Consider the following 56,683-nt stretch of genomic DNA (forward strand, 5'->3'; position numbering starts at 1 on the left):
ACCATGCCGCGCTCGCCAGGGCGAGCACCGCGACGACGCTCGCGACGGTCGCCGACGCGACCGGACTCGCGCCCTGGGCGACGGGCAGGTGCCGACGCGCGCGTGTCACGGTCCAGGCCAGCAGGGCGCCTCCGAACAGGGAGAACACCACTCCCGTGAAGATCGCCGGTGCACTCTCCATGACCCGCCGCGCCCCTTTCCCCCGGTCCGCGCATCCCTGGCGAGGGGAGGCTGACACGCGCGGGCGGCGGGCAGGCGAACCCGAGGTGAACGCCGGGGCGACGCGGCGGTGGATCAAGGCCTTCCGGTTCGTCGTGACCCCTTTCGGCCGCGGTGTTCAAATCGACTCGAATTTGTTGGCGAGCCCCTCGGCGCCGGTCTCCCCTTCCCCTCGGGCCCCGGTCTCCCCTCGGCCCCCCGGGGTCTCCCCTCCCCTCGGCGCCCCGGTCTCCCCACGGCGGGCCGTCCGGGAGAGTCAGGCGGGCCGTCCGGGAGAGTCAGGCGGGCCGTCCGGGAGAGCCAGGCGGGCCGTCCGGGAGAGCCAGGCGGGCCGTCCGGGAGAGTCAGGCGAGCCGTCCGGGAGAGCCAGGCGGGCCGTCGGGGAGAGTCAGGAGACGGGTTCCAGGAAACCCTGCTCGACCAGCAGCCGGATCTGGGCCGGGGTGCGGTCGCGCAGCAGCACCGGGTCCTCACCGATCAGCTGGGCGATGGCGTCGAGGATGCGGCCCGCGCTCATCGTGCCGTCGCAGACACCGGCGAAGCCCGCGCCGACCGTGTCCACCCGGGTCGCCCGGCGCATGCCGCGGTTCTGGCGCAGCACGACATGCTCGGGGTCCTCGGCGCCGGGCAGCCCGACCTGCTCCTGCACGATCTCGGCGGCGAGCCGGAAATGCCCTTCGAGCAGGGCGGCGTCGTCGTGGTCGCGCAGGTGGTCGAGCCGGGCGAAGTGGGCCCGGATGGTGTCACCGAGCGGCTGTTCGACCGGGTGCGGCCACTCCTCCACCGTGAGCGAGGGCACGGCCGCGCCCGTCTTGCGCAGGGTGATCCAGCCGAAGCCGACGGCCTTCACCTTGCGCGCCTCGAACTCGTCGAGCCATGCGTCGTACCGCGCCTGGTACTCCGCCGGGTCGCCCTGGTGGTCGCCGGCGTCCCGCAGCCACAGCTCGGCGTACTGATTGACGTCCTGCACCTCGCGCTGCACGATCCACGCGTCGCAGCCCCGGGGCACCCATGACCTGAGCCTGTCCTGCCAGTCCTCCCCTTCGACGTGCTGCCAGTTGGCGAGGAACTGCGCGAACCCGCCCTCGTTGAGCCGTTCCCCTGCCTCCTGAACGAGCGTGCGGCACAGATCGTCCCCGCCCATCCCGCCGTCGCGGTAGGTGAGGCGGGCGCCGGGCGAGATCACGAACGGCGGGTTGGAGACGATCAGGTCGTACGTCTCGTCGCCCCGGACCGGTGTGAAGAGGGAGCCCTCGCGCAGCTCGGCGGCGGCGGCGCCGGACAGCGCCAGCGTGAGGGCGGTGATGTGCAGGGCGCGCGGGTTCAGGTCGGTGGCCACCACGCGCGTGGCGTGCTGTGCGGCGTGCAGGGTTTGGATGCCGGAGCCGGTGCCGAGGTCGAGCGCGGCCCCGACGGGCGTACGGACGGTGATGCCGGCGAGGGTCGTGGAGGCGCCGCCGACTCCGAGGACGACCCCTTCCTCCCGCCGGCCGATGCCACCGGCGCCGCCCACCGCGCAGCCGAGGTCCGAGACGATGAACCAGTCCTCGCCGCCGGGCCCGCCGTAGGGCCGGACGTCGACGGTGGCGGTGAGTTCCTGCCCGCCGGTCCGGGCCAGCCAGCCGGTCTCCAGGCAGGCGTCGACCGGCAGGACCTCTGCCACGCGCGCGTGCGGCACGGGCTGCTGGAGCAGGAACAGCCGGACGAGCATCTCCAGCGGCGTGTCCCCGCGGGTCGCCCGGAGTGCGGGCACCGTCTCGCTGCGGGCCAGCGCCGCGTACGCGGGCGCCCCGAGCAGTTCGAGCAGTCCGTCGGCGGTGAAGGAGGCTGCGAGCAGGGCGTCCCGGAGCCGGGCGGCGACATCCGGACGGTCGGAGGCGGGCAGCGGGGGCAGGGGTGACTGACTGGCGTTACTCACGCCCCCCATTGTGGCCGCCGGGGCGCGGGTCGCACGTGCCCGTGCGGGGGCGAAGCGCCCCTGCCGCCCGGTTCCCGGCCTCTCAGCTCTGGGTGGCTCCGGCCGACGCCGTGGCCGCCTTGCAGCTGGACTGCTGGGCCATCGCCTGGCCGACCTCGCCCTCCTCCAGGTTCCTGAGGGCGTCGTTGCCGCTCTGGCTCAGCTTGTCCAGCTCGGTGGCGATGTCCTTCAGACCATCGGCGAATTTGCCCTGGTCCTTGGTGTCGAGCTCGTCGACCTGCTTCTTCAGGGAGGCGTACGAGGCGGAGATCGCGTTGAGTTCCTTGACCGCGTCCTGCTGCTTCTTCTCGCCGTTCTCGACGTCGGGCGCCCCGGCCTTGTTCACGGCGGTCCCGATCGCCTTGTAGGCGTCGGACATGTCCTGGAAGGCCTGGGCGTCGGTCTTCTGGACGTCCTTCGGCGTGCTGTTGTCCGAGGTCTCCTTCTGGATCGCGGCATTGGCCGACTCGATCTTCTTGGCCTGCGGCTGTACGGCGTCACAGACCTGCTTGGCCCAGGAGTCCAGTTTGTCGTTGCTGTCGTCGCCGCCGCAGCCCGACAGCGCCAGTACCAGTACCGCACCGCCGGACAGTGCGGCCGCGAGCTTCTTGTTCACCGGATTGGTCCCTTCCATGGCTCTCGGCCCCGGAACATACACGCCAGATGCACGACAACCGCACGCCGAGCATCCAATAAAACCGTTTTGTAACCTTTTGCACCAAGCGAGAGAAGGCTCACGCGTGATCGTGTACCCACACAGCGCGGGCGGGCGACGCGTCAACACGCGCCGCCCGCCCGCACCTTGAGCTGGGGCTGGGGAACCTCCCTACGAAACCACCGCCGGATCTGCCGACTTGGGCTCCGAGCCGGCGTTGTCTTCGTCACCCATGGCGATTCCGCGCCGCTTTGACACGTACACCGCCCCGGCGATCACGAGGAACGCGAGGACGGCGACCAGGATCCGCACCCCGATGCTCCTGTCCGGGCCGTAGGAGAACTTGATCACCGCGGGTGCGATGAGCAGCGACACCAGGTTCATGACCTTCAGCAGCGGGTTGATCGCGGGACCCGCGGTGTCCTTGAAGGGGTCGCCGACCGTGTCTCCGATCACGGTCGCTGCATGGGCCTCGCCGCCCTTGCCCCCGTGGTGGCCGTCCTCCACGAGCTTCTTGGCGTTGTCCCAGGCGCCGCCGGAGTTGGCGAGGAACACCGCCATCAGCGTGCCCGCGCCGATCGCGCCCGCGAGGAACGCGCCGAGTGCCCCGACGCCGAGCGTGAACCCGACGAAGATGGGCGCCATCACGGCCAGCAGACCGGGCGTGGCCAGCTCGCGCAGGGCGTCCTTGGTGCAGATGTCGACGACCTTGCCGTACTCCGGTTTCTCGCTGTAGTCCATGATCCCGGGCTTCTCGCGGAACTGCCGCCGCACCTCGTAGACCACGGAACCGGCCGACCGGGACACGGCGTTGATCGCCAGACCGGAGAAGAGGAAGACGACCGCCGCACCGACGATGAGACCCACGAGGTTGTTGGGCTGCGAGATGTCCATCATCAGACTCATCGGGGCGCCCTCCCCGCTGAGTTTCTCGCCCACGTCCCGCGCGCCGGTGATGATCGCGTCGCGGTACGAGCCGAACAGCGCCGCCGCGGCGAGCACCGCCGTGGCGATCGCGATGCCCTTGGTGATCGCCTTGGTGGTGTTGCCGACCGCGTCCAGGTTGGTGAGCACCTGTGCGCCCGCGCCCTCGACGTCGCCGGACATCTCGGCGATGCCCTGCGCGTTGTCGGAGACCGGCCCGAAGGTGTCCATCGCGACGATGACACCGACCGTGGTGAGCAGGCCGGTGCCGGCCAGCGCCACCGCGAACAGCGCCAGCATGATCGACGTACCGCCGAGCAGGAACGCCCCGTACACGCCGAGGCCGATCAACAGGGCGGTGTAGACGGCGGATTCGAGACCGACGGAGATACCGGCCAGGACGACGGTGGCCGGACCGGTGAGGGAGGTCTTGCCGATGTCCCGCACGGGCCGGCGGGTGGTCTCCGTGAAGTAGCCCGTCAGTTGCTGGATGAGGGCGGCGAGCACGATGCCGATGGCCACCGCGACGAGCGCGAGGATCCGCGGATCGCCGTCCTTGCCCTGGATCGCGGCGTCGGTGACCCCGTCGAGCTCGGAGTACTTCCCCGGCAGATAGACGAAGACGGCCACTGCCACCAGCACCAGGGAGATCACCGCGGAGATGAAGAAGCCGCGGTTGATCGCGCTCATGCCGCTGCGGTCGGCCCTCCTCGGCGCCACCGCGAAGATGCCGATCATGGCGGTGACCACACCGATCGCCGGCACGAGCAACGGGAAGCCGAGCCCCACGTCGCCGAACGCCGCCGAGCCCAGGATCAGCGCGGCGACCAGCGTCACGGCGTACGACTCGAAGAGGTCGGCCGCCATGCCCGCACAGTCGCCGACGTTGTCGCCCACGTTGTCGGCGATGGTCGCGGCATTGCGCGGATCGTCCTCCGGAATGCCCTGCTCGACCTTGCCGACCAGGTCGGCGCCGACGTCGGCGGCCTTGGTGAAGATTCCGCCGCCGACACGCATGAACATGGCGATCAGCGCGGCCCCGAGGCCGAAGCCCTCGAGCACCTTCGGCGCGTCGGCCGCGTAGACCAGCACCACGCAGGAGGCACCGAGCAGGCCGAGGCCCACCGTGAACATACCGACCACGCCACCCGTCCGAAAGGCGATCTTCATCGCCTTGTGCGAGACGGCGGTCAGATCCTTTTCCGGCTCGCCTTGAGCCGGAGTGGCTTCACGCGCCGCCGCGGCGACACGCACATTGCTGCGCACGGCGAGCCACATGCCGATATAGCCGGTGGCCGCCGAGAACGCCGCTCCGATCAGAAAGAACACCGACCGTCCGGCACGCTGACTCCAGTCGTCCGCGGGCAGCAGCATGAGCAGGAAGAACACGACCACGGCGAATACGCCGAGCGTGCGCAGCTGACGGGCCAGATAGGCGTTGGCCCCTTCCTGCACCGCCGCCGCGATCTTCTTCATGCTGTCGGTGCCCTCGCCGGCCGCGAGTACCTGGCGCACCAGGACGCCCGCGACCGCCAGCGCCGCCAGTGCGACGACCGCGATGACCACGATGAGAACGCGGTTGCCATCGGTCAGTACGGCGGCTGCGAGGTCTGTGGGATGGCCCGACTGTTGTGAGAGGGAAAGCCCCGCCATTCGTCCTCCTTGACGCTTGGGCTGAGCTCAAGATGTGGACGGGATTGTAGGTACCGGAACCTGATCAAAACAGAGCGCGATAAACGGAATTGGCCTTCCGAGGTAATGCCCTGAAAGCATTCCGGGGCTGCCGGTGAGCACGCGAATGATCGTGAACGAATTCACGCGATGAACGGCACAGGAACTACTGTAAAGGCGAGCACTGACACCCGCACATGACGAAGGGCCCCACGGGTGGTGGGGCCCTTCGGAAGAACGGGTGCGAGCGGTGGCGGTCAGACCAGAATCGTCGGCGGCGGCGTGGTCGGCCAGGTCATCTTGATCAGTCCGCCGTGCTCTCCGGCGCTGACCTCGACGTCGTCGACGAGGCCACTGATGACCGCGAGGCCCATCTCGTCCTCGTCGGCCTCACCGTCGGGGTCGCCGGGTCCGGCGCCCGGCGCGCGCTCACCGGCCACCGCGTGCGCGGCCTCGTCGCCGACCTCGATGGAGAACTGCTTCTCCTCCTCGATCAGCAGCACCTTCACCGGCGACGAGATCCCACCGGTCTGGTGCAGCCCGACGGCCCGGGTGCACGCCTCACCGACGGCGAGCCTGACCTCGTCGAGGACGGCCTCGTCCACCCCGGCCCTGCGCGCCACCGCTGCCGCCACCAGCCGGGCGGTCCTGACGTGCTCGGGCAGCGCGCTGAAGCGGAGCTCAACGGTGGCCATGCAACCCCCTCGCAATCACGGGCGTGCTGTCGAGGGGCTCCGGGCCGCCGAAACCCGGGCCCCCTCGGTCTTCACTTTCGCCGGACATCGGCCGCCCCGGGCCGAGGGCCCGGGACCGGCGTCAGTCGGTGGCCGCAACCGCTTCCTCGACCGAGGTGTGAATCGGGAACACCTTGGTGAGACCGGTGATACGGAAGATCTTCAGAATGCGCTCCTGGTTGCAGACCAGGCGCAGTGAGCCCTCATGGGCCCGCACACGCTTCAGGCCGCCGACCAGCACGCCGAGTCCGGTGGAGTCGAGGAAGTCCACGCCCTCCATGTCGACGACAAGGTGGAAACTGCCGTCGTTCACCAGCTCGACCAACTGCTCGCGCAGCTTGGGCGCGGTATATACGTCGATTTCGCCACCGACCCTGACGATCGTGCGATCGCCCATGGTTTCGGTCGACAGGGACAGGTCCACGGATCCTCCAGCACCTTGCTATCGAGCGGTCGCCCTAGGGGCATTCGGCTTCAGCCCCTGGACGCTTCGCCAGCCGCGATGGCATTCAATCACTTACCGGCAGGCGTGCACGACGCCTTGGCTCCATTGTCCGTCACGCCAGTGACACACTCGGTGCCGATGGCCAAGAATCACCGATCCGATCGAACCCCGACGGACCCCGCCTCCCGGCCCGCGCCGGGCGCGGTCCTGGACCGGCTCGCGTCCGGTCCGAGCAGGGCTTCGCGCATTACTCATACGGAGCACTTGCCCCCGCGTGCGGGTCGCCATGCCGTCTGGCCCGACCGGATCCGCCCCGAGGTCGTGGCGGCCGTGACGGCCGCGGGCATCCAGCATCCCTGGGCCCACCAGGCACGGGCGGCCGAGCACGCCCTGGACGGCGAGTCGGTCGTGGTCGCCACCGGTACCGCCTCCGGCAAGTCCCTGGCCTACCTCGTGCCCGTCCTGTCCACCCTCATGGACGGCGCCGAGGCCCCGAACGGCCGGGGCGCGACCGCCCTCTACCTGTCCCCCACCAAGGCGCTCGCGGCGGACCAGTGCCGGTCCGTGAAGGAACTTTCACACCCCTTGGGCCATGCGGTACGCGCCGCCGTGTACGACGGCGACACTCCGTTCGAGGAGCGCGAGTGGATCCGCCAGTACGGCAACTACGTCCTGACCAACCCGGACATGCTGCACCGGGGCATCCTGCCGTCCCACCCCCGCTGGGCCTCCTTCCTGAAGTCGCTGAAGTACGTCGTGATCGACGAGTGCCACACCTACCGCGGCGTCTTCGGATCACACGTCGCCCAGGTGCTGCGCCGGCTGCGCCGGCTGTGTGCCCGCTACGGCGCGTCGCCCGTGTTCCTGCTGGCCTCGGCGACGGCCGCGGAACCCGCGGTGGCCGCTCGCCGCCTCACCGGCCTGCCGGTGCTGGAGGTGGCCGACGACGCCTCCCCCCGTGGTGAACTGGTGTTCGCCCTGTGGGAGCCGCCGCTGACCGAGCTGCACGGCGAGAAGGGCGCCCCCGTCCGCCGTACGGCCACCGCGGAGGCCGCCGACCTGCTGACCGACCTGACCGTGCAGGGCGTGCGCTCGGTCGCCTTCGTCCGCTCCCGGCGTGGCGCCGAACTGATCTCGGTGATCTCCCAGGAACGTCTGGCCGAGGTCGACCGGTCGCTGTCCCGGCGTGTCGCGGCGTACCGGGGCGGCTATCTCCCGGAAGAGCGGCGCGCTCTCGAACAAGCCCTCCATTCGGGTGAACTGCTGGGCCTCGCCGCGACGAACGCCCTCGAACTCGGCATCGACATCTCCGGCCTCGACGCGGTCGTCATCGCCGGCTACCCGGGCACCCGGGCCTCCCTGTGGCAGCAGGCGGGCCGGGCCGGACGGGCCGGCCAGGGGGCGCTGGCCGTCCTGGTCGCCCGCGACGACCCGCTGGACACCTTCCTCGTCCACCATCCCGAGGCGCTGTTCGACCGGCCCGTCGAATCGACCGTGCTCGATCCCGACAACCCCTACGTGCTGGCCCCGCACCTGTGCGCGGCCGCCGCGGAACTGCCCCTGACAGACGAGGACCTCGACCTGTTCGGCCCGGCCGCCGAGGGCCTGCTGCCCCAGCTGGAGGCGGCGAAGCTGCTGCGCCGCCGCACCAGGGCCTGGCACTGGACCCGCCGTGAGCGCGCCGCCGATCTGACGGACATCCGCGGTGAGGGCGGACGTCCGGTCCAGGTCGTCGAGACCGGCACGGGCAGGCTGCTCGGCACGGTCGACGCCGGCGCCGCGCACTCGACGGTGCACGAAGGGGCGGTCCACCTTCACCAGGGCCGCACCTACCTGGTGCGGTCGCTGGACCTGGAGGAATCCGTCGCCCTCGTCGAGGAGGCCGCCCCGCCGTACTCCACGGTCGCCCGCGACACCACGTCCATCTCCGTCCTGGAGACGGACGTGGAGGTCCCCTGGGGCGATGGCCGCCTCTGCTACGGCTCCGTCGAGGTCACCAACCAGGTCGTCTCCTTCCTGCGTCGTCGGCTCATCACGGGCGAGGTCCTCGGCGAGACGAAACTGGACCTCCCTCCTCGTACGCTGCGCACGCGCGCCGTGTGGTGGACCGTCACCGAGGACCAGCTGGACCGCGCCCGGATCGATCCGGAGATCCTCGGCGGCTCGCTGCACGCCGCCGAGCACGCGTCGATCGGCCTGCTGCCCCTCTTCGCGACGTGCGACCGCTGGGACATCGGCGGCGTGTCGATCCCGCTCCACCCCGACACGCTCCTGCCCACGGTCTTCGTCTACGACGGCCACCCGGGCGGCGCGGGCTTCGCGGAGCGCGCCTTCCACACCGCCCGCACCTGGCTGACCGCCACCCGCCAGGCCATCGCGTCCTGCGAATGCGACGCCGGCTGCCCGTCCTGCATCCAGTCCCCCAAGTGCGGCAACGGCAACGACCCGCTGCACAAGAGGGGGGCGGTGCGGCTCCTCACCGTGCTGCTGGAGGGAGCCCCGGAGGAGAAGCAGCCGGGGGACGAGGCGCCAGGGGGCGAGACGGCGGGGGACGAAACGGCAGGGGACGGGACTGCAGGGAGCGAGGCGCCCCGGCGGTCGCCGGGAGACGCAGCGGAACCGTCGGAGGCCCCGCCCGCGCCCTGACCTCCACCGTGAACGGCCCCCACCCCGACGCCGCCGTCACGTCGGAGATCTCCCCGGCGACCTCGCACCGCACCAGCCGCACGCCCTGCGCCCGGGCCACCCGCCCCGCCCGGCCGCAGGCCGTCGCACCCCCGTCGGCCCAGTGGTCCGCCGCCGCGAGCGCCGCGAGATCGGCGCCGCCCGCCGCACGGTGCCGGACGACCACGGCCTGCCCGAGCGCGAGCACCACACCGAAGACCACGCACAGCACGGCGATCGCTCCGACGCTCCACACGGTGGCGGAGCCGCGGTCCGAACCGGCGCTCCGGCCCCCGACCGATCCCCGCCCCGACCCCGCCTCCACTCCGCACGCGCTCACGTGCCCCACCGCCCCCACCGCCTCCTCACCGGCGCTCCCGCCCCCGGCGGATCCCCGCCCCGACCCCGCCTCCACTCCGCACGACTCACGTGCCCACCGCCTCCTCCACCGATGCCACGGCCTCCTCGCGCACGGCGAAGGAGAGACCACGCAGCACCGGCGGCTCGGCCACAACGGTCACCCGGACGTGCTCCGCGTCCCGCCTGACCGTCACCTTCGCGCCGGGCGGTGCCGCCTCCCGGGTCAGTTCCACGACCGCGCCGGGCGGGTCCTGTCGGGCCGCCGCACGCGCGCCCGTCCGCGCCGCGTCCACGCACTGGATCTGTGCCGCCACCACCAGCAGCCCCCACACCAGCGCCATCGCGAACATCACCAGCACGGGCAGCACCACGGCCGACTCCGCCGTGACGAAGCCCCGGTCAGCGCCCCGCTCACATCCGCGCATTGAGGGCGCCCTTCACGATGTTCTGCAGCTCCGCACTGACCGGGCCGCTCGTGACGACCTTGTAGAGCACCACGGCGAACGCCACCGCGGCGACGATTCCCATCGCGTACTCGGATGTGACCATCCCCGCGTCCCGCCGCGCCGTACGCATCCCGCACACCAGGGCACACAGCCGTGCCCGTACCGCCTGATACATCTCAACCCCCGTAGGAAAGAGTCCGAACTTCGTTTTTTCGTCGTGTCGTTCACTGGTTCCGGGTCCGCTGCCGTGTCATCCACCACCTCCTCCGAGCGCCCCGCCCGCGAGTCCGATCACCACGGGCAGCACGCCGACCGCGATGAACGCGGGGAGGAAGCAGAGCCCGACCGGCGCGCTGACCATCACGCCCGCCCGGCGTGCCCTGGCCGTCGCGGCGCGGCCCCAGTCGGCCCGGGCGTCCGCGGCGAGCCGTGCGACCGGAACCGCCGCGGGCAACCCGGACACATCGGCCCGTTCGAGCAGCCGGGCCAGACCTCCGGCGCCCGGCAGGGCTCCCAACCTCCGCCAGGCCGAGCCGGGTTCGCCGCCCAGCCGTACCTCCGCCGCACCCCGGGCGAGGGCGTCGCCGACCGGTCCGCCCAAGGCCTCACCCACCGCCTGGGCCGCGACGACCGGGCCGGCGCCCGCCGCGATGCACGCCGCCAGCAGGTCGGCGGCGAGGGGCAGTTGCCGGGCCGCCTCCGCGAGTCCGGGCGCGCCCGGGTCCGCCTCGGCCGTGTCCCGCCTCAGCCGCCACCGCCACACGACCACCGCGCCGACGAGGCCCACCGCGGCCCCGGCGAGGCCTCCGACCAGCACCCATCCGGCGCATGCCACGCCCACGGGGGCCGACCACCTCCGTGCGGCCCCGCGCCATTCCGGCCGGGGGACGGCGACCGCCGCTTCCCGGACGCCGGCCAGCTCGGTCAGCCGCCGGCGGATCCTCCGGCGGCGCCGCGCCCGCACCAGCCGACGCACCACCCATACCGCGGCCAGGGCCATCCCCATGGCCGCCCCCAGCCTGTGGACGGCTTCCCCGCTCACGCCGCCTCCTCCGCGCCCCGCACGATCCGCCGCACCCACCACAGCCCCGCGCCCTCCAGCGCTCCGCCCGCCGCAAGACAGCCCAGGCCCGCCCCGGTGTGCAGCAGGACGTGGAGGGGGTCGGCGCCCAGGGCGGTGCCGATGAGAAGCCCCAGCGCCGGCAACCCGGCGAGCATCACCGCCGTGGCCCGGGCGCCCGCCAACTGGGCCCGGAGGTCCTGCTGTTGGTCACGCTCGGCGCGCAGGGCCGCGGCGAGCCGGTCGAGTCCGGCCGCGAGTCCCGCGCCCTGGTCCACGGCCACCCGCCAGCACGCCGCGAGTCCCCGCAGCCCCTCGGCACCCGGTTGCCGTGCCGCGGTGGCGAGCGCGTCCGGGACGTCACCGCCGAACCGCGCCGCCGCCAGCACCGTGGACTGCGCGTCCCCGAGTCCGTCGCAGTCCCGGGCGGCCCGGAGCAGCGCCTCTCCCGGCTGTCGCCCGGCCCGCACCTCGCCGGCGAGCGCCCCGCACAGCGCGATCACCGCGTCCGTCCGGCGTTCCCGGTCCCGCCGCGCCCAGGCGGCCAGCCGGGCCCGTCGCAGCAACGGCACCCCGGCCGCTCCCAGGACGGCCGGCAGCACCGACGTCCCGAGCACTGCCAGCAGCAGTCCCGCCACCGGCGACCACCACTCGGCGCGCAGCCGCCCGCGGACCCGCCACAGCCCGTCGGCCGTCCACCACCACCCGGGCGACGCCCTTCCGGTGTGGCCGCCCTGCGCGAGCAGCAGCCGCGCCCGCCTGGCCGCCTCCTCGCGTTCGCCCAGCATCCAGACAGCGGCCCCCATGCAGGCCACGGCCGCACCCACCGACATCTCGGACGCCCCGGTCATGTCGCACCCCCTCCTTCACCCGGCTCCATGTCACTCGCTCCGTCCCGCAGCAGTGCCCTCAGCCGCTCCCATCCGCGCTCGCGGCCGAATGCCTCCGCGCCCCACCGCAGCGCCGGCACCGTCCGCACCAGTCCCGAGGCGTCCCGCTCCAGCACGTGCACCTCGGCGATCCGCCGCCGCCCGGCCCGGTCGCGCACCAGGTGCAGCACCACGGAGAGGGCTGCCGCCAACTGGCTGTGCAGTGCGGCCCGGTCCAGTCCCGCCGCCGTGCCGAGGGCCTCCAGGCGGGCCGGCACATCGGCGGCGGCGTTGGCGTGCACCGTCCCGCAGCCGCCCTCGTGGCCCGTGTTCAACGCGGCCAGCAGATGCACCACCTCGGGCCCGCGCACCTCGCCCACGACCAGCCGGTCCGGCCGCATCCGCAGCGCCTGGCGCACCAGGTCCTCGAGGGTGACGAGGCCTGCGCCCTCCTGGTTGGCGGGTCTGGTCTCCAGCCGCACGACGTGCGGGTGGTCGGGCCGCAGTTCCGCCGAGTCCTCGGCGAGGACGATCCGCTCGCCCGGCCCCACCAGCCCCAGGAGGGCACTCAGCAGCGTGGTCTTGCCGGTGCCGGTGCCGCCGCTGACGAGGAAGGACAGCCGGGCGTCGAGCAGGGCGCGCAGCATGCGATCCCCGCCCGGCGGCACCGTGCCCGCCGCGACCAGCTCGCCGAGCGTGAAGGCGCGCGGCCGGACGACCCGCAGCGACAGGCAGGCGCAGCCCACGGCCACCGGCGGCAGCACCGCGTGCAGCCGCGTCCCGTCGGGCAGCCGGGCGTCGGCCCAGGGCCGGGCGTCGTCCAGCCGGCGACCCGCCACCGCGGCGAGGCGCTGGGCGAGACGCCGCACGGCCGCCGCGTCCGCGAACCGCACCGGCGTCAGCTCCAGTCCGCCGCCCCGGTCCACCCAGACCCGGTCCGGGGCCGACACCAGCACGTCCGTCACCGACGGATCGGCGAGGAGCGGCTCCAGCGGCCCGCTTCCGACCAGCTCGGACCGCAACTGCGCGGCCGCTCCGAGGACTTCGGCGTCCCCGAGGACCCGTCCCTGCTCCCGCAGCGCCTGCGCCACGCGTGCGGGCGTCGGCTCGGCCCCGCTGTCGGCCAGCCACCGCCGCACCCCGTCGAGCAGTGCCGCGCCCTCCAGTGCGGCCGGGGTGCTCACGCCGTACCCGCCTCGACGAGTGCGCGCTCCCAGAACTCCTTGCAGAAGCGGGCGAGCGGTCCTCGCGGGGCGGCGCCCGGTGGTGCCGTGCCCTCGTCCGGGCGGGACAGGCCCGGCTCGGCCGGCACCTCGCCGACCAGGGGCAGTCCGAGTAGGCGGGCCACCTCACGGTCGTCGAGACCCGGTGGGTACGGCCCGCGCACCGCCACCCGCAGGTCCCGCAGGACCATGCCGACCGCGGAGGCCACCCGCCCGGCGGCGGCGACGGCCCGCAGCTCGGCCGGCACCACCAGCAGGCCCAGGTCCAGTTGGGAGAGGACCTCGGCGACGCCGTCGTCGATCCGGCGCGGCAGGTCGACCACGACGGTGCCGCCCCGGCGCCGGGCCGCCGCGAGCACGGCGCGCACCGCCTGCGGCGGGACCGCGATCCGGTCGCCGCGGTCCCAGCTGAGCACCCGCAGTGCGTGCAGCTCGGGCAGCGACTCCTCCAGGGCTCCGCCGCCGACCCGTCCGCGCGAGGAGGCGAAGGCGGGCCAGCGCAGTCCTTCGGCCGTCTCGCCGCCGAGGAGGACGTCGAGTCCGCCGCCCAGCGGATCGGCGTCCACTAGGAGGGTGCGCAGCCCCTCCCGCGCGGAGGTGACGGCGAGGGCGCAGGCGAGCGTGGACGCTCCGGCCCCGCCCCGGCCGCCGATGACGCCGACGGTGAGGGCGGGCCGGCCGACTCCCTCGGCCACGTCGGCGATCCGGTCGACCAGCCACTGCTCGCCGTCGGGAAGCATCAGGACGTGCTCGGCGCCGATCTCGACGGCCCTGCGCCACACCCCCGAGTCGTCCTGGTCCCGGCCGACGAGGACGACGCCCCTTCTGCGGGCGGCCCCGCGCACCCGCCGCGCGGCGTCGTCACCGACCAGGACGAGCGGTGCGGCCTCCCAGCTGCCTCTGTGCTCCGGCACTCCGTGGTGCACTTCGGGTGTGGCGCCGGCTGCCGCGCACAGGCGGAGCAGATCGTCGAGAAGTTCGGTGTCCTCGGTGACGATCAGCGGTCCCCCTTGCCGCCCTCCGGCGGCCGGCGGCGGATCGTGTGTGACGGTTCCGGCCACGGTTTCCAACCCCCTTCGCTGCATGACTCGCAGAGCCACTGCGGCCCCGCGATTCCCATACGTGGGAAGAACCGACAAGCGGTCTCCCTCTGAACGGCCGACAGAAACCGGCCAAACGCTCCCCGGGTACTCGGAACCGGCCAGGAACTCGCCGCGAGCGGGACGCGCTGGAATCACGGTGCAGCGATCCCGGAAATCGTGTGGATCTTGGTGGATAACTGTGGACGTGCCGGGAGTTGTGAATATCGCCGTCACCCATACCGGTGAGCCACTCAGCGCCTGTGTACGACCTCCACAGAGCAGTCCGACGACTACACGCCGTTACAGGTCATGCACATGACAAGACCCTGCCGAAAGCCACGCCCCAACGGTTGCGAGGCCGCGCTGAGGAGGAAAAACCCACCCGGACATGCGACGACCCCCGCCGGGGGGGAGAGCGGGGGTCGTCCCCACGGCCGACTCGGGGGGGGGAGGAGTCGGGCCGGGTTAGCACGGTCGCGAACGATCCGTGACTTCCATGGTGTACCCGAGAGCCTTCTCAGGCAAACCCACGCGCCCCACCTTACGCCGAATGGGCTGCCCCTATGCTCTGGGACGTGGAAAACCACTCGCTGCCCCGCACAGCCGCCTTCTTTGACCTGGACAAGACGGTCATTGCGAAGTCGAGCACGCTCACGTTCAGCAAGTCGTTCTACCAAGGCGGTCTGATCAACCGCAGGGCCGTCTTGCGTACCGCATATGCCCAGTTCGTCTTCCTCGCCGGCGGCGCGGACCACGACCAGATGGAGCGCATGCGCGCATATCTGTCGGCCCTGTGCCGCGGCTGGAACGTGCAGCAGGTCAAGGAGATCGTCGCCGAGACGCTGCACGACCTGATCGACCCGATCATCTACGACGAGGCCGCCTCCCTCATCGAGGAGCACCACACCGCCGGCCGCGACGTCGTGATCGTGTCCACGTCGGGCGCGGAGGTGGTCGAGCCGATCGGCGAGCTGCTGGGCGCGGACCGCGTGGTCGCCACCCGCATGGTCGTGGGCGACGACGGCTGCTTCACCGGCGACGTGGAGTACTACGCCTACGGACCGACCAAGGCGGAGGCCATCAGGGAGCTGGCCGAGTCCGAGGGATACGACCTCAGCCGCTGCTACGCCTACAGCGATTCGGCGACCGACGTGCCGATGCTGGAGTCCGTCGGCAATCCCCATGCCGTGAACCCGGACAGGGCGCTGCGCCGCGAGGCCCTCGCGCGCGGGTGGCCGATCCTGGACTTCCACCGCCCGGTACGGCTCAAGCAGCGCATCCCCGCGTTCGCCGTACCGCCGCGCCCGGCGCTCGTCGCCGTCGCCGCGATAGGCGCCGCGGCGGCCACCGCGGGACTCGTCTGGTATGCGAACCGGCGCCGGGCGACGGTCGCTTGACCTGCGGCGACACCGCTTCTTGTGTGAACCCGAAAGTAAAGAAGTACAGCCTGGGCTTCCGCTTGTTGCGGGGCAGGAGTACAAAGGATCCAACGGCCCGCGAGACCAAGGACATCCGAGAGGATCACCTTTTTACGCATTTGGCCCCACGGACCGCGCATGAACACCGGGCACCCACGCGACGTCGACCCGTCGAATACGGGCCAGCCGCACCAGGTGACGGGCAAAGCTCCCGGCCTGATGGGCACATATCGAGGACGCTTGGTAACCCGGTGCTCATGCCAGCGGCGGTACGAGAACTCGTACCGCCGCATCATTGTCTCCGGGCGATGTCACGCCGCTCCGCGCTGCAGCGCCTCGCACACCGCCATCGACTCGCGCGCCCCCAGTTCGACCGCCCGGCCGCAGTGGGCGATCCAGGCGGCGACGCCCTCCGGGGTACCGGAGACGTACCCGCCGAGGGCTTCCAGGTAGGCGTCCCGCCCCAGCTCGGCGTGGCCGACCTCGGCCGCGCAGACCGACTTCGGGTCCAGCCCGCTGCCGACCAGGACGATGCGCTCGGCCGTGCGCGCGACCAGGCCGTTGTGGGAGGTGAAGGGGCGCAGAGCGAGCAGTTCGCCGTGCACGACGGCGGCCGTCACCAGCGCCGGCGCGGAACCGCCCGCGATGATCAGCCCGGCCAGTCCGTCCAGCCTGCCGTGCGCCTCGTCGGCGCTCGGCAGCGGCAGCCCGACGAGCGGCTCGTCGACCGGTTCGCCCTCCTGCCGCGGCCGTCCCACCTGGTCCGCCTTGTCCGCCGCGGCCACCAGGTGCAGCCGGGCCAGCACCCGCAGGGGTGACTGACGCCAGATCGACAGCAGCTGGCCCGCCTCCGCGGTGAGCCGCAGTGCGGCACCCACCGTGCGGGCCTCGTCGTCACCGCTGAAGTCCGTGCGCCGGCGGACCTCCTCCAGGGCCCAGTCGGCGCCGGACAGCGCGGCCGAGCCGCGGGCGCCGCGCAGAGCGGCCTCGGAGGTGATGGCGTTGCTGCGCCGCCGCATGATCCGGTGTCCGTAGACCCGGTCCACGGCCTTGCGTACGGACTCCACGGAATCGGCCACCGAGGGCAGCGCCCCCAGGGCCGCGAGGGGATCGGCGCTCGCGCCTGCTGTACTCATGAGTACGACCCTACGCACCCCTGAGCCCCGCCCCGCGGCGGAGTGGCCATCTTCACGCGCGCGTGCGCCACGCGACGTCCGCCCCGAGGGCTACCTCCCGGCCGCCGGAGCCCCGGGTACGCCCTTGGGCGCCGGGGCGGGCCGGTCCGACAGGAAGGACGCCCAGCCCTCCTTGGGCGCCTGGCCCACCTGCAGGGTGCGCAGCTTCTCCAGCGTCTTCGGGTCCTGGGCGTCGAGCCAGTCCGCGAGCTGCCGGAACGAGACGCAGCGCACCTCCTCCTTGGTGCACACGGTCTCGACGACCTCCTCGACGGCCCGCATGTACGTGCCGCCGTTCCAGGACTCGAAGTGGTTGCCGATGATCAGCGGCGCCCGGTTGCCGTTGTAGGCCCGTGAGAAGCCCTTGAGCAGGCCGTCGCGCATCTGGTCGCCCCAGAAGTCGTGCATGGCGGGGTTGCCCTGGGTCTTGGTGCCCGACTGGTTGACCATGAAGTTGTAGTCCATGGTGAGCTGCTCGAAGGAGTGCCCGGGGAACGGCACGAGCTGCATCGACAGGTCCCACAGGCCCATCTTCTTCTTCGGCCAGACCTGGTCGTTCACACCGCTGGTGTCGTAGCGGAAGCCCAGGTCGCTCGCGGCGCGCATGAAGTTGCGCTGGCCCTCCAGGCAGGGGGTGCGGGCGCCGATCAGCTCCTTGTCGTAGTCGAAGGGCAGCGGCGCGGCGTCTTTCAGGCCGGTGTTGGTCTTCCAGGTCTTCACGAACTGCTTGGCCTGGGAGATCTCGTCCTTCCAGTCCTGCACCGACCACTCGCCCACGCCGCCGCCGCTGCCGCAGAAGTGGCCGTTGAAGTGGGTGCCGACCTCGTTGCCCTCCAGCCACGCCAGGCGCAGCTGCTTGGCGGTGGCGGCGATGCCGTCGCGGTCGTTGAAGCCGATGTCGGAGCGGCCCGGGGAGTGCTGCGGCGGCCGGTACCGGTCGCGCTTCTCCTCCGGCAGCATGTACACGCCGCTCAGGAAGTACGTCATGGTCGCGTTGTTCTCCTTGGCGACCTTGCGGAAGTGCGAGAACAGCTTCTGGCTGTCCTCGCCCGCGCCGTCCCAGGAGAAGACGACGAACTGCGGGGGCTTCTGGCCCGGCCGCAGGCGTTCGGGGCGTGGCAGGTGCGGCTGGGCGCCGGTGTAGGCGGTGGAGCCGTCTCCGATCAGCCGGACCGCGCTCTTCGGTGCCTGTGCGGGCGTCGGCTTCTGCCGATCCGGGGTCTCTTGCTGAGGGGTGCCGGTCGCGCAGCCGGCGAGCGATGCGGCGCAGACCGCGGCGATGACGGAGCCCGCGGCGATCCTGGGGGTGGCGGCCATGTTCCGCCCACCTTCTTCCTTCTCTCGGGTGCGGACAGCGCCGCCAAATTCGCACGAGACCGAGAAGGAATTAGTACGACAAGCCGACCAAATAGCTACTTCACTCTTCAGGGTGATTTATGAACCCATTTGCCCGTAAAGTCTATGCCCGCCCTTTACTCTGCATTACGATCCGTTTACCGAACGTTGTTTCATCCCGCCGCATTACACCGTGACCGCCGCGACCGATACCCCCGCCCCGAGCGGACCCCCTTCACGCGACCGCGCAGCCCCGGAGGAGACGGGAAACCATGTCAGCCTGCGTCCCCACACGCGCCGCCGACCCGAACCAGACCGAGCGCACCCATCCACCCCACAGTCCGCCGCCGACCGGACCCCGCCGCTTCCGGATCGCGGGTGCCGACATCTCGGCCTCGATCGCGGTCTTCCTCATCGCACTCCCCCTGTCCCTGGGCATCGCCCTGGCCACCGGCGCCCCCCTCCAGGCCGGCCTCGTGGCCGCGGCCGTGGGCGGGCTCGTCGCCGGGCGGCTCGGCGGCTCCCCCCTCCAGGTGAGCGGCCCCGCCGCCGGGCTCACCGTCGTCACCGCCGACCTCATCCAGCGCTACGGCTGGCGGACGACCTGCGCCATCACCGTCCTCGCCGGCCTCGCCCAACTGGGCCTGGGCTGCCTGCGCGTGGCCCGTGGCGCCCTCGCCGTCAGCCCCGCCATCGTGCACGGCATGCTCGCCGGGATCGGCGTCACCATCGCCGTCGCCCAGCTGCACATCGTGCTCGGCGGCACACCGCAGAGCTCCGTCCCGGACAACCTCCTCGCGCTGCCCGCCCAGTTGGCGCACATGCGCCCGGCGGCCGTGTCCGTGAGCGTCCTGACCCTGGCGCTGCTGCTGCTCTGGCCGAGACTTCCCGGCCGGGCCGGACGCCTGCTGCGCAAGGTCCCGGCGGCGCTCGTGGCCGTCGGCGGAGCCACCGCGGCCGCCGCCCTCGCCGGGCTCCGCCTGCCCAAGGTCGACCTGCCGTCCTGGAGCAATCACGCCCTGGCCGGACTCCCCGAGGGCCCCGTGCTCGGCCTGGTCGCCGCCGTGCTCACCACCACGCTGGTGTGCAGCGTGCAGTCCCTGCTCGGCGCGGTCGCCGTGGACAAGCTGGTGGCCGCCCGCCCGGGTCTGCCGCCCCGTGTCGGGCGCTCGAACCTCGACCGCGAACTGCTCGGACAGGGCGCCGCCAACATCGTCTCCGGCTCGCTCGGCGGACTGCCCATCGCCGGTGTTGCCGTGCGCAGTTCGGCGAATGTCCACGCGGGCGCGGTCAGCCGGAACTCCACGATGCTGCACGGCGTTCTCGTAGTGATCGCCACGCTGCTGATGGTCCCGATCCTGGAGCTCATCCCGCTCGCCTCGCTCGCCGCCCTGGTGATGGCCGTCGGCATCCAGATGGTGTCCCTGAACCACATCCGCACGGTGACCCGCCACCGTGAAGTGTGGGTCTACGCCGTCACCACCCTCGGCGTGGTCTCCCTCGGCGTCCTGGAGGGCGTCGCGCTCGGCATCGCCACGGCCGTCGGCGTCGCCCTGCACCGCCTCACCCGCACCCGCATCACGCACGAAGAGAGGGAAGGAGTCCATCACGTACACGTCAGAGGCCAGTTGACGTTCCTCGCGGTGCCACGGCTCAGCCGGGCCCTGCACCTCGTGCCCCACGGCGCCGACACCGTCGTCGAGCTGGACGGGTCGTTCATGGACCACGCCGCGTACGAGACGTTGCAGGACTGGCAGAAGACGCACACCGCGCAGGGCGGCACCGTCGAGATCACCGGCCGGCATCCCGGCATCCGTATCTCCGAGCCCCAGACCTCCGGCGACTGCCGCTGCCGGCCCTGGACACCCTGGCGCAACCACCAGTGCGACGGCCCCCAGTCCGCACCCCCTGCCGAGAAGAACCCGGACGGGTCGGACCGCTCCGAGCCGGACCCGACGGGCCCCGGCGGAGCCAGCGGGCACGAACTGGCGCGTGGCATCAGCGCGTTCCAGCGCAACACCGCACCCCTGGTGCGCAGCGAGCTGGCCCGGCTGGCGAGAGAGGGGCAGCAGCCGTCGCAGCTCTTCCTCACCTGCGCCGACTCCCGGCTGGTCACCTCGATGATCACCTCCAGCGGGCCGGGCGACCTGTTCGTCGTGCGCAACGTGGGCAACCTCGTCCCGCGCCCGGGCGAGGAGAGCGGTGACGACTCGGTGGCGGCGGCGATCGAGTACGCCGTGGACGTCCTGCGGGTGCGGTCCATCACGGTCTGCGGGCACTCGGGGTGCGGCGCCATGCAGGCGCTGCTCAACTCCGAGCCCGGCGGCGCCCGCACCCCGCTGAAGCGGTGGCTGCGGCACGGGTTGCCGAGTCTGGAGCGCATGGCCGACGACCGTCTGCCCTGGGGCAGCCTCGCCGGGCGCGCCCCCGAGGACGCGGTCGAGCAGCTCTGCCTGACCAACGTGGTCCAGCAGTTGGAGCACCTGCGCGCGCACGACTCGGTGGCCCGGGCCCTCGACGAGGGCGCCCTGGAGCTGCACGGCATGTACTTCCACGTGGGCGAGGCCGAGGCGTACCTGCTCACCGAGACGGACGCGGGTGGCGTCTTCGACCGCGTGAGGGAGTCCGACCTGACGGCATGAGCGCGGCACGGGGCGCCGGGCCGGGACATCGTCCGGGCCCGGCGCCCCGCCACGTCGTCTTCCCGGCCGGCGCCCCGCCACATCGCCTGCCCATCCGGCGCCCCGCCACATCGTCTTCCCGCCCGGCGCCCCGCCACATCGTCTTCCCGCCCGGCGCCCCGCCACATCGTCTTCCCGCCCGGCGCCCCGCCACATCGCCTGCCCACCCGGCACGCCGTGCGAGGGCGCCTCCGGGCCGGTCCGCCCGGTCAGCCGGCCCGCCCGGTCAGGACGTCTCCCGCCCCGCACGCCGGGGCGGGGCGGATCCCGTCCGGCCCCCCAGGGCCGGGAGTGTGCCCCGCGCCGGTGGCCCCGCGCCGGTGAACCTTCCCTGGTCGGCGTCCGTGGGTACGGATGACCCCCGGCCCCGACCGCACCGCCAAGAGGTCTAAACCAATCGGCGGTCGGCCCTTGTCATCGCACCCCCGGGTCTGATGAGCTGTGGCCTGGGACACAACGGACACCCTGGGAAAGGCAGATGCCGTGAGCAACGAGAGCCTGGCCAACCTGCTCAAGGAAGAGCGCAGGTTCGCACCCCCCGCCGACCTGGCCGCCGACGCCAACGTCACCGCGGAGGCGTATGAACAGGCCAAGGCTGACAGGCTCGGCTTCTGGGCCGAGCAGGCCCGCCGGCTGACCTGGGCCAAGGAGCCCACCGAGACCCTCGACTGGTCGAACCCGCCGTTCGCCAAGTGGTTCAAGGACGGCGAGCTCAACGTCGCCTACAACTGCGTCGATCGCCATGTGGAGGCCGGGCACGGCGACCGGGTCGCCATCCACTTCGAGGGCGAACCCGGCGACAGTCGCGCCCTCACCTACGCCGAGCTCAAGGACGAGGTCTCCAAGGCGGCCAACGCCCTGCAGGAGCTGGGAGTCCAGGCGGGCGACCGGGTCGCCGTCTACATGCCGATGATCCCCGAGACGGCGATCGCGATGCTGGCCTGCGCCCGGATCGGCGCCGCCCACTCGGTCGTCTTCGGCGGTTTCTCCTCCGACGCGCTCGCCACCCGCATCCAGGACGCCGACGCCCGCGTGATCATCACCTCCGACGGCGGCTACCGGCGCGGCAAGCCGTCCGCGCTCAAGCCGGCCGTGGACGAGGCCGTGGAGAAGGCAGGCATCGTCGAGCACGTCCTGGTCGTACGCCGCACCGGCCAGGAGGTCGCCTTCACCGAGGGCCGCGACGTGTGGTGGCACGACCTGGTGGAGCGGCAGAGCGCCGAGCACACCCCGCAGGCCTTCGGCGCCGAACACCCGCTGTTCATCCTCTACACGTCGGGCACCACGGGGAAGCCGAAGGGCATCCTGCACACCTCCGGCGGCTATCTCACGCAGACCGCCTACACCCACCACGCCGTCTTCGACCTCAAGCCGGAGACCGACGTCTACTGGTGCACCGCGGACGTCGGCTGGGTCACCGGCCACTCGTACATCGTCTACGGCCCGCTGGCGAACGGCGCGACGCAGGTCATGTACGAGGGCACGCCCGACACCCCGCACCAGGGCCGCTTCTGGGAGATCGTGCAGAAGTACGGCGTGACGATCCTCTACACCGCGCCGACCGCGATCCGCACGTTCATGAAGTGGGGTGACGACATCCCCGCCAAGTTCGACCTGTCCAGCCTGCGGGTGCTGGGCTCGGTCGGCGAGCCGATCAACCCCGAGGCGTGGATCTGGTACCGCAAGAACATCGGCGGCGACCGCACCCCGGTCGTCGACACCTGGTGGCAGACCGAGACCGGCTCGATGATGATCACCCCGCTGCCGGGCGTGACCGCCACGAAGCCCGGCTCCGCGCAGACGCCGCTGCCCGGCATCTCCGCGACGGTCGTCGACGACGAGGCGAACGAGGTGCCCAACGGCGGTGGCGGCTACCTGGTGCTCACCGAGCCGTGGCCGTCGATGCTGCGCACCATCTGGGGCGACGACCAGCGGTTCATCGACACGTACTGGTCGCGGTTCGAGGGCAAGTACTTCGCCGGTGACGGTGCCAAGAAGGACGACGACGGCGACATCTGGCTGCTCGGCCGGGTCGACGACGTCATGCTCGTCTCCGGGCACAACATCTCCACCACCGAGGTCGAGTCGGCTCTCGTCTCCCACCCCGCGGTCGCCGAGGCGGCCGTGGTCGGCGCGGCGGACGAGACGACCGGGCAGGCGATCGCCGCCTTCGTGATCCTGCGCGGCACGGCCGCCGAGACCGAGGACCTGGTCGCCGAGCTGCGCACGCATGTGGGCAACACCCTCGGCCCGATCGCCAAACCGAAGCGGATCCTGCCGGTGGCCGAGCTGCCCAAGACCCGCTCCGGCAAGATCATGCGGCGGCTGCTGCGGGACGTCGCGGAGAACCGTCAGCTCGGTGACGTCACCACGCTGACCGACTCCACGGTCATGGACCTCATCCAGGCCAAGCTGCCGACCGCGCCCGGCGAGGACTGAGCAGGCGTAGCGGAACCGGCTACGGGCACCCGGCGGGCAGCGAGCCGGGTGCCCTGAGGTGCACCCCGGCACACCTTTAGCTAAACTAAGCAAAACAATTGCTCGATGGTGCGCCGGGAAGTCTGGTCGGCATGCGTTCAGCCCTGCCCACCGACCGGAGGTCTCCCTCGTGACCGCGCCCCGCTCCACCACCCGCAAGGTCCTCGGCCGGCTGTCGCTCCCCGAGCGGACCTATGTGGCGGACGCGCTGCGCACCGAGACCGTCGGCGGGGTGCTGCTGCTCGCCGCCGCGGTCACGGCGCTGCTGTGGGCGAACATCCCCGCGCTGCACGACAGCTACGAGAGCGTCTCCCACTACCACCTGGGCCCCGCCGCCCTCGGCCTCGACCTGTCCGTCGCGCACTGGGCCGCCGACGGACTGCTCGCGATCTTCTTCTTCGTCGCCGGCATCGAGCTCAAGCGGGAACTCGTGGCGGGCGACCTGCGTGATCCGAAGGCCGCCGCGCTGCCCGTCGTCGCCGCGCTGTGCGGCATGGCCGTACCGGCGCTCGTCTACACCGTCACCGCCGGCGCGGGGGGCGGCTCGCTGGCGGGCTGGGCCGTGCCGACCGCCACCGACATCGCGTTCGCGCTCGCCGTCCTCGCCGTCATCGGCACCTCTCTGCCGAGCGCGCTGCGGGCGTTCCTGCTGACCCTCGCCGTCGTCGACGACCTCTTCGCGATCCTGATCATCGCGGTGTTCTTCACCGCCGACCTGAACTTCGCCGCGCTCGGCGGGGCCGTCGCGGGGCTGGTGCTCTTCTGGCTGCTGCTGCGTACGGGCGTGCGCGGCTGGTACGTGTACGTGCCGCTGGGCCTCGTCGTCTGGGCGCTGATGTACAACAGCGGCATCCACGCCACCGTCGCCGGTGTCGCCATGGGCCTCATGCTGCGCTGCCACCGGCGCGAGGGCGAGGACCACTCCCCCGGTGAGCGCATCGAGCACCTGGTACGGCCCCTGTCGGCGGGGCTCGCGGTGCCGCTGTTCGCGCTGTTCAGCGCGGGCGTGGCGGTGTCCGGCGGGGCGCTCGTCGACGTGTTCACGCGGCCGGAGACCCTCGGTGTGGTCCTCGGTCTCGTCGTCGGCAAGGCGCTCGGCATCTTCGGCGGCACCTGGCTGACGGCCCGCTTCACCCGGGCCTCGCTCAGCGACGACCTCGCCTGGGCGGACGTGTTCGCGGTGGCGAGCCTCGCCGGCATCGGCTTCACCGTGTCGCTCCTCATCGGCGAACTCGCCTTCGACGGCGACCAGGCGATGACGAACGAGGTCAAGGCCGCCGTCCTGCTGGGCTCGCTCATCGCCGCGACACTCGCGACCGTCCTGCTGAAGCTCCGCAACGCCAAGTACCGCCGCCTGTGGGAGGACGAGGAGCGCGACGAGGACGCCGACGGCATCCCGGACGTCTACGAGGAGGACGACCCGGCCTACCACCTGCGGCTCGCCGCCCTCTACGAGCGCAAGGCCGCCGAGCACCGCAGGATCGCCCAGGAGAAGGCAGCGGCGCGCCACGGGCTTGCCGAAGTACCGGGCGGGGCAGGCGAGGACCACCACCGTCCGGCATGATCTGACGAGACGGTACAAAAGACGGGACCGTACGCAGTCAGGCCGTACCCAGTCGGACGACTGCGGCGGGTCAGGAACAAGACGCGGAAAACGGACCGTACGCAGAAGAGGGAGACCGCGATGAGCGCACCCGACGGCAGCCCGGTCGGCGCCGAACGCAGCATCGGCCAGCTGTTCGCCTCGGCGACGGCGGAAATGTCGGCGCTGGTGCACGACGAGATCGCGCTGGCGAAGGCGCAGCTCAAGCAGGACGTGAAGCGCGGTGCGACCAGTGGCGGCGCCTTCTCGGCGGCCGGCGCGGTACTGATCTTCTCCCTGCCGATGCTGAACTTCGCGCTGGCGTACGGCATCCGCACCTGGAGCGACTGGAACCTCGCGGTCTGCTTCCTGCTGTCCTTCGCGGCGAACGTGCTGGTCGCCGGGGTGCTCGCGCTGATCGGCGTGACCTTCGCGAAGAAGGCCAAGAAGAGCAAGGGCCCGCAGAAGGTCGCCGCGTCGATGAAGGAGAGCGCGGTCGTGCTGCAGAAGGCCAAGCCGCACCCGCGTCCGGAGCTCGTGCAGGACCGGGTCCCCGAGGCCATCGAGGCTGTGGCACGCTCGTCGTCATGACGGGCTCCTCCACCCCTGCGGGACAGACACCTTCGGAACCAGCGGCTCCGGCCGTCCTGCTGGACGGCCCCTGGAGCCATCGGGACGTCGCCGCCAACGGCGCCCGCTTCCACATCGCCGAGCTGGGCGACGGGCCGCTGGTGCTGCTGCTGCACGGCTTCCCGCAGTTCTGGTGGACCTGGCGGCACCAGCTGGTGGCCCTGGCCGACGCGGGTTTCCGGGCCGTCGCCATGGACCTGCGGGGCGTCGGCGGCAGCGACCGCACCCCCCGCGGCTACGACCCCGCCAACCTCGCGCTCGATGTCACCGGCGTCATCCGCTCCCTCGGCGAGCCGGACGCCGCGCTGGTCGGCCACGACCTGGGCGGATACCTCGCGTGGACGGCGGCCGCGATGCGCCCCAAGCTCGTGCGGCGGCTGGCGGTCGCGTCCATGCCGCACCCGCGGCGCTGGCGTGCGGCCATGCTGCGGGACGTCAAGCAGACCCGCGCCGGGTCACACATCTGGGGGTTCCAGCGGCCCTGGATCCCGGAGCGGCAGCTCACCGCCGACGACGGGGCGCTGGTGGCGGAGCTGATCCAGGAGTGGTCCGGGCCGCGCCCGCCCGAGGACGAGGCGCTGCAGACCTACCGTCGCGCCATGTGCATCCCCTCCGCCGCGCACTGCGCGGTCGAGCCGTACCGCTGGATGGTGCGCTCCCTGGCCCGCCCGGACGGCATCCAGTTCAACCGGCGGATGAAGCGGCCCGTGCGGGTGCCGACGCTCCATCTGCACGGCTCGCTCGACCCCGTGATGCGCACGCGCAGCGCGGCCGGGTCCGGGGAGTACGTCGAAGCCCCCTACCGCTGGCGTCTGTTCGACGGTCTCGGGCACTTCCCGCACGAGGAGGACCCCGTGGCGTTCTCCTCGGAACTGGTCAACTGGCTGCGGGATCCCGAACCCGACCGGTGACCGGGCGACCCCGCCCCGTACCGGCCCGTGAACGCTTGTCCTACGAACGGCCAATTGCCCGACGCATAGGCCAATTGGACGCCTCGGGAGCGGTTATCGACCATGGGGCGGGGGCACACGTCGGGGTATGGGCTGGACGCACGACTACAGTGACGCAACCCGCAATCGCCGCTCGGCGAGCGGTACGAACCCCCACCAGCGAAGCGGCGCACCGCAGATGGTGACCGCGGATCCCAGGGTGGGGATCCCGCGCATCCTCCGCCGCCGGGCCCGCTGGGTCTCCGTACGTCTGCGCCACACACGCGACTGAGACATCACTCGCGCGAGTGACACCCCGACACCTGCGGCAACGACGCCGCGTCCACCGCCTGGTCCGAACGACAGGACCCGGCGGCAGGAGCCCGACGACACGCCCGGCGACAGTGCCGGTCCGGGGAGCCTGACCGCAGGGCCTGACGACTCGTCCTACAGGGCGCAGCTGTCGCTGCCCACCTGGCGGTTGGCCGTGCGTCCCTTGGTGATGTCCTCCTGGATCTCGTCCACGGTCAGCGCGTATCCCGTCTCGGCGTCGTCGAGCGACTTGGCGAACACGACGCCGTAGACCTTGCCGTCGGGTGTGAGCAGCGGGCCGCCGCTGTTGCCCTGGCGGACGGTCGCGTAGAGGGAGTACACGTCACGGCGGACCGTGCCCCGGTGGTAGATGTCCGGGCCGTTGGCGGTGATGCGGCCGCGTACGCGCGCGGCCCGCACGTCGTACGACCCGTTCTCCGGGAAGCCGGCGACGATCGCGTTGTCGCCGCTGCTCGCGTCCTTCGGGGTGAACCGCAGCACGGGCGCCTTGAGGTCCGGCACGTCGAGCACGGCGATGTCACGCCGCCAGTCGTAGAGCACGACCTTGGCGTCGTACTTCCTGCCCTCGCCGCCGATCTGCACGGTCGGCTCGTCGACTCCGCCCACCACGTGGGCGTTGGTCATCACGCGCCGGCCGGAGAAGACGAAGCCGGTGCCCTCCAGGACCTTGCCGCAACTCGGGGCCGTGCCCGTGACCTTCACGATGGAGCGCTGGGCGCGGTCGGCCACGGGGCTGTTCGCGAGCGCCGGGTCGGGCGGCTGGACGTCGGTGATCGGCTCGTTGGAGAACGGGCTGAAGACCTGCGGGAAGCCGTTCTGCGCGAGGACGGAGGAGAAGTCCGCGAACCAGGTGGCCGCCTGGTCCGGCAGGGCCTGTGAGACGCCCAGCAGGACCTTGGAGTTGCGGACCTCCTTGCCGACCGTCGGCAGCGTGGTGCCCGCGAGGGCGGAACCGATCAGCCAGGCGACCAGGAGCATCGCCAGGACGTTGACCAGAGCGCCTCCGGTGGCGTCGAGGGCCCGGGCCGGGGACCAGGTGATGTGCCGGCGCAGCTTGTTGCCGAGGTGGGTGGTCAGGGCCTGGCCGACGGAGGCACAGACGATGACGACGACGACCGCGACCACGGCGGCGGTCGTGCTCACCTCCGCGTTGTCCGTCAGCGCGTCCCAGATGACCGGCAGTACGTAGACCGCGACGAGGCCACCGCCCAGGAAGCCGATCACCGACAGGATGCCGACGACGAACCCCTGGCGGTATCCCACGACCGCGAACCACACGGCGGCGACCAGCAACAAGATGTCCAGCACGTTCACGGAGGCCACCCTGTCATGCGCGCCAGTCGAGGGGGACCTGCTTCTCACGGTCCCAGGGGCGCTCCCAGCCCGCGAAGTGCAGCAAGCGGTCGATGATTCCGGCCGTGAAACCCCAGACAAGGGCTGATTCGACCAGAAATGCCGGACCCCGGTGGCCACTGGGGTGGACCGTCGTCGCGCGGTTGGCGGGATCCGTGAGATCCGCCACGGGGACGGTGAAGACTCTGGCGGTTTCGTTCGGATCGACGACCCCGACCGGGCTCGGCTCACGCCACCAGCCCAGCACGGGGGTGACGACGAATCCGCTGACCGGGATGTAGAGCCGGGGCAGGACGCCGAAGAGCTGGACGCCCGAGGGGTCGAGACCGGTCTCCTCCTCCGCCTCGCGCAGGGCGGCCCGCAACGGGCCGTCGCCGTACGGGTCGCCGTCCTCCGGGTCGAGGGCGCCGCCCGGGAAGGAGGGCTGGCCGGCATGCGAGCGCAGGGAGCTCGCGCGCTCCATGAGCAGCAGCTCCGGGCCGTGCGCGCCCTCACCGAACAGGACGAGCACGGCGGACTGCCGCCCCGCCCCGTCCTTCGGCGGCAGGAACCGGCTCAGCTGCGTCGGGCGGACGGTCTCCACGGCGTGCACCACGGGGTCCAGCCAGCCGGGCAGGCCGTCCTTGCTCAGCACCACCGGCCCGCCCTGTGTGTCGCTCGCACGCGTCATCGCCACCCCCGTCGTCCTGCCGCGTCCAACGCCCGACACCCCTGAGTTCGTTCCGCGCCCGCCCAAGGCCCCCCGAACGGGCGGATCATCCGGCCCCCAGGGGCGGCGCGGGTTTGCCGCCCGCGTCCAGGTAGGCCTGCGGAGGCTTCAGGCGCTGACCGGGGAGGCCGGCCTTCTCGTACTTGAGGAGCTTCTTCGCCTTCTCCGGGTCGGTCTCGCCCTCGCCGTACGCCGGGCAGAGCGGCGCGATCGGGCAGGCACCGCACGCGGGCTTGCGGGCGTGGCAGATGCGGCGGCCGTGCCAGATCACGTGGTGCGACAGGTCCGTCCACTCGCTCTTCGGGAAGAGCGCGCCGACGGCGGCCTCGATCTTGTCGGGGTCGGTCTCGCCGGTCCACTGCCAGCGGCGCACCAGGCGCTGGAAGTGCGTGTCCACCGTGATGCCGGGGCGGCCGAAGGCGTTGCCGAGCACCACGAACGCGGTCTTGCGGCCGACGCCGGGCAGCTTCACCAGGTCCTCCAGCCGGTCGGGCACCTCACCCCCGAACTCCTCGACCAGGGCCTTGGACAGCCCTATGACGGACTTCGTCTTGGCCCGGAAGAAGCCGCACGGGCGGAGGATCTCCTCCACCTCCTCGGGGTTGGCGTTGGCCAGGTCCTCCGGGGTCGGGTACTTCGCGAAGAGGGAGGGCGTCGTCTGGTTGACGCGCAGGTCGGTCGTCTGGGCGGACAGCACCGTGGCGACGACCAGTTGGAAGGGGTTCTCGAAGTCCAGCTCGGGGTGGGCGTACGGATAGACCTCGGCGAGCTCGCGGTTGATACGGCGGGCCCGGCGGACCAGGGCGGTGCGCGACTCGTCGCCCGGCGGGTGCACGACGGCCTTGGCGGGGGCGGTGCCCTTGACCCGGGCGATGGCCTTCTTGGGCGCGACCACGACCTTCTTGGCCGCGGGCGCCTTCTTCACGGCAGCGGCCTTCTTCGCCGGAGCGGCCTTCTTCCCCGGGGCGGCCTTCTCCGCCTGGGCAGTCTTTTTCGCCGGGGCAGCCTTTTTCGCCGGGGCAGCCTTTTTCGCCGGGGCGGCCTTCTTGGCAGAGGCGCCCCTCTTCGCAGCGGTGGCCTTCTTCGCGGCCGCCGCCTTCTTCACTGGTTCCGTCTTGTTCTGTTTCGCCGTTTTCCTACCGCCATCGGGGCTCTGTTCGCCCACAGCGGAATCGCGACGTACAACCACCCGCGCAGCCCCCTCGGCCTGTGCTCTCACCGGCGATTTGGACACCCGGCCAGCCTACGACCCGGCACCGACATCCGCCCCGGCCCCTGAAGATCGGCGCCCAATTGGACCCCTGCCGCGTACCCCGGGACACGTGTGCGGCATCCTTGTGACAGATCACACTGTTTGGACCGCCCGACAAAATGGGCACCACGGTCCCTCGGTACACGGGGGAGCAAGATCCCCTGAGCAGGTCGACAAGGAGAGAACTCGTGGACGACGTTCTGCGGCGCAATCCGCTCTTCGCGGCGCTCGATGACGAGCAGGCCGCGGAGCTCCGCGCCTCCATGAGTGAGGTGACCCTCGCCCGCGGTGACTCGCTGTTCCACGAGGGCGACCCCGGTGACCGCCTGTACGTGGTCACGGAGGGCAAGGTGAAGCTCCACCGCACGTCCCCCGACGGCCGCGAGAACATGCTGGCCGTGGTCGGCCCCGGCGAGCTCATCGGTGAGCTGTCGCTGTTCGACCCGGGCCCGCGCACGGCGACCGCCACGGCACTGACCGAGGTCAAGCTGCTCGGTCTCGGCCACGGCGACCTCCAGCCCTGGCTGAACGCCCGCCCGGAGGTGGCCACGGCGCTGCTGCGCGCCGTCGCGCGCCGGCTGCGCAAGACCAACGACGCCATGTCCGACCTCGTCTTCTCGGACGTCCCGGGCCGTGTCGCCCGCGCGCTGCTGGACCTGTCGCGCCGCTTCGGCGTGCAGTCCGAGGAGGGCATCCACGTCGTGCACGACCTCACGCAGGAGGAGCTGGCCCAGTTGGTCGGCGCGTCCCGCGAGACGGTCAACAAGGCCCTGGCGGACTTCGCCCAGCGCGGCTGGCTGCGCCTGGAGGCCCGCGCGGTGATCCTCCTGGACGTGGAGCGCCTCGCGAAGCGCTCGCGCTGACGCGCACCCCCGCCGTACGTCATCGGGCCCCGTCTCCTCACGAGACGGGGCCCGACGTCGTAGCCGCGCAGGGTCAGCCGTGGCCGCGCGCGGGGCGGTCGTAGTCACGCAGGGACAGTCGTGGCCGCGCGCGGGGCGGTCGTAGTCACGGAGGGGCAGCCGTAGCCGCGCGCGGGGCGGTCGTAGTCACGGAGGGGCAGCCGTAGCCGCGCGCGGTCGGTCGTAGTCACGCGGGGGCAGCCGTAGCCGGGCGCGGTCAGATGAGGCCGTGCTCCACCAGGTAGTCCATCTGCGCCCGTACCGACAGTTCCGCCGCGGGCCACAGGGAGCGGTCCACGTCGGCGTAGACGTGGGCGACGACCTGCGCGGGTGTGCGGTAGCCGTCCTCTACGGCCGTCTCGACCTGGGCGAGCCGGTTGGCGCGGTGGGCCAGGTAGTACTCGACGACGCCCTGGGCGTCCTCCAGGACGGGGCCGTGGCCGGGCAGGACCGTGTGGACGCCGTCGTCGACCGAGAGGGAGCGCAGCCGGCGCAGGGAGTCCAGGTAGTCGCCGAGACGGCCGTCGGGATGGGCCACCACCGTCGTGCCCCGGCCGAGGATCGTGTCCCCGGTGAGGACGGCCCGGTCGGCCGGGAGGTGGAAGGACAGGGAGTCGGCGGTGTGGCCGGGGGTCGGCACGACGCGCAGTTCCAGCCCGCCGGTGGTGATCACGTCTCCGGCGGCCAGGCCCTCGTCGCCCAGGCGCAGCGCCGGGTCGAGGGCCCGCACGCGCGTGCCGGTCAGTTCGGCGAAGCGGGCGGCGCCCTCCGCGTGGTCGGGGTGGCCGTGGGTCAGCAGGGTGAGGGCGACGCGCTTGCCGGCCTGCTCGGCGGTGGTGACGACCTGCCGCAGGTGCCCCTCGTCCAGGGGCCCCGGGTCGATCACCACGGCCAGGGCGGAATCGGGCTCGGAGACGATCCAGGTGTTGGTGCCGTCCAGGGTCATCGCCGACGCGTTGGGGGCCAGGACGTTGACGGCCCGTGCGGTGGCGGGTCCCGAGAGGACCCCGCCGCGGGGCTGGCCGGGGAGGGCGCTCGCGTCCGTCATGCGGTGGCTCCGCCCGTCGCGATGTGTTTGGTGAACTCGTCGTGGCCCGGCCAGGAGAGCACGATCTCCCCGTCCACCAGGCGGGCGGTGGCCAGGACGGGCGTCAGATCCCGCGCCGCGGCGGCGTCGAGCGCCCCGGCGGCCGTCCCGTACGCCGTCAGCTGGCGCAGGGTCGCGATCGTCGGCGGCATCATCAGCAGCTCGCCCCGGTCGTACCCGGCCGCCGCCTCGCGCGGGGCGATCCACACCGTGCGGTCGGCCTCCGTGGAGGCGTTGCGGGTGCGCTGTCCCTTCGGGAGGGCGGCGACGAAGAACCAGGTGTCGTAGCGGCGGGCCTCGAACTCCGGGGTGATCCAGCGGGTCCAGGCGCCGAGCAGGTCGGAGCGCAGGACCAGGCCGCGGCGGTCCAGGAATTCGGCGAAGGACAGGTCCCGGGCGACCAGGGCGGCCCGGTCGGCCTCCCAGTCGGCGCCGGTGGTGTCGCCGACGACCGAGTCGGAGCCCGGACCGGCGAGCAGGACGCCCGCCTCCTCGTAGGTCTCGCGCACGGCCGCGCACACGATCGCCTGGGCCGCCGTCTCGTCGACGCCGAGCCGCTCGGCCCACCACGCGCGCGTGGGGCCCGCCCAGCGGACGTGGTGGTCGTCGTCACGCGGGTCGACACCGCCGCCCGGATACGCGTACGCGCCTCCGGCGAAGGCCATGGAGGCGCGTCTGCGCAGCATGTGGATGACGGGGCCACTGCCTGTGTCCTTCAGCAGCATGACGGTGGCCGCGCGCTTGGGGGTCACCGGGGTGAGGGTGCCGGCCGCGAGTGCGCGGATGCGGTCCGGCCACTCCGGGGGGTACCACTGACCGTTCGCCATGGGCGCGAGGCTATCCCGTGGCGGGCGGATGTTCGAGTGGCCCCCGGGGACGGATTGCGCAGCTGGGACCCGCTGACGGGTCCCGCGGGGTGTTACGCGAGCTCCACCTGGATCTCGACCTCGACCGGCGCGTCCAGCGGCAGCACCGCGACACCCACCGCGCTGCGCGCGTGCACGCCCTTGTCGCCGAGGACCTCGCCGAGCAGTTCGCTCGCGCCGTTCAGCACCCCGGGCTGGCCCGTGAAGTCCGAGGCAGACGCCACGAAGCCGACGACCTTCACGACACGCGCGATGCGGTCCAGGTCACCGGCGACGGACTTCACGGCGGCCAGGGCGTTCAGCGCGCACGTGCGTGCCAGCTCCTTGGCCTCCTCGGCGGTGACCTCCGCACCGACCTTGCCGGTGACCGGAAGCTTGCCGTCCACCATCGGGAGCTGCCCGGCGGTGTAGACGTACGGGCCGGACTGCACGGCCGGCTGGTACGCGGCGAGCGGCGGGACCACGTCGGGCAGGCTCAGGCCCAGCTCGGCGAGCTTCGCCTCGACGGCGCCCACTACTGCTTCTCCCGCTTCAGGTAGGCCACGAGCTGCTCGGGGTTGTTCGGCCCGGGCACGACCTGGACGAGCTCCCAGCCGTCCTCGCCCCAGGTGTCCAGAATCTGCTTCGTGGCGTGGACGAGCAGCGGCACAGTCGAGTATTCCCACTTGGTCATGCGGCCGACTCTAGCCCCTGGCGGGCGGGGGTCACGCGGCCCACCACCGCACCGGTTGTCCACAGCCTCCCGCGTAGCCCGGGCGCGGACTGGTTAGGCTCGAATACGTGAGCAGGCTCCAGGTCGTCAGTGGCAAGGGCGGTACCGGCAAGACCACGGTGGCCGCGGCCCTAGCGCTGGCCCTGGCCACGGAGGGGAAGCGGACGCTTCTCGTCGAGGTCGAGGGCCGTCAGGGCATCGCGCAGCTCTTCGAAACGGAGGCGCTGCCTTACGAGGAACGGAAGATCGCGGTAGCACCCGGGGGCGGGGAGGTGTACGCCCTCGCCATCGACCCCGAACTGGCCCTTCTGGACTACCTCCAGATGTTCTACAAGCTGGGCAGCGCGGGACGGGCCCTGAAGAAGCTCGGCGCGATCGATTTCGCCACCACCATCGCGCCCGGCCTCAGGGACGTCCTCCTGACCGGCAAGGCGTGCGAGGCGGTGCGCCGCAAGGAGCGCAGCGGGCGGTTCGTGTACGACTACGTCGTCATGGACGCCCCGCCGACCGGTCGGATCACGCGCTTTCTGAATGTGAACGACGAGGTCGCCGGCCTCGCCAAGATCGGCCCGATACACAATCAGGCGCAGGCCGTGATGCGGGTGCTGAAGTCGCCGGAGACGGCGGTGCACCTGGTGACGCTGCTGGAGGAGATGCCCGTCCAGGAGACCGTGGACGGCATCGCCGAGCTGCGTTCGGCCCGGCTGCCGGTGGGGCGGATCATCGTGAACATGGTCCGGCCGGAGGTGCTGGACGAGACCGACCTGGAACTCCTGCGGACGGTCCCGCGTTCCACTGTCGCGCGGTCCTTGTCGTCCGCGGGGCTCGGCGGGGCGCGGCGCGGCGGGCACGCCGAGCGGCTGGTGGACCCGCTGCTCACGCAGGCCGCGGAGTACGCCGAGCGGTACACGCTGGAGCACGAGCAGCGTGCGGTCCTGGCCGAAGTGGGCCTGCCGCTGCACGAACTGCCCCTGTTCGCCGAGGGCATGGACCTGGCCGGGCTGTACGAGCTGGCCCGCGAGCTGCGCGGGCAGGGCGTGTCATGAGCCGGGACGGACAGGGCACGCGGGCAGGGCGTGCGCCGAGCCGGCACGGGCCGGGCACGCCTCGGCGTGTGTCGAGCCCGGACGGACAGGGCACGCGGAGCCGGTGCGCGCCGAGCCGGCGTGTCGTGAAGCAGGGCAGACAGGCAAGACCCGTCATGAGTCGGAAGCAGGGGATGTCATGAGTCGTCCGGACCCGGCCCACCACCGTCTGTCGCCGGCGCGCCTGCTCGACGTCGATCCACTGCTGGAGGACCCGGAGACCCGGATCGTGGTGTGCTGCGGTTCGGGCGGGGTCGGCAAGACCACGACCGCGGCGGCCCTGGGCCTGCGCGCGGCCGAGCGGGGCCGCAAGGTGGTCGTGCTGACCATCGACCCGGCCCGCAGGCTGGCCCAGTCCATGGGGATCGACTCGCTCGACAACACCCCGCGCCGGGTCAAGGGCATCGACGACACGGCGGGCGGCGAGCTGCACGCGATGATGCTCGACATGAAGCGCACCTTCGACGAGATCGTCGAGGCGCACGCGGACCGCGAGCGGGCGGCCGCCATCCTGGGCAACCCCTTCTACCAGTCGCTCTCGGCGGGCTTCGCGGGCACGCAGGAATACATGGCGATGGAGAAGCTCGGGCAGCTGCGTGCCCGGGACGAGTGGGACCTGATCGTCGTCGACACACCGCCGTCCCGCTCGGCGCTGGACTTCCTTGACGCGCCCAAGCGGCTCGGCTCCTTCCTGGACGGCCGGCTGATCCGGCTGCTGACGGCGCCGGCGAAGCTGGGCGGCCGTGCCGGGATGAAGTTCCTGAACGTCGGGATGTCGATGATGACCGGCACCCTCGGCAAGCTGCTCGGCGGTCAGCTCCTCAAGGACGTCCAGACGTTCGTGTCGGCGATGGACACCACCTTCGGCGGCTTCCGCACCCGCGCGGACGCGACGTACAAGCTGCTCCAGGCGCCCGGCACGGCGTTCCTCGTGGTGGCGGCCCCGGAGCGGGACGCGCTGCGCGAGGCCGCCTACTTCGTGGAGCGGCTGGCCGCGGAGGACATGCCGCTCGCCGGTCTGGTGCTCAACCGGGTGCACGGCAGCGGCGCCGACCGGCTGTCGGCCGAGCGGGCGCTCGCCGCCGCGGAAAATCTTGAAGAGCCCCGCATTGTGGATCAGGAGGACGGGAAAGCACTACTTCGTAACTCCCCCGACACACAAGACAGTTCAGGCTCTCCCACGCCCGTGACACCGGCTCTGGCGTCGGCTCCCGACGGTGGCTCCCCCACCGAACACGCTGAACACGCTGAACACGCCCAGGGCACCGAGCCCACCGGCGAGGCGGAGCACGCCGACACCGAGCGGTCCGTCGACCAGCTCACGGCAGGCCTGCTCAGGCTGCACGCCGATCGCATGCAGCTGCTCTCCCGTGAGCAGCGCACGCGTGACCGCTTCACCGCGCTCCACCCGGAGGTGGCCGTGACGGAGGTGGCCGCGCTGCCCGGTGACGTGCACGACCTCGCGGGACTGCGCGACATCGGCGACCGGCTGGCGGCCGACGCGCGTGAGCTTCCCGACCCCGCGGACCAGACGGAACCTCCCGAGGCCAGCGCCTGAGACCTCGGACCTGGATCCGGGGAGCTTCTGGAGGGGAGCCCTCAGCTCACCGCCGCGTAGTTCTCGTAGATCTCGTCGTCATCGAGGGGCATGACACCGCACCCCCGCTCGTACTCCGTGCGCGCCGTCTCCAGCAGCCGGCGCCAGGAGGTCACCGTGGGACGCCTGCGCAGCAGTGCGCGGCGCTCCCGCTCCGTCATGCCTCCCCACACGCCGAACTCGACGCGGTTGTCCAGCGCGTCGGCCAGGCACTCCGTGCGCACCGGGCATCCGGTGCACACCGCCTTGGCCCTGTTCTGCGCTGCTCCCTGAACGAACAGTTCGTCCGGATCGGTAGTGCGGCAGGCCGCCTGCGCACTCCAGTCGACTACCCAGCCCATACCGGCGCCGTCCTCTCCCGAATCGAGGCTCCCCCACGGCGGCAGCGGCATATTCACCGCCGCCAGTTGAGGACGTTACGGAAGGTGGGCACAGCGCAACACCCCCAGCGGGCCCAATCTTGAATGGCCCGAACGGACTATGGGTAAGCGGCAGATCACCCGGGGGAGTGAGCTGGTGACATACGTAACTTTCCCGACAAACCGGGACAGTTCAGTTGCGTCACATCGGACGCCGTATGACACACAAGGCGGATTCGGACACGCCCCTGACAAGAAAGTCGGGGAACACCCAGAACGATTCGGGGTCGCCGGACGTATTGATACGTGACCTCACTGCTGTGACAGTTGAGAGCAGCTTAGGCCAAGGCCTATACGCCTGTCCGGCGAATGAGAACGTAGGCTGCCCTCATGCCAAAGAAGCGCTCGGGCGGTGGTCTGTCTCCCACGCAGCAGGCCGCCAAGTTCCTCGGTGTCAGTGTCCTCGCGGGAGCCGTGCTGGCCGGCATCGCGCTGCCCGCCGTGGGCGCGCTGGGGCTGGCGGCCAAGGGATCCGTCGAGAGCTTCGACGAGCTCCCGGTCAACATGAAGACCCCGCCGCTGAGTCAGCGCACCACCATCCTCGACGCCGACGGCGGCCAGATCGCCACGGTGTACTCGCGCGACCGCACGGTGGTCCCCCTCAAGGACATCTCGCCGTACATGCAGAAGGCGATCGTCGCGATCGAGGACTCGCGCTTCTACCACCACGGCGCCGTCGACCTGAAGGGCGTCCTGCGCGCCCTCGACAAGAACGCACGCAGCGGCGAGGTCGCGCAGGGCGCCTCGACGCTGACGCAGCAGTACGTGAAGAACGTCTTCGTCGAGGAGGCGGGCGACGACCCGACGAAGGTCGCGCAGGCCACCCAGCAGACCATCGGCCGCAAGATCCGCGAGCTCAAGTACGCGATCCAGGTCGAGGAGGAACTGGGCAAGAAGAAGATCCTCGAGAACTACCTGAACATCACGTTCTTCGGCCAGCAGGCCTATGGCGTCGAGGCCGCCGCCCGGCGCTACTTCTCCCGGTCCGCCAAGGACCTCACCCTCGAGCAGTCGGCCCTGCTCGCCGGCATCGTCCAGTCGCCCAGCCGGTACGACCCGGTCAACGACGAGGCCGAGGCGATGAAGCGCCGCAACACCGTGCTGCAGCGCATGGCGGCCGTCGGCGACATCTCCGGGGCGCAGGCCGCCGAGGCGACGAAGGCACCGCTCGGCCTCAAGGTCAGCAAGCCCAAGAACGGCTGCATCACGGCGGTCAGGGGCGCCGGCTTCTTCTGCGACTACGTGCGCGAGGTCTTCCTGACCGACCCGGTCTTCGGCAAGTCCAGGGAGCAGCGCGCGAAGATCTGGAACCAGGGCGGCCTCACCATCCGCACGACCATGGACCCGCAGGCCCAGAAGGCCGCGCAGCGCTCCATCAAGGACCACGTCTACAAGAGCGATGAGGTGGCCACCGCCGCCAGCATCGTCCAGCCCGGCACCGGCAAGGTCCTCGCCATGGGCCAGTCGCGTCCGTACGGCTTCAAGAAGAACGAGACGCAGATCAACCTCTCCGTCGACCAGTCGATGGGCGGCGGCATGGGCTACCAGCCCGGTTCGACGTTCAAGCCGATCGTGGCCGCCGCCGCCCTCGAGGACGGCATGCCGGCGAACAAGGTGTACTCGTCGCCGTACCAGATGGCGTACCCGAGCCCGGTCTCGGCCTGTGACGGCAAGCGGTGGGTGAACGACCCCAACAGCCCCGCCAAGCTCCAGAACGAGAACTCCTCCGAGGTCGGCCCGTACGACATGCGGGAGGCGACCGCCAAGTCGGTCAACACCTACTACGTGCAGATGATCAGCGACATCGGCATCTGCCCCGTGACGACCATGGCGAAGAAGATGGGCGTCGTGCGGGCCGACGGCGACAAGATGCCGCAGGTGCCCTCCATCGCCCTGGGCACCCAGGAGATGTCCCCGCTGACCATGGCGAACGCCTACGCGACCTTCGCCGCGCGGGGCATGCACTGCACGCCGGTCGCCATCGAGTCGGTCAACCGGCGGGTCGGTGACAAGACCACGTCGCTCGAGGTGCCGAAGTCGACCTGCTCGCGTGCGATGTCGGAGGAGACCGCCGACACCATCAACACCCTGCTGAAGGGCGTCGTCGAGGACGGCACGGGCTCCAAGGCCGGGCTCGGCAGCCGCCCGAGCGCGGGCAAGACCGGTACGACCGACGAGCGCTACGCGGCCTGGTTCGTGGGCTACACGCCGAACATGGCCGGCGCCGTGTGGGTCGGCGACCCGGCGCACAAGCGGAAGATGACCGGCATCACCATCGGCGGCCGCTCCTACGGCAAGGTCTTCGGTGGCGAGGTCCCCGGTCCGATCTGGCGCGACATGATGTCCGGCGCGCTGGAGGGCAAGCCCGTCGAGAACTTCAACACCGTCCATATCCCCGACAGCAAGCCGCGGGACCGGGGCCCCGGTGACGGTGACGACGGCGGCGGCCGCGATGACGGCGGCAACGGCGACGACGGCTTCATCGGCGGTCTGGTCGGCGGCAACAACAACGGTGGAGGCGGCGGCGAGCCCTTCCCGACGCCGTCCTTCTCCATCCCGGAGGGTCTCTTCCGGGGGCAGGGCAACGGCGGCGGCAACGGGAACGGCGGCCGGTTCGGCTGAGCAGACCGGACGGTGTGACGGAACACGGACGGCCCCCTTCCACCCGGGCGGATGGAAGGGGGCCGTTGTCGGCTGCCGACGGGGGTGGGCGGGGGCCGTTGTCGTCCGCCCACGCGGGTGGGAGGGGGCCGTTGTCGTCCGCCCACGCGGGTGGGAGGGGGCCGTTGTCGTCCGCCCACGTGGGTGGGAGGGGGCCGTTGTCGTCCGCCCACGCGGGTGGGAGGGGGCCGTCGTCGGCTTACCCGCGGGGGTGGAAGGGGGCCGTCGTCCCCCGGCCCTTACTCACCGAGGTCGGCGGGGGCCGTTGTCCCCTACCCCGGGGGCAGGCGGTCAGCCGGCCAGCTGCTTCTTCACCACCGCGGCGACGCGGCCGCCCTCGGCCTGCCCGGCCACCTTCGGGTTCACGATCTTCATGACCGCACCCATGGCCCGCGGCCCCTCCGCACCGGCCGCCTTCGCCTCCTCGACCGCCTGGGCGACGATCTGCTGGAGCTGCTCGTCCGACAGCTGCTGCGGCAGGTACGTGGCGAGGACCTCGCCCTCCGCCTTCTCCCGCTCGGCCTGCTCGGCCCGGCCGCCCTGTGCGAAGGCCTCGGCCGCCTCGCGGCGCTTCTTCGCCTCCCGGGTGATCACCTTCTGGACCTCGTCGTCGGAGAGCTCGCGCTTCTCCTTGCCCGCGACCTCCTCCTTGGTGATCGCGGCGAGCGTCAGCCGGAGCGTCGAGGAGCGCAGCTCGTCGCGCTCCTTGATCGCAACGTTGAGGTCTTCCTGCAGCTTCGACTTGAGCGTGGTCATGGGGTCGATTGTCGCAGGTCCGGGAGGAACGGCGCCCCCCGATTTAACGGGCCGCGGGCGAAGGACCGGTGCCGCCAGGGGATTTCGGGCACCGCCCGGGCACGGACGGCGGCCGGGGTCTGACACGATGGTCGTATGCGCGCGCGAAACGGAATCCCCCTGGGAATCGCGGCGGCTGGCGCCGCCGGTCTGGTGTACGCGGCGGGCTTCGAGGCCCGCTCCTTCCGCCTCCGCCGGGTCACCGTCCCGGTCCTGCCCCCGGGGATGCGTCCCCTGCGTGTGCTCCAGGTCTCCGACATCCACATGGTCGGCGGCCAGCGCAAGAAGCAGCGGTGGCTGCGGTCCCTGGCGGGCCTGCGTCCCGACTTCGTGATCAACACCGGCGACAACCTGTCCGACCCGGACGGCGTCCCGGAGGTCCTGGACGCCCTCGGCCCCCTGATGGAGTTCCCGGGCGCGTACGTCTTCGGCTCCAACGACTACTACGGCCCCAAGCTGCGCAACCCCGCCCTCTACCTGCTGGAGAGAATCCAGGGCCGGCACGGGCTCAACGGCAACGCCCCGGCCCAGGGCGTGGTGCACAACCCGTGGGAGGACCTGCGGGACGGTTTCGACGCGGCGGGCTGGCTGAACCTGACCAACGCGCGCGGGGAGCTCAAGCTCGAGGGCGGCTCGGTGGAGCTCACGGGCCTGGACGACCCGCACATCAAGAGGGACCGTTACGCGCAGGTGGCGGGCGGTCCGTCCGAGACGGCGGACTTCTCGATGGGCGTGGTGCACGCCCCGTACCTGCGCAGCCTGGACGCCTTCACGGCCGACGGCTACCCCCTGGTGCTGGCCGGGCACACCCACGGCGGCCAGCTGTGCATCCCCTTCTACGGCGCGCTGGTGACCAACTGCGACCTGGACACGGACCGGGTGAAGGGCCTCTCCAGGCACCGGGCGGAGGGCCGTACGTCGTACCTGCACGTGTCGGCGGGCTGCGGCACGAACCGCTACACACCGGTCCGGTTCGCGTGCCCCCCGGAGGCGACGCTGCTGACGCTGGTCGGACGCGAGGCTGTGGGCAGGTAGGGCCAGGCCCTCCAGGGGCGACCCCGGGAGGGTGAGACGGAGGGGCGACACGGGGGGCGACACGGGGGGCCTGTGGGGGTAACCCGCACAGCCCCGTCCACATCGCCCCTTATGTCCGCTTCTGCCAGCGTGGGGGCATGACCGCCCCGATACCCCGGGACATCCCGGACCTCCCAGCGATACCGTCCCCGCCGGCACTGAAGCCCTCCCCCGTGCCGGCCACGGCCGTCGTCACCCCGGCCCGACGCCCCGCGGCCGCGGCCTTCCGCCTGCTGATCGCCGTCGCGGCGGCCGCGGGCGTGGCGCTCGAACTGCTCCTCGGCGACCCGGCCCGGGTCCTGAGCCACTTCGTGATCCAGAGCAACCTGCTCCTGGCGCTGGTCATGACCCTGTCGGCCCGCCGCGCCTGGACGACCGGCCGCCCGTTGCCGGGTGCCGTGCTGGGCGCGACGCTGCTGTACGTCGTCATCGCCGCCCTGGTGCACCACCTGCTGCTGGCGAACGAGGCGAGCCCGTTCTCCCTCACGGGCGAGGCGGCCACGCCGACGGGCTGGCGGGCCCTCTCCCACGGCCTCCTCTACACGGTGATCCCGATCGCCGCGGCACTCGACTGGCTCCTGCTGACCTCCCCCGGCCGCCTGCACCTGCGCCAGACCAGCACCTGGCTCCTCTACCCGATGGCCTACCTGGCGTTCTGCCTCGTCCGGGGCGAGCTGCTCCTCCCCGGCACCCCCGACCGCTATCTCTACCCGTTCCTGGACGTCGGCCAGGACGGCTTCAAGCGGGTCCTCGGCAACGCCCTCCTCCTGGGCCTCTCCTTCTACGCCCTGGCGGTCCTCCTCGTGGGCCTGGACCACGCCCGCCCGAACCCCATCCGCCACCGCGGCAAAACCGGATTTCGTCTCTAGCCACCGGTGGGCTAAAGTAAACGTCGTCGCCGCGACAGCAGCGACATCGGGGTGTAGCGCAGCTTGGCAGCGCGCTTCGTTCGGGACGAAGAGGTCGTGGGTTCAAATCCCGCCACCCCGACAGTGAAACACCAGGTCAGGCCCGGTGCTGAGAGATCAGCACCGGGCCTGATTTGCTTTGGCGTCCCGTTTGGGGAGCCATTTGGGAGCCGACGTGAGGATCCGGCTCCCGGACGGCTCCCACGAGCGCTGTCACGAAGGACTCGTGCCCGACGGGGCCGAGCGTCCAGTCGGCGGGGGCTTCCACCCTGCTCCAGACAGCATCACCCTTCGGTTGTCAGTGGCGGTCCTTACCCTGAGACGTGCTCGGTCGCACGTCCCCAGGAGCACCCGTGGACCACCTTCACAAAGATCTCGGCAACCTCAAGAGAGGTTCCACAGTCATCGTCACCTTGCGCAACCAAGCCAACGTCCAGGTGATGACGCGCAGCGAATACACCAAGTACAAGTCTGGGAGGACGTATCGATACCTTGGCGGTCGTGTCACTCGCTCTCCTCACCGGATCACCATCCCCAGTAACGGACACTGGGTCGTAGCCATCGACCTGGGCGGCTATTCCGGTCGTATCGCCGCCTCTGTCCAGGTCCAGCCGCCTCCGCGGGGTTTCCTACCCCCGGCTCAGCAAGCACAGGGCAGCCCGGCCCGCTCCGTCGCAGTCCATGAGCCGGAGGAGCCTGCCGGGGACGTGCTCGGGGGCCAGACGTGGGACGTCTTCATCTCCCACGCGTCTGAGGACAAAAGCGCTGTTGCCCGACCCCTTCGGGACGCACTTACCAAGCTCGGCGTGACTGTCTGGCTCGACGAAGCCCAGATGCGGATCGGCCACAGCCTCCGCCGCAAGATCGATGAAGGGATCAGGGCAAGCCGATTCGGCATCGTCGTGCTCTCGGAACCGTTCTTCGCCAAAGGCTGGACCAACCACGAACTCGACGGACTCGTCACCCGCAACGTGGCTGGCGAGCAGTCGCTCCTGCCGATCTGGCACAACCTGAGTGCTGATCACGTCCGGCGCTACAGCCCCTCGCTCGCGGACAAAGTGGCTATGAGCACAAGCGATTACTCCATCGAGGAGATCGCACGGCAGATCGCTGACGTGGTTGGAGAAGAAGGCCCAGCTTGAGCCCGGGAGCACTGTCGGCGAGTCAGCTGCCAACACGCCCCCTCTAGAGTGGCATGGCCGCGTCACCGGAGAAGGGGGCCCACGAGCCCCGGAGAGCAGGGGGTGGCCGTCGTGTCAGATGCTAGGGACGCCAGTCAAGACGGAGCGTCAGTACGACAGGGGGGCCGATGGCCAGGTGGAGTGGGCGGGGAGGCAACGGCGCGGTTCGCGTGGCCTTGCGCGCGGTATTGGCCGGCGTGATGGGCAGCGTGATCGGTATTGCCGCATACTCGATCAGCCAGACCGGCGGGCAGCGGCTGTCGGTCATCGTGGGGTGTCTAATCGGCGTCGCCGTAGCCCTCGGTCTGGAGCTGTACCGCAGGTCAGCTCAGCTGACAGAAGTCCGCCTCGTCCTCCTCGGCAACGAAATGTCGTTCACCACTAAGGCGGACATGCGTCAGGCCGCCCAACGGATGTTCTTCCAAGCCGCCACCCGGGTGGCCACTCGCCCGCTGGAAGAAGGCAGCGGGAGCCTGCGCGAGGCCCTGACCTCACTCAAGACGCTGTTCGATCTCTATCGCGAGCCGCTGGAGGGCTTCACGACCCCTCCTCCCCCTGCCAAGGGGGACTCGGTGTACGAACTGGCGCTGGATATTCTCAACTTCGAGCTCGCTCCGTTCCTAGCCAAGTGGCACCCCCGCCTCAAGGACTTCGAAGACCGTCACCCCGATCAGGACGAGTCCGAGTGGCCACAGCACGCCGCGTTCCGCGTAGAACTCAGCCAACTGCAGGAACGGCTGAAGCCGTATGTAATTGGGCTGGGAGAGATCGCCGGTATCCGTGGTCCGGAGCGGCATCTACGCCCGTCAGGCCGCTCCGTGCAATCCCGTCTTGTGGCGCCACGACAGGACGGGTCGAGACCTGGGCCGCAGGAATGAGTCCCCGGCGCGGTCGTACAGCGGACGCCGTGTCGCATGATGGCAAGGGGACGATCTTCGTGGTGCAGACGCCTCGTGGGTCGGCCCCGGATGACCAAGCGATCCACGTGCCCCCATGACCGACCGCGCAGAGACGACAGCCTTGCGCAGGCTTCGGGGATATGACTGTGGGCTCTGGCGGGGGTCGCCGGAGGGCACAGCAGTGCTTACTACGACTCGGCGGGCACACGTGACACCTCGCGTGCCCGCAGGAGATCACTCCGTACGCGCACAGGTGACGTGGTGCTCATGGCCAAACGTGCGTCGAGTGCTGCCTCCCACTGCTCGGTCAGCCCCAGCATGAGGCGCTTACGCATGCCTGGGGTGACGTGGGCGTAGCGCGCCGAGACCGAGCCGTCGATGTGGCCCATGCGTTCGTCCATGAGCACCTTCTCGGTTCCCAGGTCCTCCATCATCGTCCGGTGGGTGTGGCGAAGGCCGTGGGGCGTGAGTCCCTTGGCTATCGGGAGCCAGCAGGCGTCGGCCCGTGCGCTGGCACCCCGTCCGCGATCCCCATGTGCGCGGGGTGGCCACCCTGCACTACACCTGGAACGGCTGGCACCGGCGTCTGGTGTCCGTATGAGCAAACTGCCCCTGGCGACACGAGACTGGCTGGCCGGCCCCGGTCTCACCCGGCTCTGGGAAGCGGTACGCAAGCGCCTGGAAAGCAACGGCGTGCAGGCCACCGGTACCCTCCGGCTGACCTCGGTGAACGCCCAGGAACGCAACGACCTGTCGCTTCTGCTGGGCAAACCCGTCACGGGTGCCGCCGTGACCGTGCGCCTCGATGCGCTCGACACGCGGCTGCGCGCCTCCGCCGCCGGACTCGGTCTCAGAGACGTGCTGGAGGAACTGGGCCCTCCGCTCACCGACCGCCGTGCCGTTCGCGCGGGTATCGCGGCACGGCGCGAGCGCGTCTGGTCGTCGCTCGCCTCAACGCTGGACGCCTCTCCGCTCGCCGGCCAGGAGTGGACCGGCCAGTGGTACGACCTGCTGCGCCGTACCGGCGTACCGAGAGGAGTGACACCCGAAACGGCGGTACGCACGCTTCAGCAGGCAGTGCAGGTCCTCACCGCACTGCTCGGCCCGGAACGGGGTGGCACCCGAGGCCGAGGAGAACTCGCCGCCCTGGCGACCGGGTCTGCACACGGCCTGGACGACGGCACCTGGCTCGCACGCCTCGTCCAACGCGGCATCGCCCTCGCCCACGGCACCGAGTTCCCCGGCGACGCGGCCGGCCGACGCGCACTGTGGCGTCTGGTTTCCGTCACACCGGACGAGGTCTCCAGCACCGTGCTGACGTACGGGCTGCGGCCTGTCGGCGGGGGCTGGCGGGAGCAGGCCCTGAGGCAGCGCGCCGACCATCACGCCGAGGCTCACCTCACGCCGCGCGATCTGCACGACCTGCAGCTACATCTGCCTGCCGGAACAGTGATCCACATCTGTGAGAATCCACGAGTGGTGGAAGCCGCAGCGGACGCGGCCTGCTTCCGGCCCTTGGTATGCACGTCAGGCAGCGCAGCCACGGTGGTTCTCACGCTCCTCGACGCCCTCGCCGCCACCGGCTGCCGTTTCGCGTTCCACGGCGACTTCGACTGGCCGGGCATCGCTCTGGCCAACCGCATCATCCGCCGTTACAAAGCCCAGCCATGGCGCATGGGCGCCGAGGACTACGAGCACCTGGCCGCTCGCAGTCAGACCGAGGGAATCCCTCAAATGCCTCTCGACGGCCAGCCCGTCAGCGCGGCCTGGGACCCGGGCCTCGCCCCTGCGATGACCGCTCTTGGGGTCGCGCTCCATGAAGAGGTCACCCTCGATCTCTTGGTGGCCGATCTGTCACGCCAGGCATAGAAGCGGCATATCCGTCCTAACTCCGACCAACCTGCTCCGCAAGTCCCTTCCAGCTCCCGACTCGGGTGCCGCTCTGGAACCGCAAGGAGGGTCAGAGGTGGCGCCGTGTCGTTCCTGGGAGTTCTATCGCAGCAGCGTGTCCGTAACCGCCCACGCTGTCAGTCCCTTTCGGCATGATTGACGTTCATACCTGGTACACCACCGTGCCCGGGTGAGTCCGACCGAGGGTGAGGGCACGGTGTCCAAGAATGGAGCCTGATGGCCGCGGCGGAACCGTCTACGTCCCTCCCTTTCGATTTCCTGCGTACCGTCGTCGCGCAGGCATCCGGCGACTCCCCTCCCACGCGCATGGCTGTCGAGGCGATACGCACGGCACCCGAGGGCCAGGACCGGAACAGCCTGCTCATGGCCCTGCTCACGGGGCCACTCGCACAATCGGCGCCCGAGTGGCTGTTGGCCATGGCGGTCGACAGCGATCTGAAGCGCGAACCGCGACCGTACATGACGACCGACCACATGCAGTTGACCCGTGTCGCACTGTCCCACGCGGCCTGCTCGGACGAGCGCCGAGCGCAGTACTTGCAGGAGTGCACTGATGCGCAACTCGCCGTGCTTGGCAGGAGAGCGGGAGGAGTAGTGCTCATCCGCGCCGTAGTTGCTGAGCTGCACCGCCGCTCGCCAACGGGTCTGACCATCGGCCCCGAGCTGCTGACGGCTCCGACGCCTGCCCAGGTCGTTCTCGGTGAAAGCGGCCTGCACGAGGACGTGTTCGTCGCAGCCCTCGACTGCCTCCCGTGTGGGCCGGCTGCGCATGACGGCGAGGAGGACGTCGAGGCATGGTTGGAGCGCCACCGTGCCGCATCCGACGCATGGACCAGCATGTGGGCCGGTATCCTCCGGGCGCAGACCGGGCATCACCGCCGCCTGCTGGCCTGGTCGGCGCAGCGCCCCGGCGCGGATCGCGCGGTACGAGAGCACCTGCTCGGCACTCTGCCGTGGCTCGTGGAACCAGCCTTGTTGGAGGAAGTAGCCACGCGCGACCTGAAATCCTTCAGGCGCGCGGTCCTCGTGACTCGGATGTCCCGGTCCTGCCGGGACGGGCTCACGCCCGTGCAGGCGCGAGAGCGCTACGCCGACGAACTGTCGGCTTCGTCGCAGGAGGAACGAGATTACGTAGAGCGATTCCTCGACGAGGAAATGCAGTCGGGGTACCTCCAGACCATGGCCTGCCGCTCCGCTGTGGATTGGGTGGAGCGTGCAGGTAAGGAAACCTGGCGCTTTCTCCTCAACCCCGGCGAGGCACAGCATTTCGGCCGCCCCCAGGAATGGCTGGCGTCCCAAGACCTCCTCGCCGCCCTTGGCACCCGGTTCGCGACCATCTCCCTCAGCGCCCTGGACCGCTGGGAACCAGACACTGATTCGCGCTACCCGACCGTACGCGACCTCGGCTGGCTGCAGGCACTGCTTGTACATCTCCCCGACATCCCTGACGAAGCACGGCAGAAAGCACGTCTCGTGGTGCAGGAGACCAGGCAGGCCCTGTCGACCTGGTCCCGCGCGCACGGCTATTCCACCAGCCATTCCGCATGGGAGCAGAGCCGACGGACCAAGGAACAGATCGACACCATCATGCCGCTCGTCACCGATCCCGCCCCCGCCCTGCCGGGCCGACGCACGGCTTCCCTCGGCGCCCCGCAAGACGTCGGATACAGAAAACTGGCCGACGCCACCGAGGACGTTCTCGTCGCCTACCTGGACCGGCACACGGGCAACGACACGCTCGTCGAGGAGGCCCTGCTTTCCTTCGCTGCCCGCTCCTTTCGAAAGTCCCTCACCTTTGACGACGTACTGGCTCGTCACTCCGCCCCGCAGCAAGCACTGCTTGACCTCACACTGCACCTGCGCAGGCGCCTTGGCGGCGGACCCGACCTGCGCCAAAGCTGGGTAGAGATCATGCTGGCCCGGCCAGAGTGCCCTACGGAGCTGCTCCGCCTGCTGCCTGCCTGGTCGACGCTGAAGGCCCGCGGCCAGCGCTACGACACCACTCACCCCGCAGTCGCCGCCTACGTAACCGAGGTGCTCGGAGACAGCGACGCGGCGTGGCAACGGTTCGCAGCCAGCCCCATGTCGCACGCCGGCCCAGGCGCCTGGCATCGACTCGGCGACCTGCTGGACACGGCAGTCGAAGGGGGCGCGTGGCCGACGCCTCCGCCGGGACGATGACGGCAGCTTTGCCTATCGGTCTCAGCCTCGTGCAGATGAATCCCGAGCACCTCGCCAAGTCGAAGACATGAATGGCGGGGTCCCGGTGGCTAGCTCCTCGGGGAGCCATCTGGGAGCCAACCCGCTCCCCAACCCCCTTCGACGCCACCCGAGACCACCGCACGCCAACGCTCTGACCAGGCCAAAGAGCAATCCGGCCGGTGTCAATCCTCACCGAACCTCATTCGGGACGAAGAGGTCGTGGGTTCAAATCCCGCCACCCCGACAGTGAAACACCAGGTGAGGCGCCTACCGGATTCGGTGGGCGCCTCAGCTGTTTCGTCTGTGTGTGTATCTGCGTGACCACCCTGCACAATCGTTCCAGTGATCAAGCGACGGCCGCATCACCCGGCGCCGGACCGACTGCGTACCTGGAGACGACATGAGCAGCGCCCTTCTCGTGATGGACGTGCAGCAGGGCATCGTGGACATCGCCGACGACGGCTCCGGATACGTGCCGCGTCTGCGCAGGGCGATCGACGGGGCCCGGGCGGCCGGTATCCCCGTGATCTACGTGGTCATCGCGTTACGTCCCGGCTTCCCGGAAGTCGGGACGCGCAACAAGGCCCTCGCCGCCATCGCCCGGGCGGGCCTCTTCGTCGAGGGTGCAGCGGGCACCGAGATCCACCCCGGCATCGCGCCCCGGGCGGGCGAAGTAGTGATCACCAAGAAGCGGGCGAGCGCGTTCTCGGGCAGTGATCTCGACGTGGTGCTGCGAGCCCGCGGTATCGACAGCCTCGTACTCACCGGCATCGCCACCAGCGCTGTCGTGCTGTCCACTCTGTGCCAGGCGAACGACCTGGACTTCGGCCTCACGGTCCTCTCGGACGGCTGTCTGGACACCGACCCGGAGGTGCACCGGGTCCTCGTCGAGCGGCTGTTCCCGCAGTGGGCGGACGTCCTCACCGTCGACGACTGGCTGGAGACGATCACGGCCCCTCGCTTCGGCGGCTGAGAGCGCGAGTTCGATCGGGCCATCACCCCTCGGCGGACGACACCCGGGTGTCATCGACGAGGCACCGCGGCAGCTTGGTCAGGTGTCGGGGCCCGTCGGTAGGGCGAGTTGGCGGCGTAGGTGGGGGGTGGTGAGGGCGATCGTTGTGCCTACGGAGAGGACGAAGCCGCCCAGGAGCAGGTAGTACGCCGTCGGGGACAGCACCGTCGTCAGGCGGAAGAGCTGGCCTCCTGCCACCACTCCCACCGCTCCGAACAGGCCGTTCACCGCGAGGAGGCGGCTGGTGCTGCCGGGGGGTGCCACCGTGGCGGCCAGGGCCAGGCCCGCGGGGGCCAGGGCGATCTCGCCGCAGGAGTAGAGGAAGTAGACGAGCAGCAGCCACTGCGGGCCTACGGGGCCGTGTTCGGCGAGTCGGGACGCCATCGCCATCAGGAGGAAGCTGACGCCGGCCGCGATCAGCGCGCCCGCGAACTTGACCGGTACGTCCACCCGTGGTGCCCGGAGCCAGAGGCGGGCGAAGAGCGGGGCGACCAGCAGGACGAAGAGCGGGTGCACGGACTGGAACCAGCTGGCCGGGACCTCGAAGCCCAGCACGTCCCGGTCGGTGTGGCGCTCAGCGAAGAGGCTGAGCACCGAACCGCTCTGCGCGAAGATCATCCAGAAGGCGGCCGAAGCCGCCATCAGCACCGTGAAGCCGGCGAGACGGCGCCTGTGGAGCGTGCCCGCCGCATGGGTCCGGCGCAGCGAGCGCAGGTACCAGAACGGGAGGGTGACTGTGGTGAGGCCGAGGACGGCGAGCACCGCGGGGAGGGGGAGCAGCCCGAAGGACACGGGGACGGCCACGAGTGCGGCCGCCGGCCCGGTGGCCCACGCCGCGCGCCGGAGCATCGCCGTGGCCTCGGGGCGCGGCACCGGGTGGGGCGGGCGCGCGCCCACGTCCCCGTAGCGGCGCAGGCCGAGGGCGAACTGGGTCAGTCCCGCCGTCATGCCGAGGGCGGCCGCCGCGAAGCCCAGGTGCCAGGCGACCCGTTCGGCCAGCAGGCCGGTCACGACGGGGGCGATGAGCGCGCTGGCCTGGATGCACATGTAGAAGAGCGAGAAGGCCGCCTCGCGGCGGCCCTTCCCGTCTCCGCTGACGCCCGCGACCATGGCCGCCATGGCCGGTTTGACCAGGCCCGTCCCCGCGACGACCAGCAGCAGACCGGCGTAGAGCGTGCCGGTCACCGGCAGGGCGAGGACCGCGTGGCCGCAGGTGATGAGCGCACCGCCGAGCAGTACGGCCCGGCGGGCGCCGAGCACCCGGTCGGCGAGCCAGCCGCCGGGCAGCCCGGCCATGAAGCTGAGGGACATGTACGCCGCGAAGATCGCGGTGGCCGACTGCGGGGCCATGCCCATGCCGCCGCGGGCCTCGGAGGCGGTCAGGTAGAGGACCAGGATCGCCGCCATGCCGTAGAAGCTGAACCGCTCCCACAGGTCGACGGCGAGCAGTGTGCCGAAGCCGGGCCTGCCCCCACCCGCTCGCGGTCGTGCGGCGGGTGGGGCGGCCGGTGCGGGGCCCTGCGGGGTGAGGGAGGTGTCCACCCCCGGTCACCCGGCCGGTTTGAGTGCCACTCCGGCCAGCATCGCGAGCGCCGGGTCGGGGGTCTCGGCCGGCTCGGGGCGCCACAGCGGGGCACGCACCACGCCGGGCTCCACCAGCTCGAAGTCCTCGAACAGCGCGGTGAGTTCCCGGTTGTCGCGCCAGATGACCCGGCTCACCGCGCCCCGGTACTGCTCGGCCGCCTCCGGCGCCGTCCGCGGCACTTCCTCCGCGCCGGCGTGCGAGATGACCAGCGCGCTGGCCGGCGCCAGCCGTTCGGTGTACTGCCGTACCAGGGCGAGCGGTTCGTCGTCGTCCGGGACGAAGTGCAGGACGGCGGCGAGGATCAGCGCGACCGGCTGGTCGAAGTCGATAAGCCGGCGGGTGTCCTGCGCGTCGAGGATCTCCCGGGACTTGTACAGGTCGCCCTGGAAGACGGCCGCCCGGGGCTCGTCGGCGAGCAGGGCCCGGCCGTGTGCGACGGCCACCGGGTCGATGTCGACGTAGACGACCTTGCTGTCCGGGTGGGCGGCGAGGGCGACGTCGTGCACGTTGCCCTCGGCGGGGATGCCGGAGCCGATGTCGAGGAACTGCCGTACACCGAGCGCGGACAGTTCGCGTACCGCGCGGCGCAGGAAGGCGCGGTTGGCCTTGAGGGTGGCCGGCAGGTCCGGGTTGCCGGCCGCGACCTTGCGGGCGAGTTCCCGGTCCACGGGGAAGTTGTGGGTGCCGCCGATCCAGAAGTCGTAGACCCGGGCGATGCTCGGGGTGTCGATGTCGACCTCCGGCGGGGCCCAGGAGGGGCGTTGGGTGTCCTGACGTTCCACGGGTGTGTCCTCCAAGGGGGGCGGGGCGGGATCGGCGGTCACGCCGTGAACACCGGGAGTTCTTCGAGGCCGCGCATCATGAGGCTGCTGCGCCAGCGCAGTTCGTCCGCTGCCACCGCGAGCCGCAGCCCGGGCAGACGCGTGAACAGGCGGCTGAGGACGATCTGTCCCTCCAGCCGGGCCAGCGGGGCGCCCAGGCAGTGGTGGATGCCGTGGCCGAAGGCGACCGAGGCGGTGTGGGCGCGGGTGATGTCCAGGCGGTCGGGGTCGGGGTAGCGGGCCGGGTCCCGGCCTGCCGCGCCGAGTGAGATGGTCACGAACTCGCCCTCGGGGATGGTGACCGAACCGACCTCGACGGGCTCGGTGGTGAACCGCCAGGTGGCGTTGGTGACCGGCCCGTCGTAGCGGAGGAACTCCTCGACGGCCGCGGGCCACAGCGACGCGTCCGCCGCGAGCTGCTCCCGCACCTCGGGGTGGGTGAGCAGGGCCAGGGTGCCGTTGCCGATGAGGTTGACCGTGGTCTCGTGACCGGCCACCAGCAGCAGGAACGCCATGGAGATCAGTTCGTCGGACGAGAGCTGGTCACCGGCGTCCTTTGCGTGCACGAGGTCGGTGAGCATGTCGTCGGCCGGGTGGGCCCGCTTCGCGTCGATGAGGGCCTTCAGGTAGGCGATCATCGACGCGCTGGCTTCGCTCACCTCGTCGGTGCCGGCGCCGGAGACGAGCAGGTTGGACCAGCGGCGGAAGTCGGCCCGGTCGTCCGGGGGGACGCCGAGCAGCCAGCAGATGACCGTGAACGGCACCGGGAAGGCCAGCGCCTCCATGAGGTCCAGCCGCTCGTGGCGGGTCATGGCGTCCAGCAGTTCGTCGGTGAGGCCGGTGATGCGCGGCCGCAGCGACTCGACCCGGCGGGCGGTGAAGGCCCGGCCGACGAGGCGGCGCAGCCGGGTGTGGTCCGGCGGGTCGCTGTCCAGCATGTGCACGCTGAGGACGTGCGGGAACTGGCTGCGCTCCCCCGATTCGGCGAGGAAGCGGCGCTGCTTCTCGGGGTCGGTGAAGTTGCGCGGGATGAGGTCCCGGCCGACGCGCATGTCCTTGCTCAGCCGGGGGTCGGCGAGCAGGGCGCGGGCGTGTTCGTAACCGGTGACCAGCCAGGTGCGCAAGCCGTTGGGTGTGGTCACGGGCACCGCGGGTGCGGTCTCGCGCAGGCCGGCGAGGGCGTCGTGCGGGTTCTGGTGGAAGGCGGGGGTGAACAGGTCGGTGGGCGGGCCGGCCGGCGGGGCCGTGTCCCGGGCGTCCGTGCGGGCCATGCTCAGACTCCTTCCTTCTGCTTGGCGCCGGCGCCCGAGGTGACGTCGGCGGCTTTCCCGGCGTCGGCGGCTTTCCCGGCGTCGGCGGTCTTCCCGGCTTCCGCGGCTTTCCCGGCGTCGGCGGCTTTCCTGGCGTCGGCGGTCTTCCCGGCGTCCGCGGTTTTCCCGGCGTCGGCGACGAGGGTCGTGGCGCGGTCGCCCGCGTACGCGGCGAGTTCCCGGTAGATCTCGAAGGGGCGGTCCCGGCCGGTGTCGCGCAGCGGGCGCAGCGGGGCGGTCTGGTCCTTGTGGCCCGCGCCGCTCTCCCAGGCGGTGAACGCCTCCCAGTCGGCCCAGCGGCTGACCACGACGTAGGAGCGCGGGTCGCCCAGGGCGTGCAGCAGCTTGTTGCCGAGCAGGCCCGCGGTGCCCGCCATCCGGCGGCTGGCCTCGTGGTAGGCGGGCAGGACCCGGTCGGGGTCGTCGCTCAGGTGGTAGAGCACGACCTCGACGGCACCGCCGGTCACGAGGCGGCGCCGGACAGGGCGGCGACGACGTGCATGGTCGTCATGGAGCCGCCGCTGCGGTACGGGTGCAGTTTCTGACGGTGTTCCAGGTGCCGGTCGCTGGTCTCGAACGCGCGGAACAGCGGCTCGTTCACCCAGTCGCTGACGATGTAGTAGACGCCCTCCTCCTCTGCGCTGCGGGACAGCCACTGCCCGAGGTTGGCGGGGTGGGAGGTGACGGAGTCGCCGACCTCCAGCCACACCTTCTCGAAGTCGTCCTCCATGCCGGGCTTGATCTGCATGCGCAGCGTGACCCGGAAGACCTGGTCGGTGGGTTCGGGCATGTCAGATGCCCCCGTCGACGTTGAGGGTCTCGCCGGTGATGTAGGCGGCGGCGTCGGAGAGCAGGAACAGCACCGGGCCGGCGAGTTCCTCGACGGTGCCGAGGCGGGCCAGGGCGGTCTTCTGGGAGTAGGTGGCGCGCAGTCCGGCGGCGCGCTCGGCGGGCATGTCGGCGAAGGCCTCGGTCTCGATGACGCCGGGGGCGACCACGTTGACGCGGATGCCCTGGGGGCCGAGTTCCTTGGCGAGCGAGCGGGTCAGGCCGATCATGGCGGCCTTGGCGGCGGTGTAGTGGGCGCGCAGCGGTATGCCCGCGGCGGCTCCGCGCGAGCCGATGTTGACCACCGAGGAGCCGGCGCCGAGCAGCGGCAGCGCCTGGTGGATGATCCGGTAGGCGGCGGTGAGGTTGGTGTCGAGGATCCGCGACCACTCGTCGGCGGGCAGCTCCCCGAACGGGATGTGGCTGATCACGCCCGCGTTGTTGACGACGCCGTCGAGCCGTCCGTAGCGGTCCTTGGCCTCGCCGACGAGCCGGTCGACCTCGGCGGTGTCGCCGACGTCCGCGCGGATCACGTGGTGGTCGCCGGCGGTCTCCTTCAGCGCGGCGGTGAGGCTGTCGACGGCCTCGCTGTCCTGCCGGTAGCAGGTGAGGACGTCGGCGCCGGCCCGGGCCGCGGCGAGGACGATCCCCCGGCCGATGCCGCGGGTGCCGCCGGTGACGAGCAGTTTCTGGCCGTGCAGTGCAAGTTCCACTGGGGTTCCCTCCAGGGCTGGGCCGCGGGTCAGACGCAGCCGTCGACGTGGATGTTCTGGCCGGTGACGTAGCCGGCGTGGTCGCTGACGAGGAACAGCACGGCCCGGGCGATGTCGTCGACGGTGCCGAGCCGGCCGAGCGCGGTGAAGGAGGCGAAGGTGGCGCGCTGCCGCTCGGCCTCCTCGGCGGGCAGTTCGTCGAGCGCCTCGGTGGCGATGCGGCCGGGCGAGACGGTGTTGACGCGGATGCCGCGTGGTCCGAGCTCCCGGGCCAGCGAGCGGGTCATGCCGACCAGGGCGGACTTGACGGCGGTGTAGTGGACGCCGCCGGTCATGCCGATGAAGGCGACCGTGGAGCCGATGTTGATCACCGACGAGCCGGCCGACAGCAGCGGCAGGGCGCGCCGGGTGACCAGGTGGGTGGCGGTCAGGTTGCCCTGGAGGGTGGCGGCCCACTCGGCGGGTGAGAGGTCGGCGTAGGGCTGGGGGCGGAACGTCCCGGCGTTGTTGACGACGGCGTCCAGTCCGCCGAGGCTCGCCTCGCACGCGGTGATCAGCCGGTCCACGTCCGTCTCGTCGGCGGCGTCGGCCCGCAGCACCTGGTGCTTGCCGGGGGTGCCGGCGAGTTCCTCCTCCAGGGAGGCGACGGCCTCGCCGGGGGTGCGGTGGCAGGTGACGACGTCGGCACCGGCGCGGGCGGCGGCGAGGACGATGCCCCGGCCGATGCCGCGGCTGCCGCCGGTCACCAGGACGCGCTTGCCCTGGAGTTGGCGGCCGGCCCGGGCGGCGGTCTCCACCTTCGCCTTGATCAGCCGCATCTGGACGGCGGTGTTGCGGTTGAGCCGGGCGGTCATCCCGGCGTCGTCGATCGGGGCGTCGGGCTTCATCGCGAAGTCCTGGATCCAGCGCATCCGTACGCCGCCGGGCACCTCCTCGTACTCCCAGCGGATGTTCATGTACGCGAAGGGGCCGGTCTCGACGCGGCGGGCCTCGACGGTGCGGGTGGCGGGGTCGGGGGTGCGTTCGGAGACCCAGCTCCAGACCGTGCCGTTCTCGTCGGGGTGCAGGGCGAGGCGGAAGGTGACGGTGTCGCCGTCCCGGCCGAGGATCTCGGCGGAGGCGTACTCGCTGAACAGCCGGGGCCAGGCGGCCACGTCGTTGGTCATCGTCCACACCAGGTCCATCGGTGCGTCGACGACGATCGCGTTGTCGGTGTGTCCTGCCATCAGACGCGGGCCTCCGTGAGCCGGGCGCGGACGTAGGCCAGGGCCTCGCGCGGGGTCTGGGTGTGCGCCAGGTCGCCGTCGGGGATCTGGATGCCGTACTCGCGCTCGATGCGGTTGACGAGTTCCAGCAGGGCCAGGGAGTCGTAGCCGAGGTCGGCGAACGCGGTGTCGGCGAAGTGCTCGCCGTCCAGGTCGGTCTCCTCGTCGACCCCGCCGCTCGCGCGCAGGATCCGCCGGATGTCGTCCAGGGTGAACTCCGCCATGGGAAGCCTTTCGTGGGTGGTGTGCGGACTGCGGGTGGGTGGGGGCCGGTCCCCCGCGCCCCTGAGCGGGCTGTGCCCGCGAGGCCGGTCGGCTGCCGGTGAGTCGGTCACCTCCTGAGGGCGTCGCGGTCGCCGGCGCCCACCACCAGCGCGGAGGTGAAGCCGCCGTGCCCGCGGGCCAGGACGAGGGCGGTGCGCGGGTCGGTCTGGCGGGGGCGGTCGAGGACGAGGTCGATCTCGCAGCCGGGGGCCGGGCGGCCGAGTCCCGCGGTGTGCGGGACGACTCCGGCGCTCAGGGCGAGCAGCGCGGTCGCCACGTCCAGTGCGGCGCCGCCCGCGTAGAGGCGTCCGGTGAGGGTCTTCGGCGCGGTCACCGGCACCCCGCCGGGTCCGAAGACCTCGGTGAGCGCGCGGGCTTCGGCGAGGTCCTCGGCCGGTGTGC

At 71.3% G+C, this 56,683-nt stretch carries 51 protein-coding genes, 1 tRNA gene and 3 pseudogenes (2 of these 55 only partly in view); 20 read left to right on the top strand and 35 right to left on the bottom strand.

Annotated elements, in window-relative coordinates; all coding sequences use genetic code 11:
- The 6 genes from ACFV20_RS16710 to bldG all read right to left on the bottom strand — a co-directional run.
- Nucleotides 1–181 carry the 5' portion of a hypothetical protein gene (locus tag ACFV20_RS16710; RefSeq protein ID WP_385657113.1) on the bottom strand. Its footprint begins 17 nt before the window's first position, so only the first 181 of its 198 coding nucleotides appear in the window; the start codon lies at nt 179–181; the stop codon falls past the left edge of the window.
- 426 nt (nt 182–607) lie between these two features.
- The gene (locus tag ACFV20_RS16715) at nt 608–2,146 is read right to left on the bottom strand and encodes a methyltransferase (protein ID WP_385657116.1); all 1,539 of its coding nucleotides are present in this window, start codon (nt 2,144–2,146) and stop codon (nt 608–610) included.
- A gap of 73 nt (nt 2,147–2,219) precedes the next feature.
- Nucleotides 2,220–2,810, bottom strand: coding sequence for a small secreted protein (locus ACFV20_RS16720; RefSeq protein WP_385657119.1), 591 nt, complete (start codon nt 2,808–2,810; stop codon nt 2,220–2,222).
- 192 nt (nt 2,811–3,002) lie between these two features.
- Entirely contained in the window at nt 3,003–5,408 is a 2,406-nt protein-coding gene (locus ACFV20_RS16725) for a sodium-translocating pyrophosphatase (RefSeq protein WP_385657122.1), read from the bottom strand.
- 275 nt (nt 5,409–5,683) lie between these two features.
- Nucleotides 5,684–6,121, bottom strand: coding sequence for an ATP-binding protein (locus ACFV20_RS16730; protein ID WP_385657125.1), 438 nt, complete (start codon nt 6,119–6,121; stop codon nt 5,684–5,686).
- Nucleotides 6,122–6,242: 121 nt separating this feature from the next.
- A complete protein-coding gene (gene bldG / locus ACFV20_RS16735) occupies nt 6,243–6,584 on the bottom strand; it encodes an anti-sigma factor antagonist BldG (protein ID WP_003991900.1) in 342 nt (113 codons plus the stop codon).
- 78 nt (nt 6,585–6,662) lie between these two features.
- Here bldG and ACFV20_RS16740 point away from each other — a divergent pair, with 78 nt between their 5' ends.
- Nucleotides 6,663–9,251 carry a DEAD/DEAH box helicase gene (locus tag ACFV20_RS16740; protein ID WP_385657128.1) on the top strand — a complete coding sequence of 863 codons (2,589 nt, stop codon included), beginning with the start codon at nt 6,663–6,665 and terminating at the stop codon, nt 9,249–9,251.
- Nucleotides 9,252–9,291: 40 nt separating this feature from the next.
- On the opposite strand, the pseudogene ACFV20_RS16745 reads toward ACFV20_RS16740, so the two are convergent.
- The 7 genes and pseudogenes from ACFV20_RS16745 to ssd all read right to left on the bottom strand — a co-directional run.
- Nucleotides 9,292–9,759 (bottom strand): annotated as a pseudogene (locus ACFV20_RS16745) (Rv3654c family TadE-like protein); the annotation flags it as partial.
- On the bottom strand, nt 9,695–10,054 hold the full coding sequence (locus tag ACFV20_RS16750; protein WP_385657131.1) for a TadE family type IV pilus minor pilin: 360 nt from the start codon (nt 10,052–10,054) through the stop codon (nt 9,695–9,697). The gene ACFV20_RS16750 and the pseudogene ACFV20_RS16745, both read right to left, overlap by 65 nt.
- Complete coding sequence (locus tag ACFV20_RS16755; protein ID WP_385657132.1) at nt 10,041–10,250, bottom strand: DUF4244 domain-containing protein; 210 nt, start codon at nt 10,248–10,250, stop codon at nt 10,041–10,043. The genes ACFV20_RS16750 and ACFV20_RS16755 overlap by 14 nt, the downstream gene beginning before the upstream one ends.
- A 75-nt stretch (nt 10,251–10,325) precedes the next feature.
- Nucleotides 10,326–11,117: a type II secretion system F family protein gene (locus ACFV20_RS16760; RefSeq protein WP_385657135.1), complete on the bottom strand. Its 792-nt coding sequence runs from the start codon at nt 11,115–11,117 to the stop codon at nt 10,326–10,328.
- On the bottom strand, nt 11,114–11,986 hold the full coding sequence (locus ACFV20_RS16765; RefSeq protein ID WP_385657138.1) for a type II secretion system F family protein: 873 nt from the start codon (nt 11,984–11,986) through the stop codon (nt 11,114–11,116). The genes ACFV20_RS16760 and ACFV20_RS16765 overlap by 4 nt, the downstream gene beginning before the upstream one ends.
- Nucleotides 11,983–13,188 (bottom strand): TadA family conjugal transfer-associated ATPase, encoded by a 1,206-nt coding sequence (locus tag ACFV20_RS16770; protein ID WP_385657141.1) that lies wholly within the window; start codon nt 13,186–13,188, stop codon nt 11,983–11,985. The genes ACFV20_RS16765 and ACFV20_RS16770 overlap by 4 nt, the downstream gene beginning before the upstream one ends.
- Nucleotides 13,185–14,288, bottom strand: coding sequence for a septum site-determining protein Ssd (gene ssd / locus ACFV20_RS16775; protein ID WP_385657143.1), 1,104 nt, complete (start codon nt 14,286–14,288; stop codon nt 13,185–13,187). The genes ACFV20_RS16770 and ssd overlap by 4 nt, the downstream gene beginning before the upstream one ends.
- A 584-nt stretch (nt 14,289–14,872) precedes the next feature.
- On the opposite strand from ssd, the gene ACFV20_RS16780 reads away from it, so the two are divergent.
- A complete protein-coding gene (locus ACFV20_RS16780) occupies nt 14,873–15,706 on the top strand; it encodes an HAD family hydrolase (protein ID WP_385657146.1) in 834 nt (277 codons plus the stop codon).
- A gap of 332 nt (nt 15,707–16,038) precedes the next feature.
- Here the strand turns inward: ACFV20_RS16780 and ACFV20_RS16785 are convergent, their stop codons facing one another.
- The gene (locus ACFV20_RS16785) at nt 16,039–16,863 is read right to left on the bottom strand and encodes an oxidoreductase (RefSeq protein WP_385657149.1); all 825 of its coding nucleotides are present in this window, start codon (nt 16,861–16,863) and stop codon (nt 16,039–16,041) included.
- A 90-nt stretch (nt 16,864–16,953) separates the two neighbouring features.
- Nucleotides 16,954–18,219 (bottom strand): hypothetical protein, encoded by a 1,266-nt coding sequence (locus tag ACFV20_RS16790; RefSeq protein WP_385657151.1) that lies wholly within the window; start codon nt 18,217–18,219, stop codon nt 16,954–16,956.
- A gap of 290 nt (nt 18,220–18,509) precedes the next feature.
- Between ACFV20_RS16790 and ACFV20_RS16795 the strand changes: the two genes are divergently transcribed.
- From ACFV20_RS16795 to ACFV20_RS16820, 6 genes are all read left to right on the top strand, one after another.
- The gene (locus ACFV20_RS16795; protein WP_385657154.1) at nt 18,510–20,879 is read left to right on the top strand and encodes a bifunctional SulP family inorganic anion transporter/carbonic anhydrase; all 2,370 of its coding nucleotides are present in this window, start codon (nt 18,510–18,512) and stop codon (nt 20,877–20,879) included.
- A 522-nt stretch (nt 20,880–21,401) separates the two neighbouring features.
- On the top strand, nt 21,402–23,357 hold the full coding sequence (acs, locus tag ACFV20_RS16800; RefSeq protein WP_385657157.1) for an acetate--CoA ligase: 1,956 nt from the start codon (nt 21,402–21,404) through the stop codon (nt 23,355–23,357).
- A 169-nt stretch (nt 23,358–23,526) separates the two neighbouring features.
- Entirely contained in the window at nt 23,527–24,960 is a 1,434-nt protein-coding gene (nhaA, locus tag ACFV20_RS16805; protein WP_385657159.1) for a Na+/H+ antiporter NhaA, read from the top strand.
- Between the two features lie 120 nt (nt 24,961–25,080).
- The gene (locus tag ACFV20_RS16810) at nt 25,081–25,569 is read left to right on the top strand and encodes a phage holin family protein (RefSeq protein WP_385657161.1); all 489 of its coding nucleotides are present in this window, start codon (nt 25,081–25,083) and stop codon (nt 25,567–25,569) included.
- Complete coding sequence (locus ACFV20_RS16815; RefSeq protein ID WP_385657163.1) at nt 25,566–26,519, top strand: alpha/beta fold hydrolase; 954 nt, start codon at nt 25,566–25,568, stop codon at nt 26,517–26,519. Before ACFV20_RS16810 ends, ACFV20_RS16815 begins: the two co-directional genes overlap by 4 nt.
- Before the next feature lie 127 nt (nt 26,520–26,646).
- Nucleotides 26,647–26,829: a hypothetical protein gene (locus ACFV20_RS16820; protein ID WP_079129072.1), complete on the top strand. Its 183-nt coding sequence runs from the start codon at nt 26,647–26,649 to the stop codon at nt 26,827–26,829.
- A 155-nt stretch (nt 26,830–26,984) separates the two neighbouring features.
- Here ACFV20_RS16820 and ACFV20_RS16825 read toward each other — a convergent pair whose 3' ends face one another.
- From ACFV20_RS16825 to nth, 3 genes are all read right to left on the bottom strand, one after another.
- The gene (locus ACFV20_RS16825) at nt 26,985–28,184 is read right to left on the bottom strand and encodes a MarP family serine protease (RefSeq protein WP_385657166.1); all 1,200 of its coding nucleotides are present in this window, start codon (nt 28,182–28,184) and stop codon (nt 26,985–26,987) included.
- 13 nt (nt 28,185–28,197) lie between these two features.
- On the bottom strand, nt 28,198–28,893 hold the full coding sequence (locus ACFV20_RS16830; protein WP_385657169.1) for an NUDIX hydrolase: 696 nt from the start codon (nt 28,891–28,893) through the stop codon (nt 28,198–28,200).
- An 85-nt stretch (nt 28,894–28,978) separates the two neighbouring features.
- Nucleotides 28,979–30,037, bottom strand: coding sequence for an endonuclease III (nth, locus tag ACFV20_RS16835; protein WP_385657171.1), 1,059 nt, complete (start codon nt 30,035–30,037; stop codon nt 28,979–28,981).
- A gap of 335 nt (nt 30,038–30,372) precedes the next feature.
- On the opposite strand from nth, the gene ACFV20_RS16840 reads away from it, so the two are divergent.
- On the top strand, nt 30,373–31,047 hold the full coding sequence (locus ACFV20_RS16840) for a Crp/Fnr family transcriptional regulator (RefSeq protein WP_010031945.1): 675 nt from the start codon (nt 30,373–30,375) through the stop codon (nt 31,045–31,047).
- Nucleotides 31,048–31,303: 256 nt separating this feature from the next.
- Here ACFV20_RS16840 and ACFV20_RS16845 read toward each other — a convergent pair whose 3' ends face one another.
- The 4 genes from ACFV20_RS16845 to ACFV20_RS16860 form a co-directional block, all read right to left on the bottom strand.
- Nucleotides 31,304–32,134, bottom strand: coding sequence for an MBL fold metallo-hydrolase (locus tag ACFV20_RS16845; protein ID WP_385657174.1), 831 nt, complete (start codon nt 32,132–32,134; stop codon nt 31,304–31,306).
- On the bottom strand, nt 32,131–33,000 hold the full coding sequence (locus ACFV20_RS16850; protein ID WP_385657177.1) for an NUDIX hydrolase: 870 nt from the start codon (nt 32,998–33,000) through the stop codon (nt 32,131–32,133). The genes ACFV20_RS16845 and ACFV20_RS16850 overlap by 4 nt, the downstream gene beginning before the upstream one ends.
- A 92-nt stretch (nt 33,001–33,092) precedes the next feature.
- Nucleotides 33,093–33,554, bottom strand: coding sequence for a RidA family protein (locus tag ACFV20_RS16855; protein WP_376328131.1), 462 nt, complete (start codon nt 33,552–33,554; stop codon nt 33,093–33,095).
- The gene (locus ACFV20_RS16860; protein ID WP_097218487.1) at nt 33,554–33,712 is read right to left on the bottom strand and encodes a DUF4177 domain-containing protein; all 159 of its coding nucleotides are present in this window, start codon (nt 33,710–33,712) and stop codon (nt 33,554–33,556) included. Before ACFV20_RS16860 ends, ACFV20_RS16855 begins: the two co-directional genes overlap by 1 nt.
- A 107-nt stretch (nt 33,713–33,819) precedes the next feature.
- Between ACFV20_RS16860 and ACFV20_RS16865 the strand changes: the two genes are divergently transcribed.
- Together ACFV20_RS16865 and ACFV20_RS16870 are read left to right on the top strand one after the other, a co-directional pair.
- Nucleotides 33,820–34,797 carry an ArsA family ATPase gene (locus ACFV20_RS16865; RefSeq protein WP_385657181.1) on the top strand — a complete coding sequence of 326 codons (978 nt, stop codon included), beginning with the start codon at nt 33,820–33,822 and terminating at the stop codon, nt 34,795–34,797.
- Between the two features lie 178 nt (nt 34,798–34,975).
- Nucleotides 34,976–36,394, top strand: coding sequence for an ArsA family ATPase (locus ACFV20_RS16870; protein ID WP_385657184.1), 1,419 nt, complete (start codon nt 34,976–34,978; stop codon nt 36,392–36,394).
- Nucleotides 36,395–36,435: 41 nt separating this feature from the next.
- Here the strand turns inward: ACFV20_RS16870 and wblA are convergent, their stop codons facing one another.
- Nucleotides 36,436–36,774, bottom strand: coding sequence for a transcriptional regulator WblA (wblA, locus tag ACFV20_RS16875; RefSeq protein WP_234750049.1), 339 nt, complete (start codon nt 36,772–36,774; stop codon nt 36,436–36,438).
- A gap of 408 nt (nt 36,775–37,182) precedes the next feature.
- On the opposite strand from wblA, the gene ACFV20_RS16880 reads away from it, so the two are divergent.
- Nucleotides 37,183–39,474 carry a transglycosylase domain-containing protein gene (locus tag ACFV20_RS16880; RefSeq protein ID WP_385657188.1) on the top strand — a complete coding sequence of 764 codons (2,292 nt, stop codon included), beginning with the start codon at nt 37,183–37,185 and terminating at the stop codon, nt 39,472–39,474.
- Between the two features lie 330 nt (nt 39,475–39,804).
- On the opposite strand, the gene ACFV20_RS16885 is transcribed toward ACFV20_RS16880, so the two are convergent.
- Nucleotides 39,805–40,269 (bottom strand): GatB/YqeY domain-containing protein, encoded by a 465-nt coding sequence (locus tag ACFV20_RS16885; RefSeq protein WP_385657191.1) that lies wholly within the window; start codon nt 40,267–40,269, stop codon nt 39,805–39,807.
- Nucleotides 40,270–40,404: 135 nt separating this feature from the next.
- Here ACFV20_RS16885 and ACFV20_RS16890 point away from each other — a divergent pair, with 135 nt between their 5' ends.
- The 5 genes from ACFV20_RS16890 to ACFV20_RS16910 all read left to right on the top strand — a co-directional run bounded on the left by ACFV20_RS16890 (nt 40,405) and on the right by ACFV20_RS16910 (nt 44,349).
- A complete protein-coding gene (locus ACFV20_RS16890; protein ID WP_385657194.1) occupies nt 40,405–41,343 on the top strand; it encodes a metallophosphoesterase in 939 nt (312 codons plus the stop codon).
- A 137-nt stretch (nt 41,344–41,480) separates the two neighbouring features.
- Nucleotides 41,481–42,251 carry a Pr6Pr family membrane protein gene (locus tag ACFV20_RS16895; RefSeq protein WP_385657196.1) on the top strand — a complete coding sequence of 257 codons (771 nt, stop codon included), beginning with the start codon at nt 41,481–41,483 and terminating at the stop codon, nt 42,249–42,251.
- A 47-nt stretch (nt 42,252–42,298) separates the two neighbouring features.
- Nucleotides 42,299–42,372, top strand: a tRNA-Pro gene (locus ACFV20_RS16900).
- 271 nt (nt 42,373–42,643) lie between these two features.
- A complete protein-coding gene (locus tag ACFV20_RS16905; protein ID WP_385657199.1) occupies nt 42,644–43,432 on the top strand; it encodes a DUF1883 domain-containing protein in 789 nt (262 codons plus the stop codon).
- A 209-nt stretch (nt 43,433–43,641) separates the two neighbouring features.
- On the top strand, nt 43,642–44,349 hold the full coding sequence (locus ACFV20_RS16910) for a hypothetical protein (protein WP_385657202.1): 708 nt from the start codon (nt 43,642–43,644) through the stop codon (nt 44,347–44,349).
- Between the two features lie 209 nt (nt 44,350–44,558).
- Here ACFV20_RS16910 and ACFV20_RS16915 read toward each other — a convergent pair.
- Nucleotides 44,559–44,897 (bottom strand): annotated as a pseudogene (locus tag ACFV20_RS16915) (LacI family transcriptional regulator); the annotation flags it as partial.
- 70 nt (nt 44,898–44,967) lie between these two features.
- Between ACFV20_RS16915 and ACFV20_RS16920 the strand changes: the two are divergent.
- The 3 genes from ACFV20_RS16920 to ACFV20_RS16930 all read left to right on the top strand — a co-directional run bounded on the left by ACFV20_RS16920 (nt 44,968) and on the right by ACFV20_RS16930 (nt 49,456).
- Nucleotides 44,968–46,239, top strand: a complete 1,272-nt coding sequence (locus ACFV20_RS16920; RefSeq protein ID WP_385657203.1) for a TIGR02679 family protein — start codon at nt 44,968–44,970, stop codon at nt 46,237–46,239.
- 258 nt (nt 46,240–46,497) lie between these two features.
- A complete protein-coding gene (locus ACFV20_RS16925; protein WP_385657206.1) occupies nt 46,498–48,462 on the top strand; it encodes a hypothetical protein in 1,965 nt (654 codons plus the stop codon).
- Between the two features lie 421 nt (nt 48,463–48,883).
- Nucleotides 48,884–49,456, top strand: coding sequence for a cysteine hydrolase family protein (locus ACFV20_RS16930; RefSeq protein WP_385657208.1), 573 nt, complete (start codon nt 48,884–48,886; stop codon nt 49,454–49,456).
- 78 nt (nt 49,457–49,534) lie between these two features.
- Here ACFV20_RS16930 and ACFV20_RS16935 read toward each other — a convergent pair whose 3' ends face one another.
- The 10 genes and pseudogenes from ACFV20_RS16935 to ACFV20_RS16980 form a co-directional block, all read right to left on the bottom strand.
- Nucleotides 49,535–51,037, bottom strand: a complete 1,503-nt coding sequence (locus ACFV20_RS16935; protein ID WP_385657211.1) for a peptide MFS transporter — start codon at nt 51,035–51,037, stop codon at nt 49,535–49,537.
- Between the two features lie 6 nt (nt 51,038–51,043).
- Nucleotides 51,044–51,862, bottom strand: coding sequence for an SAM-dependent methyltransferase (locus ACFV20_RS16940; RefSeq protein WP_385657214.1), 819 nt, complete (start codon nt 51,860–51,862; stop codon nt 51,044–51,046).
- Between the two features lie 38 nt (nt 51,863–51,900).
- Nucleotides 51,901–53,172, bottom strand: a complete 1,272-nt coding sequence (locus ACFV20_RS16945; protein WP_385657217.1) for a cytochrome P450 — start codon at nt 53,170–53,172, stop codon at nt 51,901–51,903.
- Between the two features lie 2 nt (nt 53,173–53,174).
- Complete coding sequence (locus ACFV20_RS16950; protein WP_385657220.1) at nt 53,175–53,678, bottom strand: antibiotic biosynthesis monooxygenase family protein; 504 nt, start codon at nt 53,676–53,678, stop codon at nt 53,175–53,177.
- Entirely contained in the window at nt 53,675–54,001 is a 327-nt protein-coding gene (locus ACFV20_RS16955; RefSeq protein WP_385657223.1) for an antibiotic biosynthesis monooxygenase family protein, read from the bottom strand. The genes ACFV20_RS16950 and ACFV20_RS16955 overlap by 4 nt, the downstream gene beginning before the upstream one ends.
- A gap of 1 nt (nt 54,002) precedes the next feature.
- On the bottom strand, nt 54,003–54,752 hold the full coding sequence (locus tag ACFV20_RS16960; RefSeq protein WP_385657226.1) for an SDR family NAD(P)-dependent oxidoreductase: 750 nt from the start codon (nt 54,750–54,752) through the stop codon (nt 54,003–54,005).
- 29 nt (nt 54,753–54,781) lie between these two features.
- Nucleotides 54,782–55,549: an SDR family NAD(P)-dependent oxidoreductase gene (locus ACFV20_RS16965; protein WP_385657276.1), complete on the bottom strand. Its 768-nt coding sequence runs from the start codon at nt 55,547–55,549 to the stop codon at nt 54,782–54,784.
- Nucleotides 55,532–55,978 (bottom strand): annotated as a pseudogene (locus tag ACFV20_RS16970) (SRPBCC family protein); the annotation flags it as partial. The pseudogene ACFV20_RS16970 and the gene ACFV20_RS16965, both read right to left, overlap by 18 nt.
- A complete protein-coding gene (locus tag ACFV20_RS16975) occupies nt 55,978–56,241 on the bottom strand; it encodes an acyl carrier protein (protein WP_385657229.1) in 264 nt (87 codons plus the stop codon). The pseudogene ACFV20_RS16970 and the gene ACFV20_RS16975, both read right to left, overlap by 1 nt.
- Before the next feature lie 107 nt (nt 56,242–56,348).
- Nucleotides 56,349–56,683, bottom strand: the 3' portion of a protein-coding gene (locus ACFV20_RS16980) for a ketosynthase chain-length factor (RefSeq protein ID WP_385657231.1). Its footprint extends 934 nt past the window's final position; 335 of the gene's 1,269 nt are visible here — the last part of the coding sequence; its start codon lies off the right edge, out of view — the gene reads right to left on this strand; it ends in the stop codon at nt 56,349–56,351.

It is taken from the genome of Streptomyces sp. NPDC059696 (assembly GCF_042733745.1).
Taxonomy (GTDB): Bacteria; Actinomycetota; Actinomycetes; order Streptomycetales; family Streptomycetaceae; genus Streptomyces.

Excerpts from the sequence above, each read along its gene's own strand:
- ACFV20_RS16715 (WP_385657116.1), bottom strand. The coding sequence starts at position 2,146 with ATGGGGGGCGTGAGTAACGCCAGTCAGTCACCCCTGCCCCCGCTGCCC.
- ACFV20_RS16720 (WP_385657119.1), bottom strand. The coding sequence starts at position 2,810 with ATGGAAGGGACCAATCCGGTGAACAAGAAGCTCGCGGCCGCACTGTCC.
- ACFV20_RS16725 (WP_385657122.1), bottom strand. The coding sequence starts at position 5,408 with ATGGCGGGGCTTTCCCTCTCACAACAGTCGGGCCATCCCACAGACCTC.
- ACFV20_RS16730 (WP_385657125.1), bottom strand. The coding sequence starts at position 6,121 with ATGGCCACCGTTGAGCTCCGCTTCAGCGCGCTGCCCGAGCACGTCAGG.
- ACFV20_RS16740 (WP_385657128.1), top strand. The coding sequence starts at position 6,663 with ATGGCATTCAATCACTTACCGGCAGGCGTGCACGACGCCTTGGCTCCA.
- ACFV20_RS16750 (WP_385657131.1), bottom strand. The coding sequence starts at position 10,054 with ATGCGCGGATGTGAGCGGGGCGCTGACCGGGGCTTCGTCACGGCGGAG.
- ACFV20_RS16755 (WP_385657132.1), bottom strand. The coding sequence starts at position 10,250 with ATGTATCAGGCGGTACGGGCACGGCTGTGTGCCCTGGTGTGCGGGATG.
- ACFV20_RS16765 (WP_385657138.1), bottom strand. The coding sequence starts at position 11,986 with ATGACCGGGGCGTCCGAGATGTCGGTGGGTGCGGCCGTGGCCTGCATG.
- ACFV20_RS16780 (WP_385657146.1), top strand. The coding sequence starts at position 14,873 with ATGCTCTGGGACGTGGAAAACCACTCGCTGCCCCGCACAGCCGCCTTC.
- ACFV20_RS16785 (WP_385657149.1), bottom strand. The coding sequence starts at position 16,863 with ATGAGTACAGCAGGCGCGAGCGCCGATCCCCTCGCGGCCCTGGGGGCG.
- ACFV20_RS16790 (WP_385657151.1), bottom strand. The coding sequence starts at position 18,219 with ATGGCCGCCACCCCCAGGATCGCCGCGGGCTCCGTCATCGCCGCGGTC.
- ACFV20_RS16795 (WP_385657154.1), top strand. The coding sequence starts at position 18,510 with ATGTCAGCCTGCGTCCCCACACGCGCCGCCGACCCGAACCAGACCGAG.
- ACFV20_RS16810 (WP_385657161.1), top strand. The coding sequence starts at position 25,081 with ATGAGCGCACCCGACGGCAGCCCGGTCGGCGCCGAACGCAGCATCGGC.
- ACFV20_RS16815 (WP_385657163.1), top strand. The coding sequence starts at position 25,566 with ATGACGGGCTCCTCCACCCCTGCGGGACAGACACCTTCGGAACCAGCG.
- ACFV20_RS16820 (WP_079129072.1), top strand. The coding sequence starts at position 26,647 with ATGGGCTGGACGCACGACTACAGTGACGCAACCCGCAATCGCCGCTCG.
- ACFV20_RS16830 (WP_385657169.1), bottom strand. The coding sequence starts at position 28,893 with ATGACGCGTGCGAGCGACACACAGGGCGGGCCGGTGGTGCTGAGCAAG.
- ACFV20_RS16845 (WP_385657174.1), bottom strand. The coding sequence starts at position 32,134 with ATGACGGACGCGAGCGCCCTCCCCGGCCAGCCCCGCGGCGGGGTCCTC.
- ACFV20_RS16850 (WP_385657177.1), bottom strand. The coding sequence starts at position 33,000 with ATGGCGAACGGTCAGTGGTACCCCCCGGAGTGGCCGGACCGCATCCGC.
- ACFV20_RS16860 (WP_097218487.1), bottom strand. The coding sequence starts at position 33,712 with ATGACCAAGTGGGAATACTCGACTGTGCCGCTGCTCGTCCACGCCACG.
- ACFV20_RS16870 (WP_385657184.1), top strand. The coding sequence starts at position 34,976 with ATGAGTCGTCCGGACCCGGCCCACCACCGTCTGTCGCCGGCGCGCCTG.
- wblA (WP_234750049.1), bottom strand. The coding sequence starts at position 36,774 with ATGGGCTGGGTAGTCGACTGGAGTGCGCAGGCGGCCTGCCGCACTACC.
- ACFV20_RS16880 (WP_385657188.1), top strand. The coding sequence starts at position 37,183 with ATGCCAAAGAAGCGCTCGGGCGGTGGTCTGTCTCCCACGCAGCAGGCC.
- ACFV20_RS16885 (WP_385657191.1), bottom strand. The coding sequence starts at position 40,269 with ATGACCACGCTCAAGTCGAAGCTGCAGGAAGACCTCAACGTTGCGATC.
- ACFV20_RS16890 (WP_385657194.1), top strand. The coding sequence starts at position 40,405 with ATGCGCGCGCGAAACGGAATCCCCCTGGGAATCGCGGCGGCTGGCGCC.
- ACFV20_RS16895 (WP_385657196.1), top strand. The coding sequence starts at position 41,481 with ATGACCGCCCCGATACCCCGGGACATCCCGGACCTCCCAGCGATACCG.
- ACFV20_RS16920 (WP_385657203.1), top strand. The coding sequence starts at position 44,968 with ATGAGCAAACTGCCCCTGGCGACACGAGACTGGCTGGCCGGCCCCGGT.
- ACFV20_RS16925 (WP_385657206.1), top strand. The coding sequence starts at position 46,498 with ATGGCCGCGGCGGAACCGTCTACGTCCCTCCCTTTCGATTTCCTGCGT.
- ACFV20_RS16930 (WP_385657208.1), top strand. The coding sequence starts at position 48,884 with ATGAGCAGCGCCCTTCTCGTGATGGACGTGCAGCAGGGCATCGTGGAC.
- ACFV20_RS16945 (WP_385657217.1), bottom strand. The coding sequence starts at position 53,172 with ATGGCCCGCACGGACGCCCGGGACACGGCCCCGCCGGCCGGCCCGCCC.
- ACFV20_RS16955 (WP_385657223.1), bottom strand. The coding sequence starts at position 54,001 with ATGCCCGAACCCACCGACCAGGTCTTCCGGGTCACGCTGCGCATGCAG.
- ACFV20_RS16975 (WP_385657229.1), bottom strand. The coding sequence starts at position 56,241 with ATGGCGGAGTTCACCCTGGACGACATCCGGCGGATCCTGCGCGCGAGC.